The sequence below is a fragment of the Chondromyces apiculatus DSM 436 genome, assembly GCF_000601485.1.
Lineage (GTDB): Bacteria > Myxococcota_A > Polyangia > Polyangiales > Polyangiaceae > Chondromyces > Chondromyces apiculatus.
Window position 1 is genome coordinate 1 of sequence record NZ_ASRX01000096.1, and the last position, 44,200, is coordinate 44,200.

At 69.0% G+C, this 44,200-nt stretch carries 38 protein-coding genes and 1 pseudogene; 13 read left to right on the forward strand and 26 right to left on the reverse strand.

Translation table 11 applies throughout. From position 1 onward, the window contains the following. Together CAP_RS38810 and CAP_RS55425 are read left to right on the forward strand one after the other, a co-directional pair. Positions 1–434, forward strand: a 434-nt coding sequence (locus tag CAP_RS38810) for an AgmX/PglI C-terminal domain-containing protein (RefSeq protein WP_044250314.1), incomplete at its 5' end; no start/stop codon positions are given. A gap of 190 nt (positions 435–624) precedes the next feature. Next, complete coding sequence (locus tag CAP_RS55425; RefSeq protein ID WP_052376747.1) at positions 625–1,161, forward strand: cupin domain-containing protein; 537 nt, start codon at positions 625–627, stop codon at positions 1,159–1,161. A 99-nt stretch (positions 1,162–1,260) separates the two neighbouring features. Here the strand turns inward: CAP_RS55425 and CAP_RS38820 are convergent, their stop codons facing one another. Then, the gene (locus tag CAP_RS38820; RefSeq protein WP_044250317.1) at positions 1,261–2,256 is read right to left on the reverse strand and encodes an aldo/keto reductase family protein; all 996 of its coding nucleotides are present in this window, start codon (positions 2,254–2,256) and stop codon (positions 1,261–1,263) included. Between the two features lie 444 nt (positions 2,257–2,700). Between CAP_RS38820 and CAP_RS38825 the strand changes: the two genes are divergently transcribed. Both CAP_RS38825 and CAP_RS38830 read left to right on the forward strand, forming a co-directional pair. Continuing rightward, entirely contained in the window at positions 2,701–3,102 is a 402-nt protein-coding gene (locus CAP_RS38825) for a BON domain-containing protein (RefSeq protein ID WP_044250321.1), read from the forward strand. A 21-nt stretch (positions 3,103–3,123) separates the two neighbouring features. Next, on the forward strand, positions 3,124–3,654 hold the full coding sequence (locus CAP_RS38830; RefSeq protein ID WP_044250323.1) for a hypothetical protein: 531 nt from the start codon (positions 3,124–3,126) through the stop codon (positions 3,652–3,654). A gap of 113 nt (positions 3,655–3,767) precedes the next feature. Here CAP_RS38830 and CAP_RS38835 read toward each other — a convergent pair whose 3' ends face one another. The 3 genes from CAP_RS38835 to CAP_RS51485 all read right to left on the reverse strand — a co-directional run bounded on the left by CAP_RS38835 (position 3,768) and on the right by CAP_RS51485 (position 5,362). After that, the gene (locus CAP_RS38835) at positions 3,768–4,550 is read right to left on the reverse strand and encodes a class I SAM-dependent methyltransferase (RefSeq protein WP_044250326.1); all 783 of its coding nucleotides are present in this window, start codon (positions 4,548–4,550) and stop codon (positions 3,768–3,770) included. A gap of 298 nt (positions 4,551–4,848) precedes the next feature. Next, positions 4,849–5,190 carry a hypothetical protein gene (locus tag CAP_RS38840; RefSeq protein ID WP_156041536.1) on the reverse strand — a complete coding sequence of 114 codons (342 nt, stop codon included), beginning with the start codon at positions 5,188–5,190 and terminating at the stop codon, positions 4,849–4,851. Between the two features lie 10 nt (positions 5,191–5,200). Further along, positions 5,201–5,362 carry a hypothetical protein gene (locus tag CAP_RS51485; protein ID WP_156041537.1) on the reverse strand — a complete coding sequence of 54 codons (162 nt, stop codon included), beginning with the start codon at positions 5,360–5,362 and terminating at the stop codon, positions 5,201–5,203. A 266-nt stretch (positions 5,363–5,628) separates the two neighbouring features. Here CAP_RS51485 and CAP_RS38845 point away from each other — a divergent pair, with 266 nt between their 5' ends. Next, positions 5,629–6,324 (forward strand): S1 RNA-binding domain-containing protein, encoded by a 696-nt coding sequence (locus CAP_RS38845; protein ID WP_044250332.1) that lies wholly within the window; start codon positions 5,629–5,631, stop codon positions 6,322–6,324. 178 nt (positions 6,325–6,502) lie between these two features. Next, positions 6,503–8,170: a L,D-transpeptidase gene (locus tag CAP_RS38850; protein ID WP_044250335.1), complete on the forward strand. Its 1,668-nt coding sequence runs from the start codon at positions 6,503–6,505 to the stop codon at positions 8,168–8,170. Positions 8,171–8,248: 78 nt separating this feature from the next. Here the strand turns inward: CAP_RS38850 and CAP_RS38855 are convergent, their stop codons facing one another. Next, complete coding sequence (locus CAP_RS38855) at positions 8,249–8,680, reverse strand: acyltransferase (protein WP_231511954.1); 432 nt, start codon at positions 8,678–8,680, stop codon at positions 8,249–8,251. 382 nt (positions 8,681–9,062) lie between these two features. On the opposite strand from CAP_RS38855, the gene CAP_RS51490 reads away from it, so the two are divergent. Further along, a complete protein-coding gene (locus CAP_RS51490; protein WP_044250338.1) occupies positions 9,063–9,797 on the forward strand; it encodes a hypothetical protein in 735 nt (244 codons plus the stop codon). A 154-nt stretch (positions 9,798–9,951) separates the two neighbouring features. On the opposite strand, the gene CAP_RS38865 is transcribed toward CAP_RS51490, so the two are convergent. Beyond that, positions 9,952–10,317, reverse strand: a complete 366-nt coding sequence (locus tag CAP_RS38865; protein WP_197041542.1) for a response regulator transcription factor — start codon at positions 10,315–10,317, stop codon at positions 9,952–9,954. 643 nt (positions 10,318–10,960) lie between these two features. On the opposite strand from CAP_RS38865, the gene CAP_RS38870 reads away from it, so the two are divergent. Both CAP_RS38870 and CAP_RS51495 read left to right on the forward strand, forming a co-directional pair. Beyond that, positions 10,961–11,380: a hypothetical protein gene (locus CAP_RS38870; protein WP_044250340.1), complete on the forward strand. Its 420-nt coding sequence runs from the start codon at positions 10,961–10,963 to the stop codon at positions 11,378–11,380. A 74-nt stretch (positions 11,381–11,454) separates the two neighbouring features. Then, positions 11,455–11,607, forward strand: a complete 153-nt coding sequence (locus tag CAP_RS51495) for a hypothetical protein (RefSeq protein WP_156041538.1) — start codon at positions 11,455–11,457, stop codon at positions 11,605–11,607. A gap of 26 nt (positions 11,608–11,633) precedes the next feature. Here CAP_RS51495 and hflX read toward each other — a convergent pair whose 3' ends face one another. From hflX to CAP_RS38885, 3 genes are all read right to left on the reverse strand, one after another. Then, positions 11,634–13,070 carry a GTPase HflX gene (gene hflX / locus CAP_RS38875; protein WP_044250342.1) on the reverse strand — a complete coding sequence of 479 codons (1,437 nt, stop codon included), beginning with the start codon at positions 13,068–13,070 and terminating at the stop codon, positions 11,634–11,636. 115 nt (positions 13,071–13,185) lie between these two features. Further along, positions 13,186–13,935, reverse strand: coding sequence for a CorA family divalent cation transporter (locus CAP_RS38880; RefSeq protein ID WP_044250344.1), 750 nt, complete (start codon positions 13,933–13,935; stop codon positions 13,186–13,188). 96 nt (positions 13,936–14,031) lie between these two features. Beyond that, positions 14,032–15,363 (reverse strand): WD40/YVTN/BNR-like repeat-containing protein, encoded by a 1,332-nt coding sequence (locus CAP_RS38885; RefSeq protein WP_370866025.1) that lies wholly within the window; start codon positions 15,361–15,363, stop codon positions 14,032–14,034. Between the two features lie 294 nt (positions 15,364–15,657). Here CAP_RS38885 and CAP_RS38890 point away from each other — a divergent pair, with 294 nt between their 5' ends. Next, positions 15,658–16,341: an STAS domain-containing protein gene (locus tag CAP_RS38890; RefSeq protein WP_044250346.1), complete on the forward strand. Its 684-nt coding sequence runs from the start codon at positions 15,658–15,660 to the stop codon at positions 16,339–16,341. 93 nt (positions 16,342–16,434) lie between these two features. Here the strand turns inward: CAP_RS38890 and CAP_RS38895 are convergent, their stop codons facing one another. The 4 genes from CAP_RS38895 to glgA all read right to left on the reverse strand — a co-directional run bounded on the left by CAP_RS38895 (position 16,435) and on the right by glgA (position 24,151). Then, on the reverse strand, positions 16,435–19,227 hold the full coding sequence (locus CAP_RS38895; protein WP_044250348.1) for a hypothetical protein: 2,793 nt from the start codon (positions 19,225–19,227) through the stop codon (positions 16,435–16,437). Between the two features lie 51 nt (positions 19,228–19,278). After that, on the reverse strand, positions 19,279–20,631 hold the full coding sequence (locus CAP_RS38900; protein WP_044250351.1) for a hypothetical protein: 1,353 nt from the start codon (positions 20,629–20,631) through the stop codon (positions 19,279–19,281). 110 nt (positions 20,632–20,741) lie between these two features. Continuing rightward, the gene (locus CAP_RS38905; RefSeq protein ID WP_156041540.1) at positions 20,742–22,643 is read right to left on the reverse strand and encodes a hypothetical protein; all 1,902 of its coding nucleotides are present in this window, start codon (positions 22,641–22,643) and stop codon (positions 20,742–20,744) included. Between the two features lie 65 nt (positions 22,644–22,708). Beyond that, positions 22,709–24,151, reverse strand: a complete 1,443-nt coding sequence (glgA, locus tag CAP_RS38910; RefSeq protein ID WP_044250356.1) for a glycogen synthase GlgA — start codon at positions 24,149–24,151, stop codon at positions 22,709–22,711. A 116-nt stretch (positions 24,152–24,267) separates the two neighbouring features. Between glgA and CAP_RS38915 the strand changes: the two genes are divergently transcribed. Further along, a complete protein-coding gene (locus CAP_RS38915) occupies positions 24,268–25,323 on the forward strand; it encodes an RluA family pseudouridine synthase (RefSeq protein ID WP_044250358.1) in 1,056 nt (351 codons plus the stop codon). Between the two features lie 21 nt (positions 25,324–25,344). On the opposite strand, the gene CAP_RS51500 is transcribed toward CAP_RS38915, so the two are convergent. From CAP_RS51500 to CAP_RS38960, 9 genes are all read right to left on the reverse strand, one after another. Beyond that, positions 25,345–25,749, reverse strand: coding sequence for a hypothetical protein (locus CAP_RS51500; RefSeq protein WP_156041541.1), 405 nt, complete (start codon positions 25,747–25,749; stop codon positions 25,345–25,347). A gap of 173 nt (positions 25,750–25,922) precedes the next feature. Beyond that, a complete protein-coding gene (locus tag CAP_RS38925) occupies positions 25,923–26,228 on the reverse strand; it encodes a ribbon-helix-helix domain-containing protein (RefSeq protein WP_044250360.1) in 306 nt (101 codons plus the stop codon). 17 nt (positions 26,229–26,245) lie between these two features. Beyond that, positions 26,246–27,688, reverse strand: coding sequence for a ParA family protein (locus CAP_RS54560; RefSeq protein WP_231511955.1), 1,443 nt, complete (start codon positions 27,686–27,688; stop codon positions 26,246–26,248). Positions 27,689–28,013: 325 nt separating this feature from the next. Next, the gene (gene purH / locus CAP_RS38935) at positions 28,014–29,573 is read right to left on the reverse strand and encodes a bifunctional phosphoribosylaminoimidazolecarboxamide formyltransferase/IMP cyclohydrolase (protein WP_044250361.1); all 1,560 of its coding nucleotides are present in this window, start codon (positions 29,571–29,573) and stop codon (positions 28,014–28,016) included. A 53-nt stretch (positions 29,574–29,626) separates the two neighbouring features. After that, positions 29,627–32,122 carry an endopeptidase La gene (gene lon, locus CAP_RS38940; RefSeq protein WP_044250362.1) on the reverse strand — a complete coding sequence of 832 codons (2,496 nt, stop codon included), beginning with the start codon at positions 32,120–32,122 and terminating at the stop codon, positions 29,627–29,629. 45 nt (positions 32,123–32,167) lie between these two features. Next, on the reverse strand, positions 32,168–33,424 hold the full coding sequence (clpX, locus tag CAP_RS38945) for an ATP-dependent Clp protease ATP-binding subunit ClpX (protein ID WP_044250364.1): 1,257 nt from the start codon (positions 33,422–33,424) through the stop codon (positions 32,168–32,170). A 303-nt stretch (positions 33,425–33,727) separates the two neighbouring features. After that, positions 33,728–34,369, reverse strand: a complete 642-nt coding sequence (locus CAP_RS38950; protein ID WP_231511956.1) for an ATP-dependent Clp protease proteolytic subunit — start codon at positions 34,367–34,369, stop codon at positions 33,728–33,730. A 348-nt stretch (positions 34,370–34,717) separates the two neighbouring features. Further along, entirely contained in the window at positions 34,718–35,986 is a 1,269-nt protein-coding gene (tig, locus tag CAP_RS38955; protein WP_044250369.1) for a trigger factor, read from the reverse strand. A 193-nt stretch (positions 35,987–36,179) separates the two neighbouring features. Then, positions 36,180–36,344: a hypothetical protein gene (locus CAP_RS38960; RefSeq protein WP_044250372.1), complete on the reverse strand. Its 165-nt coding sequence runs from the start codon at positions 36,342–36,344 to the stop codon at positions 36,180–36,182. A gap of 512 nt (positions 36,345–36,856) precedes the next feature. Here CAP_RS38960 and CAP_RS38965 point away from each other — a divergent pair. Both CAP_RS38965 and CAP_RS38970 read left to right on the forward strand, forming a co-directional pair. Further along, the gene (locus CAP_RS38965; RefSeq protein WP_081865729.1) at positions 36,857–37,852 is read left to right on the forward strand and encodes a ParA family protein; all 996 of its coding nucleotides are present in this window, start codon (positions 36,857–36,859) and stop codon (positions 37,850–37,852) included. Then, entirely contained in the window at positions 37,849–38,748 is a 900-nt protein-coding gene (locus tag CAP_RS38970) for a ParB/RepB/Spo0J family partition protein (RefSeq protein ID WP_044250375.1), read from the forward strand. The genes CAP_RS38965 and CAP_RS38970 overlap by 4 nt, the downstream gene beginning before the upstream one ends. Positions 38,749–38,775: 27 nt before the next feature. Here the strand turns inward: CAP_RS38970 and CAP_RS38975 are convergent, their stop codons facing one another. From CAP_RS38975 to CAP_RS51505, 4 genes and pseudogenes are all read right to left on the reverse strand, one after another. Continuing rightward, positions 38,776–39,804: a tetratricopeptide repeat protein gene (locus CAP_RS38975; RefSeq protein ID WP_044250378.1), complete on the reverse strand. Its 1,029-nt coding sequence runs from the start codon at positions 39,802–39,804 to the stop codon at positions 38,776–38,778. Continuing rightward, the gene (glnD, locus tag CAP_RS38980) at positions 39,801–42,611 is read right to left on the reverse strand and encodes a [protein-PII] uridylyltransferase (RefSeq protein WP_231511957.1); all 2,811 of its coding nucleotides are present in this window, start codon (positions 42,609–42,611) and stop codon (positions 39,801–39,803) included. The genes CAP_RS38975 and glnD overlap by 4 nt, the downstream gene beginning before the upstream one ends. Beyond that, entirely contained in the window at positions 42,608–43,504 is an 897-nt protein-coding gene (locus CAP_RS38985) for a CheR family methyltransferase (protein WP_063748827.1), read from the reverse strand. The genes glnD and CAP_RS38985 overlap by 4 nt, the downstream gene beginning before the upstream one ends. 168 nt (positions 43,505–43,672) lie before the next feature. Continuing rightward, positions 43,673–44,200: pseudogene (locus CAP_RS51505) on the reverse strand (hypothetical protein); the annotation flags it as partial.

Sequence of the window (44,200 nt, forward strand, 5' to 3'; positions counted from 1 at the left end):
CGCCGGCCCCACCTCCCCCTGACCCGCACGCCTCCCCCGACGACAAAGATCGCCCCACCACCGCCGGCACCTGCGTCGGCCCCCCTTCTCGTGCCGCGCAGAAGCGCGTCCAGGGCGAGGCCATGTGCTGCTACACCCCGCCCTCCTACTTCATCACCCGCGTCCGCGCGAAGCACGACGCCTTCCGCGCCTGCTACAACGCCGCCCTCCAGCGCCGCCCCGACCTCCGCGGCCGCATCGCCGCCCGCTTCGTCCTCGAAGAAGATGGCACCGTCACCCGCGCCTGCGACGCCGGCTCCGACCTCGACGACCCCGAGATGCTCGCCTGCGTCCTCCGCGTCTTCACCACCCTCACCTTCGACCCCTACGTCATCGGCGACCCCTGCCCCGCCGTCACCGTCAACTACCCCCTCGCCTTCTCCCCCGAGCCTTGAACCTCTCGCGCTCTCGCGCTCTCGCGCCCCTCCCACCCGGGAGCGCGCGGCGCCTTGTCAGACCACGTCCCCCCGCGCTGCCCACCTCGCAAGTGGCCCCCTCCCACAGCCCCCGGGTGGATCTTACGGCCCGTCCCCCGCCCCCTCTAGCGTGCCCCCTCCAAGCGTCGAACCCCGCGCAAAGAGGACCATGCACACCCTTCTGAACATCGCCTTCCTGCTCACCGCAGTCGCCTCGACCGCCTGCGCCTCCACGGCCCAGCCTCCTGTCGCCCCGGACTGTCCCTCCACCCCGAGCGCCATCTCCCCCGCGAGCGCCGCCGACGCCGCCGACGCCGCTGCCGCCCCCGCACCAGACAGCCCTGCCGCCGTCAGCGCCCCCTCCACGGGCAGCGCCCCCGCCGCCAGCGTCCAGACCCTGATGGCGCACCCCTTCACCCCGCCCCCTCAGGCCGAGGGCCGCATGCTCATCGTCGACTTCCCCCCGGGATCCATCAACGCCGCGCACCACCACGACGGCGCCATCTTCGCCTACGTCCTCGAAGGCACCGTCATCTCCGCCCTCGATGACGGACCCGAGGTCACCTACGCGCAAGGCAAAACCTGGCACGAGAAACCCGGCCAGATCCACCGCGTCTCCCGCAATGGCAGCACCACCGAGCGCGCCCGCCTCCTCGTCGTGTACGTCACCTCCCCCGGCGCCCCGATCGCGACCCCCGAGAAGTAGCGCCCCTCGGCGCACCACCGCTCCGCCACTCCCCCGCCCCCCCCGACCTGCAGCTCCCCCCGCCACCGGGCCCGCATCTGCAGGCCCGGCCCGCACCGCTCACGGCCGCTTCGGCGGGCTCACCGTGTGCTTCGGATCCCGCACCACCACCTCCCCGAGCACCTCGTCGATCCGCTTCAGGATCGCCGCATCCAGCTTCACCCCTGCCGCCTTCACGTTGTCCCGCACCTGCTCCGGCCGCGACGCCCCCACGATCGCCGACGACACGTTCGGGTTTTGCAGCACCCACGCCACCGCGAGCTGCGCCATCGACAGCCCCACCTCCTCCGCGATCGGCTTCAGCTTCTGCACCCGGGTGAGCACGTCATCCGTCAGCAACCGCGCCATGAACCGCGACCCCATCTCGTCCGTCGCGCGGCTCCCTGCGGGCGGCGGCTGCCCTGGCAGGTACTTCCCGCTCAGCACCCCCTGCGCGATCGGCGACCACACGATCTGCCCCACCCCCACCTTCTCGCTCGCGGGCACCACCTCCGCCTCGATCACCCGCCACAGCATCGAGTACTGCGGCTGGTTGCTCACGAACGGTACCTTCAGCTCCCGCGCCAGCGCCGCCCCCTGCGCGATCTGCTCCGCCGTCCACTCCGAGACCCCGATGTAGAGCACCTTCCCTTGCCGCACCAGATCCGCGAAGGCGCTCATCGTCTCCTCCAGCGGCGTCTCCACGTCGTACCGGTGCGCCTGGTACAGGTCCACGTAGTCCGTGCGCAGCCGCCGCAGGCTCCCGTGGATCGACTCCACGATGTGCTTCCGCGACAGCCCCCGATCATTCGGCCCCGGCCCCGTCGGCCAGTACACCTTCGTGCAGATCTCCAGGCCCTGCCGCCGCTCTCCCGCGAGCGCCTCCCCCAGCACCTCCTCCGCCCGGGTGGCCGCGTAGACATCGGCCGTATCGAAGGTGGTGATCCCCTCCGCGATCGCCGTCTTCACGCAGGCGAGCGCCGCATCTTTCTCCACCTGAGAGCCATGGGTGATCCAGTTGCCGTACGAGATCTCGCTGACGAGCAGCCCACTTTGACCGAGGTGCCGATGGTTCATGGGTTCCCTCATAATGCGTGCTGCTCGTCGAGGGTACCTGTCCGCTGCACGGCACTGCCTGCCACCGCGGAACCGCCGCGGGATCGACCGCCACCGCCCCCCCGTTCCTACCCCCTCTCGTTCGCGCGGCCGTCGTCGCACGGACCGCCCTCGCGCGTGTCCCCCTCGTTGCTCCTGGAACCTAGGGAGCTGCCCGACGCCCCCCTTCTCTGGTCCTCTCCCGCACCGCTCACGACGGCTCCGTCATCCAACCTCCCACAACACGCGAGCCGGCCTGGACCGGCCTCGCTGGACCGCACGCCGCGAACCCCTCCTCGAGGGCCCTGCGGCCCCATGCGGTGCAGCGAGCACGCGGCAGAAGCAGCTCCAGATCCTTCGCTCTGGAGCCTGCGCGAGGCCCACACGGGCGCCATCAGCCCCGGCACGGCCAGGAGAACCCCATCCATGAAAGCAGTGTTTCTCATCGGAGTCGCCCTCGCGGCTGCAGCCTGCGACAAGGCGGAAGACAAGCGCCCCGACACGACCAGCGCAGCCAACCCGACCGTCGTGGCCGCCGACAACACCAAGAAGAACGAGCGCGACACCAAGCCGTCCGCCGTCACCCCTGGCGACCAGAAGGAGAACGAGGTCGACCTCGGCATCACCCAGCAGATCCGCCAGGGCGTCATCAAGGACGAGTCGCTGTCCATGGCCGCCAAGAACGTCAAGATCATCACCGCCGACGGCGTGGTCACGCTCCGCGGGCCGGTGAAGAGCGACAAGGAAAAGACCACCATCGGCGCCCTCGCCCAGGCCACCGCCGGGGTGAAGCGCGTCGACAATTTGCTCGAGATCGAGGCTCCCTGAGGAGCCCACCGGAGAACGACCATGGCATCGAACAAAGCAGTTCTGGGACTCGTGAGTGATTACCCCCGCGCGGAGGCCATCGTGGACGAGCTCCGCCGCGAAGGCTTCTCCAGCAACGACATCTCCGCCCTCTTCCCCGACAAGGAGGGCACGCGCGACTTCGCCCACGAGCAGCACACCAAGGCCCCCGAAGGCGCCGTCGCAGGCGTCAGCGCCGGCGGCGCCATCGGCGGCACCCTCGGCCTCCTCGCCGGCATCGGCGCCCTCGCCATCCCGGGCCTCGGCCCCTTCATCGCCGCCGGCCCGATCATGGCTGCACTGAGCGGCGCCGCCGCCGGAGCCGCCGTCGGTGGCCTCACCGGCGCCCTCATCGGCATGGGCATCCCCGAGATCGAGGCCAAGCAGTACGAAGGCAAGATCAAGGGCGGCAACATCCTCCTCTCCGTCCACGTGGAGAGCAGCGAGGAGCGCACCCGCGCCAAGAAGGTCCTCGAACGCGCCGGCGCCACCGACATCGTCACCTCCTCCGAGGAAGACGTCCCCAAGAGCTGACACTCCGCCACCCCACGCGCCCCGCGCCTCGCGCCTCGCGCCTCGCGCCTCGCTGCCCCGCGCTCCGCGCTCCGCGCCCCGCGCCCCGCGCCCGGCCTCTCCTGCCTGCCCTCTCAGCTCACCGCCCGGCTCCCCTGGAACGCGAACAGGTGGAAGTGCACGTTCGACCCTGTCGGCAGCGTCGGCGTCGGCATGCACGCATGCAGATGCCGCGCGCTCCCGAACGCCCGTCGCAGCGAATTGCGCGCGATCCGATCGTTCGTCTTGATCACCACCAGGAACCCCTTCCCCTCCCGCGACTCCCGGATGTCCTCCAGGATGGTCCCCAGCGGCGGCGTCGTCGCATCCAGGTCCAGCCCTTCCGGCGACAGCGCCGCCCCCCACGACGGCTCCACGATGTACGTATCGTAGGGCCCTCGCGGCGTGAGCCTCCCCAGCATCTCTCGGTAATCCATCCGGTGCAGCACCACCGGCGCCCGGATCGCCGCCAGGTTGTGCCGCGTCGCCGCATAGATGCGCGAATCCAGCTCCGACGCCTGCACCATCACCCCCAGCCGGCGCCCCAGGTGGAACCCCACGTTCCCCGACCCACAGAACAGATCTGCCACCAGCATGTCCGGCGCCACCGGCGGCCTCCCCAGGTGTACGTGCAGCACCTCCGCGATGGCTGCGCAGTGCATGTCGACCGCGCACTCGATCGCCGTACTCCCCAGCACCCGCAGCCCCGACGCGAACATCCGCGGCGCCGACACGCCGTAGAGCGCCATGTCCTCCGCCCGCCCATACACCAGACGCCCCACCTGGATGATCTCCGCCGGAGCCAGCTCACGGAACCGCGACCCACCGAGCAGATCCTCGCGGAGCTGCCAGTAGTCCACGTATCTGGCGCGTGCCATCTCGACTGGTTGCATGCATCCCCCTTGATCCTGCCTGCGGAGAACACACGGGTGGCCATACCCGCGCGGGCCCCGCCTCACCCGAGGCTCACCCATTGCGATGGCACGCGCCGCCCCTCGTTGCACCTGTCCATCGCAGCCCCTCTGCCGACGGACTTACCGACGAACGCCCCCACGCCGCGCGCCTCTCAGCCGAGACATTCACGCCACCGTGACCGACGCACGCATCCGTCCGCAGACGCCCCGGAGCCAGGAATTGCCGCCCGCCCGCAGTTCATCCGAGCTGCTCACGCCGACATCAGAACTGGATGCTCCAGGTAGGGTAGATCCCCCGCGCCCGCGCCATCACCTCGCGCAACGCGAGATCGACATGCGTGCGCGTCCTCGTGTTCACGAACGCGAACCGATACCGGTCACCGAGCGTCTGCGCCACGAGCAGCTCTGCCGTCGAGAGCGAGAAGAAGTACCCCCTGAAATCTGCGGTGACCTTCTCCTTGCTGGTGGACTTGATCTCGTAGATGGTCACCCGATCCAGGTGATTGCGAATGTCGTCCGTGCTCTCGAGATCGACGTCTCCCGACACCTTGATGATGTCGAACGCCTTGCCATAGAGCACGTAATCGCACTGCGCGAAGGCCACCACCAGCGCTTTACGCTGCCTTGCATTCGGGAGGATGAACCCCTGCCCCGTCTCGAGAAGGATCGCCGCCGCGAGCTTCGCCGTCTGCTGCCCGCTTCGGATCCTCGAACTCCCCCGCTCCCAGCGCATTGTCCTTCGGGGGCAGCGACTCGGGCATCTTCGCGCGCTTCATGGCCCCTCACCTCTACACCAGTCGAGCGACCCACGGTCGCGCCGCGTGCACGTCGCGCCGCGTGGCACGTCGCGCCGCGTGCACGTCGCGCCGCGTGCACGTCGCGCCGCGTGGCACGAGGCGCGGCCGCCCCATCGCCGAGCCCGAGCAGCGAGGTTCGCACCTGCCGCCTCCCCAGGCCTTCGCCCCCCCCTCGTGCTTCCCCCGAAAGCCCCTCTCCTCCGCCGCCTTCTTCCTCGCGGGCCCCGGTCGCGCTATGAAGCGGCATGCCCCAGGAGCCCAAGGAATCGTTTGCCTCCCTCTTCGAGCACGGCGCTGCCAGCGCGCGTGTCTCGCGCCGCCACCAGGTCGGCGAGCAGGTCGAGGTCACCATCGTCGCCGTCACCCGCGAGGCCATCTTCGCCGACCTGGGCGGCAAGCAAGAGGGCATGTTCGAGCGCATGGATCTCGCCACCCCGGACGGCGCCGTCCAGGTCGCCGTCGGCTCCCGCGTCTCCGCGCAGGTCGCCGGCTTCGACCGCGAGACTGGCCAGGCTCGCCTCAAGCCCCTCGTCGTCCGCGCCTCCCCGGAAGGCGCCGCTCCCCAGAAGGCTTCCGGCCCCGTGCTCGTCGAGGGCTCTCACATCAAGGGCAAGGTGGTGAGCATCGAGCGCTTCGGCGTCTTCGTGCAGATCCAGGGCGCCCCCCCCCGCTCCGGCCGCGGCCTCGTCCCCACGGCCGAGACGGGCACCCCCCGCGGCGCCGACCTCCGCAAATCCTTCACCGTCGGCCAGGACGTCGAGGCCAAGATCCTCAGCGTCGACGAGACCGGCCGCATCCGCCTCTCCTTCGCCGCCCTCAAGACCGACGCCGAGCGCAAGGAGTTCGAGGCCTTCTCGAAGGGCCCGAAAAAAGAGGAGAAGGCCAACCCCCGGAGCCTCGGCACCCTCGGCGACCTCCTCGCCAAGCACACCAAGCGCTGAACCGCCGCCGCCGGCCCACCGCCAACCGCTCCGGCGCGCGCTGCTTCCTCCTCCACAGCGCCCTCTCCCTTGCGTGAACTTGCGTGAAACGTTGCGTCCCGCGCACCGCTCGACGTACACCACGCCGGGATCCACCCTGGCGGACCCACCGCCCATCACCCCCTGCATGCGCTCTCCCATGCGCCCGCTTCCCCGCGCTTCCCTGCCGCTGCTCCTCCTCGCGCCCCTCGCGGCATGCGCGCCTGCCCAGGACCCCCCTGGTCGCCTCTCCGAGAGCCCTCTTCCTGCTGTCGTGGGCCTGAGCCTCCCGCTCCCCCCCACCCCTACCCCGAACGGCCCCGACGCCCCCTCTGACAGCGTTAACGGCACTGACGGCGCTGACGGCGCCGACGTCACCCGCGCAGCACTCACCGCACCTCCCCCTGGCTCCCCGGGAGCGCCCCCTGCCAGCGACAAGGACGGTAGCCTCCCGGGCCAGGGCGCCAGGATCGCCAGCATCGCGATGCGCACCTGGATCTACGTCGCCCCTGACGAGCGCGCCACGAAGCTCGGCTACCTCCGCGCCGGCGCCGTCGTCGACCGCGCCGAGCAATCCGCCGGCACCACCGGCTGCGCGGGCGGCTGGTACCGCATCGCCCCCCGCGGCTACGTCTGCGTCGGCAAGGGCGCCTCCCTCGCCCTCGACCACCAGGTCGTCGCTGCCGCCGTCCGCGGCCCCCTCCGCGGCGAGCCTGCCCCGTACCACTACGTCATCTCCCGCTCGCCCCCCCCGCACCTCTACTTCCGCCTCCCCACCCGCGAGGACCAGGAGCGCGTCGAGGGCTCCACCCTCGGCATCCACCTCGCCCGCACCGCCGCCCCCCGCGGCCTTCCCCTCGACCCGGTCCCTGCCTTCCTCAGCGCCGGCCGCGACCTCCCCAAGCCCTACGGCGCCGAGGAGAAGCTCCACTACTCGGTCCACACCGGCAAAGCCAAGGAGAGCTCCGCCTACGGCCTCAGCACCGCCTTCGCGTGGACCGGCCGCCTCTTCGGCCTCACCACGGAACTCGACCTCATCCCCCTCGATCGCACCAAGCCCGCCCGCCTCAGCACCCTCCGCGGCCTCATCGTCAACCCTGCCCAGTGGACCGTCGTCGACGCACCTCCTCCCATCGCCGCCGCCGTCACCCTGGAGCCTGACCTCAAGGGCGCCGCCGCCATCGTCAAATCCTACGGCGCCGCCCTCCTCCGTCCCGACGATCGCGGAGAGTTCGAGGAAGCCGGCCAGGCCGGCCACCGCTCCGGCTGGCTCCTCACCGGCCGCACCCACGGTGGCCGCCGCGGCCTCCTCGAGACTGCCGAGGGCTCCTGGATCGCCGAGGGCAGCCTGATCATCGCCCCTGTCCGCGAAGACCCCCAGGGCCACGCCCGGGAGGGCCGCAAGTGGATCGACGTCTCCATCAAGCGCCAGATGCTCGTCGCCTACGAGGGCCTCCGCCCCGCCTTCGCCACCCTCGTCTCCACCGGCCGCGGCGGCATGGGCGACCCCAAGGAGTCCCACGCCACCATCCGCGGCACCTTCCGCATCCACGCCAAGCACGTCTCCACCACCATGGACGGCGACGAAGAGACCGCCGAAGCCTTCGACCTCCGCGACGTCCCCTACACCCAGTACTTCCACGAGGGCTACGCCCTCCACGGGGCCTACTGGCACGACGAGTTCGGCAAGCCCCGCAGCCACGGCTGCGTCAACCTCGCCCCTGCCGACGCAGCCTGGCTCTTCGACTGGACCGACCCTGTCGTCCCCCCCGAATGGCACGGCGCCCTCAACATCGACGGCGGCACCCTCGTCTGGGTCCACGGCTAGGAGTGCCTCGCAAACCTCCCGTCGCTGGCCTTCCGCGTGTGTTCGGCACGCTGACCGCTCACCCCGGCCGCGCCCCCCTCACTGACACGCCGCGGGGAGCTGCGCCCCGAGCAGGAACGAACGCAGCGTCGACAGCGCCTGCCGCCCCTGCGCCGAGTTGACCAGCCCATCGCAGGCCCCTGCCGCGGCCAGATACCCTCCCTTCTGCTCAGGCGGCGCCGAGTTCGCGTTCTGCCGCAGCGCCTGACAGCAGCGCCGCACCCCCGTCGGGTCCGCCGTCCCCACCACCTTCTTCCCCCCGTCCGCCGCATCGTCCGCCGCATCGGCCCCCGCGTCCTCCTCCGGCACCATCTCTGTCGATGTGCTCGTGGTGGACGTCGTCGTCGTCGTCGTCGTTGTCGTCGCCATCGGCGGCACCTCTTCCTCCTCCTTGCAGCCGCTCGTCACCAGCAGCGCCAGGAGCGGAGACATCAGCGCGAGCAGCACCGTGCAGCGTCGAAAGGTCGTCATCGTGCCTCCTGGATCCGGCTGGATGTGCAACGTGAGCCATCGTCGCGCCCGCCCGAGGCGCGCACCGCGCTGAGGAGACTCGCTGAGACGTGCATGGCCACCCCTGACATCCCGGTACGGCGAGCTTGCCCGGTGATGCACCGCGCCACCCCGCCGCATTCCCCGATCCGCGGATCGAGCCTACGGAGACCTGACAACCCCCGCAAGCTGGCTGGCCAGCCACCCGCCAGCGAGTCGGGAAAATATTTTCACCGATCGTTGAAACCTTCAGGCGCGTCATCGGTCCAAGTGAATGCGACCCGATCAACCGACCTCTCGACTGCCGGCCCCCGCGCACAGCGTCATTGTGCGCGCGGCATGCCTGGCAAGGAGCTTCACAGCCATGAACAGCGCGCACGCCATGTTTCCCGACCCAGTCCCTTCCTCCCGCTCGCCCCGGCGCGACGGCTCGGCGATGTTCTCGCTCGACGCGCTGCTCAAGCAGCACGCCCCCGCCGCGCGCCCCTCGTCGAGCCACCGGCCGGCCATGCCCGCGCGCCCCGAAGGCGGATCCGGCACCATCGACCTCCGCGCCCTGCAGACCGACGCCTCCGACGTGGTGCGTCACCTGGAGGTCTTCCCCCTGGGCATGCCCTCCGTGCGCCGCCCCGAGGCCTCGGCATCCGCGCGCGCCCCTGGCCGCCGGACGCGCACGCCCTTCGCCGCGCTCCTCGCCTCCGTGACCATCGCCATGGCCGGCGTCGGCACGGCCATGAGCATGCTCAGCACCGCCGAGGCGCGCACGCCCGCCGTGATCGGTGTGGCAGCCGCAGCGCGTGCCCAGGCGGCAGCCCTGCCCGCGCTCCCCATGGCCGAAGCGGTCCTCCCCGCTCCTCCTGCCGACGTCGTCGCGGCCTCCGCCACGCCCCCTGCAGCGGCGCAGCCTGAGGTGCCTGCCGCGTCGAAGCCTGGCCCCCGCGTCGCCTCCACCACCCCGGCCCGCCCGGCGACGCCCGCCACGCCCGCCACGCCCGCCACGCCCGCCACGCCGGCAAAGCCCGCCAAACCCGCCCCCCCGGCGGCCGATCCTTGCGGCGGCGACCTGATGTGCGCGATGCAGCGCGCCGTGCAGAAGTAACCCCCACCTCCCTCGGCTCGCCTCGGCTCGCCTCGGCTCGGCGCTCGGCTCCCGAAGCTGGCCGAGGGAGCGCCTCCCCCTTCCGCGCCCCAGCCCTCTCCGCGCCTCTCCGCGCCTCTCCGCGCTTCTCCGCGCCTCTCCGCGCGGGCGCGCGTCAGTGCATGTGCGCAGCCACGGCCTCGATCAGCCGGTTCAGATCGAACGGCTTGGCGATCGCCGCGCTCGCCCCGATCTCCCGGGCCCACCGCCCCGCATCCACCGCCGCCGTGATCACCACGATCGGCGCATGGGGCCCCGGGCGCGCCGCATAGGCCCGCGCGAACGCCCACCCGTCCATCACCGGCATGCGCATGTCGAGCAGGATGAGCCCTGGGTGCTCGCTGTCGAGCAGCGAGAGCGCAGCGGCCCCATCCGACGCGCAGAGCACCCCATACCCCTCCTCGGAGAGCGCGAGCCGAAGCATCTCGCGGATCTCGACGTCGTCGTCGACGACCAGGATGGGCGAGCGCGCAGAGTTCACGCTGTACCCCTCGCGCGTCGCGCTCGACTGGTCATGATCTCGCGGTCCCTTCACTCCGGTCCCCCTCTCGACGGCCATGGCCTCTCTGGGTTCGCGCTCTCACGATACCTCTGCGATGCCCGGGGGCAGAAGCGCTCTGCGTAGGGGAAGCCCACCCGAAACGCAACCGCTCCGCAGCATGGCGCGACCCCCGCAGATGTCGATGCCCGGGACGTGGTCCCCGAGAGTGCGCAGAGAGCGCGCGCACGCGCCTGCATGCCGGTTGGCTCGAGCCCGTTTCTCTGTCACCCTGCAACACACAGGACGCTCCTGGAAGAGCGCCTGCCGTGGACTGGGGGGCAGCATGGGGGCAGAGATCCACGATCCGATCATGGTCGATTGTTCCTCGTTCGGCAGCCATGAACGGGCCATTCCCGAACGTCGCCGACCAGGGCACCACACCGTGCGTAGGCGGACGTGGGGCACTCCGTGCAGCCTGGCATCCCGCTCGCACCTTTCGGCTGGCATGCACCAGCGAGCCCCCACAAGTGCCCTGGATGGCAACGATCTGCGCAGCGACGGGACGCGTCAGCGCCCACGCGCGTGGGCATTGCTCGCGTGCGCAGCCGTGATGGTCACATCGCTCCCAGCATGTCGCGACGACATGTCGCGCGCCGAGGCCGCCCGGAAAGCCCAGAGCAACATCCTCGGTGACGCTGTCTGGGAAGCACCCCCGGGCGCCCTCGCCGCATGCCCCAGCCTCGTGGAAGTCGCGACCACCGAGATCGGCGACGTGCCCGGCGGCGTGACGGTCACCGTCCGCGCCCAGGACTCGGGCGCCGTGCAGGAAATCCAGGCGCGCTCCCGCCTCCTCGCGCGCATCGCAGGCGGCCGCCAGAACGGCGCCGACCCCTGCCCCGTCGTGGCGAACCGGACCCAGGTGCTGTCCCAGGATCTCCCGGACGGCGTGAGCTTGCTGGTGCTCCCTCGCCAGGCTTCCGATCTCGACTGGCTGCGCGCCGAGACCCGCGAGCGGCTCCACGAGCTGGCCGCCATGCACGCCGAGCCCACCGCAGGCCGCTAACCCCCTCCGAGCGCCGCTCCTCTCCGAGCGCCTCCTCCCGGAGCGCACGCCTCACCGCGTGGTAGGCTCGCCGCGTGACACGCTGGGTCCTCGTCCTCGTGATCGTGGGACTCCACGTGCTCGCCGCCTTCATCGGCGCCCTCCTCCGGCGGCGACGTGCCCGTCGTCTCCGCCAGAAGGCCGCGCTGCTCCGCCAGAAAGCGCCGCTGCAGCGCGGGGCACGCTGAACGACGAGTCCGCGCGCCTCGCTCCCCTACTTCAGGAGCAAGCTGCGGAGCCGATCGAGCGCCGTCGGGTGAGCCCGCAGCCGGAATTTCCCTCCCTGCTCATCGTACGTCTCCTCCATCACCCGCGCGTTCTCGTAGATTTCCCCGATCAGGCTCTGCTTCCCGTACGGCAGGACCAGCTCGCCCTCCACCATCGACGCCTCGAAGAAGGCCACGATCCGGTCCCGCAGCGCCGCCACGTCCGCCGGGTCCTTCGCCGACAGCATGACCGCCTCCGGGTGCTCCTGCTGGAGCGCCTCCCGCTGCAGCGGCGTCAGGCGATCCACCTTGTTCAGCAGCAGCAAGCTCGGAATGTCCACCGCCCCGATCTCCCCGAGCACGCTGCGGGTGACAGTGAGCTGCTCCTCGTACATCGGATCGGAGACATCGGCGACGAACAGGAGCAGCGACGCCTCCAGCGCCTCGTCGAGCGTCGACCGGAAGCTCGCCACCAGATCGTGCGGGAGCTTCTTGATGAAGCCCACCGTGTCCGAGACCAGGATGCGCGGCTTGGCCTCGGGCTGCAGGGCCCGCACCGTGGTGTCCAGCGTGGCGAAGAGCTTGTCCGCGACGAGCACCTCGCTCGCCGTGAGCGCGCGCATCAGCGACGATTTCCCGGCATTCGTGTAGCCGACCAGGGCCACCCGCCGCGCATCCCGCCGGAGCGTCCGCCGCACCGAGTGATCCCGCTGCACCGCCGCCAGCTCCTCGCGCAGCTCCGCGATCCGGTCCCGGATCCGGCGTCGATCCAGCTCAAGCGCGCTCTCCCCGGCCCCCTTGCCCCGCTGTCGCTCGCTCGTCCCCGGGCTCTCCCGGAGCCGCGGAGCCACGTAGCTGAGCCGCGCGATCTCCACCTGCAGCTTCGCTTCACGGCTGCGCGCATGCCGGTGAAAGATCTCGATGATCACCCCGGTGCGATCGAGCACCTGCGTCCCCGTCGCCCGCTCCAGGTTGCGGAGCTGGCTCGGCGAGACGTCATGGTCGATGGCCACCAGGGTCGCCTGCCGATCCGCCACGGGAACGCCTTCCGCCCCCTCCTCGTCCCCCTCCTCGCCCTCGTAGGCCTCGCCCTCGTCGACCTCCCCCTCGCCCTCGTCGAGGTCTCCCTCGCCCCCCTCCTCGGCCTCGCGCTGCTCCGCCTCCCACCGCAGCCGCGCCTTGTCCTTCCGCTGCGGCGCGCTCGACCCGATCTCCCCCTCCCCGCCCGTGTACGCCGCGAGCTCCCGCAGCTTGCCGCGCCCGAGGACCGCCGCCGCCCCGAGCGCCGCCCGGCGCTGCGAGATGGTCGCCACCACGTCATAGCCAAGGGTCTCGACGAGCCGTCCAAGCTCGGCGAGGTCCGCCATGTGCTGCACAGGATCGACGCCTGGAAGCTGGACGGAGACGAGCACGGCGGCGGGGCGCTGCTGGGTATGGGTATGCATGTCGGAAGAGCGAGGCCTCGTGGAAGGCCCGAGTAGTAACCAGCGCTCCTTGCTGCCGCAAGCCCGCAAGCCCGCAAGCCCGCAAGCCCGCGTCACGCGCCCGAGGGCGCCCCGTTCACGGTGACCTCGGCGCGCGCCCGCCAGAGATGGCCGACCTCACCAGGAGCCCCACGAGGAACGCGACCGCCACCACCGCCAGAAACAGCCAGGGCGTGTGCATACGCTCGAACCCATGCTCCAGGTTCATCCCCAGGATCCCTGCCAGCGCCGTGATCGGAAAGAACAGCGCCGCCAGCAGGTTGAGCCGGTGGCTCGATCGGTTGATCTCCTCCGAGAGCAGCGCTTGCTCCTCGGCGCGCCGGGCGATGGTGAAATCGAGCCCGTTCCTGGCGTCCCCGTGGATGAGATCCAGGGTCCGCTCGTTCTCGTAAGCCTGGTCGCGGAGCGCGAGGAGATCCCGGTCATCGGGGCACGCCTCACGCGCCTCCTGCAGCACGCGGTGCATGTTGCGCGCGCTGCGGAGGAGCGGCGCCACCTCCTGGAGCACGGCGAAGTAGTCGTTCGCGCGGCTCGCCGCGTCGAGCCGATCCTCGAGCGCCTGCGCCGCCGCGGCATACGCCTCGACGTGCCCCTTGAGCGCCCCGACTCCCCCCTTGGCCGCGGCCCCCGTGCTCTTCCACGAGCCGTCCGGCGCGCGCCAGAAGAAGCTCGCCGCGCGCACCTGCGGATCAGCGCCGGGCCGATCGTGGAGCACCAGCAGCAGGTGCCCCTCGTGGACCATCAACCGCTGTCGCCCCGCCTGGACGCCCAGACGCGTCCTGAACCGCTCTGGAATTTCCCACGAACCCGGGAGCAGCTTCGCCATGCGCGCATGGGACGCGGCTCCACAGCCGACGTCAACGCCATCGACGCCCGCGCCACCCGCGCCGCCGCCCGAGCGTCAGAGTTCCTCGGCGCCCCCTCAGCGACCCCGGGACTTCCGCGCCCGCCGCCGCGCCAGCACCGCCGCCGCGCCCAGCGGCAGGAGCGCCCGCCACCACGACGACACATGCCCCGTGGGCAGGGCCGAGCACCCCCCCTCCTCGTCCTTGTCCCCCGTGCTGGACCCCCCGGCCCCGGCCCCCGTGCTGGAACTCGTCCCCCCATCCGGACCGGACGCCGTGCTCGTCGTCTCTCCGTCGCAAGACTCCGCGCCGATGGTGAGCTGAACGGCCCCCCACTCCTCCGTGCACGTCTCCGCCACCCCACTCTGCGCATCACACTTCAGGGGCCCGCACACCTCCGAGAGGTGCAGCACGGGCTTGAACGTGCGCCCATCGTCCTCGGAGAGCCCCACCACGAACCCATCGCGGAACTCATCCGCGCACGCATAGAGCCCGCGCTCGGTCCAGGTCAGACACTTGACCCCGATCTCGGCCACCTTCTCGAACGCATACGTCGACGTGGGCGCCACCCAGAGCCCATCCGTCGGCCCCCCGATGGCCACCTGACTCCCATCGGGCGAGAGCGCGAAGCCCAGCATGTCCCCCTCCCCCTCGAAGAGCGTCGTCCAGCTATCCCCCGCCGTGTTCGTGAGCACCAGGACGTCCGACGGATCGCCCGGATTCTCCCCCGGAGCCCGATCGAGCCGCACATACACCGTGTCCGGATCCATCGGATCGATCGCGCTGATGTACGGCAGGCTCGTATCGTTGCTGCCCGGAATGTCGACCCGCTCCCACGTCTGCCCCCGATCCGAGGTCCTCTCCAGGACACCCGCATAATCCGGCGCCCCGTACCGGCCGCTCAGGTAAACCCGCGCCGGATCCGAGGGCGCAGGGTCGACCGTGAGCGCCAGGAACTCCACCGGCAGATCCACCCCCGCCTGTGTCCACTGCCCCCCACTGTTGGTGCTCTCCCAGAGCTGGGTGAGGAACTCTCCCGGGCTGATCCCGTTGCTCGCCACCGCCACCACCCGCGACGGATCGAGCTTCTCCACCGAGAGATCGACCACATAGCGGTTCTGCAGCCCTCCCCCCGCCAGAGACCAGTCGCACCCCTCGTTCGTGGAGCTGCTGAGCCCCACGAACAGCCCGGCGACCACCCTCCCGTCCGCGAGCACCCCGAACATCGGGTCCTCGAACCCCCCGAAGCCGATCGCCGACTCGCAGACCCAGCGCCACTCGCCGCCGTGATCGTGCGTGAACAGCGTCCCGTAAGTCGCCCTGACGACCACGTGTTCGGGATCGTTGGGGTCCACCACGAGCAGCCCCGCCGCCGGATACCGCCCGTTGGCCGAAGCCTCCCCTGCCACGAGCAGCAAGGCGGAAGCGGCCAGAACCGCCGTGCCAACGTGAGCGCCGGCACGGAACAGGCGCCTCGACGACGAGAGATCAGGACAAGATGAACGGTGCACGCTCCGATGGTACCGCAGCCCGGGCTCCAGCGCCCACGCTCGTGGTGTGCCATCGACTGGCTCTTGTTGACGCTCCGCGCTGGCCCGCATACACCCATGGAGGCCCCACTTGGCCTCGTGGGTGGCGGGGCGTCCAGGCCAGTCGGCCGGGTAAGGCCAGGAGAGGCGGCCCGTGCCGCAATCAGGACACTGATGAGCGACGACAACGAGACGGTGACGATACCCTTGGCCCGCCTGCGCCGGCTGGTGGAGGCACTGTCCTATGCGTCCGTGGAGGCCTTCGAGGAGGCCCGCTCCCTGCTGGAGTCCCCCACCGAAGACGACGTGGGCGAGCTCGAAGGCATCCTCGCCGTGTTCCTGAAGGAACTCCAGTCCGCCCAGGAGCTGCGCGCCGCCCAGGAGCAGCAGCGCCTCCTCATCGAGCGCCAGCAGCTCGCCATCCGCGACCTGACGACCCCCATCATCGACCTGTGGGACGACATCCTCACCCTCCCCATCGTGGGCGTGGTGGACACCCAGCGCGCCGCCGAGATGACCGAGCGCCTCCTCGGCCGCATCGAGGAGCGAGGCACCCGCTGCGTCATCATCGACGTCACCGGTGTGAACGTGATCGACACCATGACCGCCGCCCACCTGGTGCGGATGGTGAACGCCTCCCGCTTGATGGGCTCCTACTGCGTGGTGACCGGCATGCGCCCCGAAGTCGCCCAGACCCTCGTCCAGAGCGGCGTCGACATCGCCGGCGTGGAGACCCTGCGCTCCCTCAAGGAGGGCCTGCGCGAGTGCTTCCGCTACCTGAAATCCGAAGCGGGCAGCGTGCGCGTGAGCGGCGACAACCACGCCCGCGCCGAGGCCGAAGTCCAGCCCGCCGGCTGATCCCCACCGCCGCAGCACCGCGGCGGTGAGCACACCAGCTCCAGCTCCAGCGCACGCAGCATGCTTGCGCTGGAGCCGCGAGCGCGCCCCGCCCTACTCGCAGGCCCCTTCGAGGTTGCAGACCTGCGGATCCGGACAGGAATCCTGGCTGCCGACGAGCAAGGGTTCCGGTGAGCAAGTCCCCTCGTAGCCCACGACATCGCAGGCGTGACAGGCCTCCGTGCAGGTGCTGCTGCAGCAGACCCCGTCGGTGCACGACGCCCCCGCGCAGTCCTCGTCTCCGTCACAGTCCACGCCGAACACCTCGATACAAGCCCCGTCGCTGCAGACCTCACCAACCCCGCCGCAGGTGTCCGGCTCGCCTTCGGCCAGGGGATCGTCGCCGCACGTGCCTTCGGCCCCGGGCGCATCGCAAGCCTGACAGGCCCCCTCGCAGGTCGAATCGCAGCACACCCCGTCGACGCAGAACCCGCTCAAGCACTCATCCTCACCCGTGCAGGCCTGACCGTTGACCTCCTGGCACGCCCCGGCTCCATCGCACGCGCTCCCATCCGCGCACGTGTCCTGCTCCCCCGCGTCCACGTTGGCGCACGTACCCGTGGGATTCGCGCAGCTCACGCAGTCCCCCGTGCACGCACTCTCGCAGCACACCCCATCCACACAGTTGCCGCTCAGGCACTCATCCCCATCGGTGCAGGTCTGCCCGTTCTCCTCCTGGCACACCCCCATCGCGTTGCACACGCTCCCGGCCCCGCACGTGTCCGGCTCCCCCGCGTCCACGTTGGCGCACGTGCCCGTGGGATTCGCGCAGCTCACGCAGTCTCCCGTGCATGCACTCTCGCAGCACCGCCCATCCACACAGTTGCCGCTCAGGCACTCATCCCCATCGGTGCAGGTCTGCCCGTTCTCCTCCTGGCACACCCCGGCCGCGTTGCACACACTCCCGGCCGCGCACGTGTCCGGCTCCCCCACGGGAACGTTGGCGCACGTACCCGTGGGATTCGCGCAGCTCACGCAGTTCCCCGTGCACGCACTCTCGCAGCACCGGCCGTCTGCGCAGAACCCGCTCGCGCATTCGATGGCCGTCGCGCAAGTCGAGCCAGCAGCCCGCCTGCACACCCCGCCCATGCACACCTGTCCCCCGTTCTGGGTGCACGCCGTTCCATCCGCGACGGCCTGATTGGACGGAGTGCCGTTCTCGCAGGTATCCGCGGTGCACTCGTTGCCGTCGTCGTACGGATCCATCGCGAAAGGCTCAAGCTCGATGCCCCCTGCCCCATCGCACTCTCGCCGCCTGCAGTCCCCGGGAACGTCATCCACCAGGGCAGTCCCGTCCGGCGCGTAGTCGAAGCCGCACGCGTTCATCTCGCACGTGGGCATCGCGCAGTCGTTGGTCCACGGCGGGCACTGGCTCTCCGCCAGGCACTCCACGCAAGCACCAGCGCCGTCGCAGAACAGGCCACCATCCTGAGCGCACGCGCTGTTCGCCGCGGCGGGCAGGTGCACCGGCGCGTCCCCGTTGCAGGCCTCGACGGTGCACTGCTCGCCATCATCGGCCGGAACGTCGCTGCCGAAGGTCACCGTCACGGGAACCTCCGAGGTGCCGCTGCACTGCAGCCGCTTGCAGTCCCCCGGAACCTGGTCCTCGTCCTCCAGCGGTGTGCCCGACGTCGTGTACTCCCAGCCGCACTCCTGGTCGGAGCCGCACACCGGCGTGCCGCAGAACGTCGGCTCACCGCACTGGGTGGCCATGGTGCATCCGACGCACGCGCCCTGACCGTTGCACACCGTCTGCTCGGCCGTGCCGCAAGGCGTATCCGCGACGACGTTCTCCGTGAGCGCCACCCCGTTCTCGCAGCTCTGGCTCGTGCACTCGTTGCCGTCGTCGATCAGATCGGCATCATCATTCTGGATCGCGGTGCCCCCGCTGCCGTTGCAGACCACGGTCCGGCAGTCACCATCGACCTGCGCCGCAAGGGGCGTCCCCGACGCCGTGAAGCTCTGCCCGCAGACGTTGTTGAGGCAGGTACGCGCCTGGCACTCGTCATCCGGGGGCAGCGCCACGCAATCGACGGCGAAGTTGCACTCTCCGCACACTCCCGCGCCGTCGCACACGCCGGCCACACCGCACTCCGCCCCGGCCCCCAGCGGGACCTCCGACGGCATCGTGCCCATGCAGATCCCCGCCATGCACTCGCTCGAAGGCACGGGAGTCTCGGTGGGCACCGCGATCACCTCCGTCTGCCCCTGCACGCAGAGCGTGATCCCGCAGTCGTGCTCGTCTTCCACGTGACCTGCGGGCGCTTCGCCGTGGCGCTGCGTGTAGACACACGCTCCAGTGGCCGCATCGCAGGCCTCGTCCGTACAGGGATTGTCATCGTCGCAGGACTGCTCGGCATCGCACGGCACCGTGCACGCGCCGGCCTGGCACTGCCCTTGCACGGCCCCCATGGCGCAGGGCGTGCCATCAGGCCTGGGATCGCTGCGCGACGTCCCCTCCACGCATGCATCCAGGGTGCACTCGTTGCCGTCATCGAGGTGGTCGGTCTCGCTGGGCTCCTCGACAGGCGCACCGGCCACGCAAGCAATCACCCGGCAGTCGCCCGAGACCTGGAGAGGCGCCGGGCCATCCGCGCCCGCCGTGACGGTGCACATCCCGTCGGCCCCGCAGGCGTCGAGCGTGCAGGGGTTTCCATCGTCGCAGTGCGCCGCCTCCGAGCACGGCTGCGTCGTGCCGGTCCCGGCAGTGCCGGTCGTGGGGAGACCGCAGCCTCCGAACCCGAGGAGGAGCGACAGAAGCGCGGCAACGGACGCGATGGCAACGAGCCCGGATCGACGTCCATGCAAACGGGCAGCGCGGCCGTGCGAAAAGGAAGAGACAGACATGGGGCAGCTTTCTCCTGGCGAGGATAAGCCAGTTCGCCCCCGTTGTGGTCCTCACCGTCGGTCGATGATCGTGACGCTCCGCTCCGCGGCGGAGGAGATCGCCAACCGGTGAGCCGCGGCTGCGACGCGGGTCGTGCCCATGGCCCGTCCAGCTCGCAAGCGGGCCGCAAGCGCCGGCGGATCCCCTGCAAGAATGGCGATCTCGGCATCCGAGGTGTCCGGCCCACCCGCGAGGACGATGAAGAGGGCTTCCCCCTCCGGCGTGGTCGCAGCAGCAGCAGGAGCGCGCCCGAGCGGAATCCTGGCCAGGGATGCTCCCCCCGCCTCGGCCAGCACGAGCGCCTCACCAGCCGCGTCGAGGACGACCAGATGGCCTCCCCGAAGCCGGGCAGCACCGACCACACCACCGCGAGGAGCTGCGCCGAGCGGCGTGATGGCCACAGTGGCGGGCGTCACGCGTAGAAGCTGGGCCCCACCCCGATCCAGCACCAGGCTCTCCGTCGACCCACTCACCGGCCCAGCTCCGGGAGAAGCAGGTATCCCCGGGGAGGACAGGAGCAACGCCGCAGGATCGAGGACGAGTGAGAACGCGAGACGCGACACCCCGAGAGGCTCGATGCGCGGATCGAGAATCTCGAGAGTCCCCGGATCTGCAGGGCTCCCCCCTGGCGCGAGGACCAGAACGAGCTCGGGGTTCCCCGGCAGCACCCCGAGCCGAAGCGGGGCACGCGGGAGCAGGAGATCCCCCGCGGCGCGCCACCCGGACGCCTCACCGGCGTCCCCTGTGCCGATGAAACGCCGGATGCGCCTGGCCTGAGCGCTCGCGACGAGCAGCATGCGCCCCTGTCCGAGCATGACTCCCTCGGACACGGGCCCTCCCGCGTCGAGCAGGGTCACGCCGAGGGTGCGCAGGTCAACGAGCGGAAGCGCCCCCTCCGCATCCAGCGCGAGGAGGTGGTGTGGTCCCACGAGCCTCAGCCGCCGTGGATGCCCCTGCAGGGCAACCGTCTGCCGCTGCGCGGGCGCATCGACGGCAAGGATGGTCAACGCGCCATCGTCGCCGAGCACGACGGCCCTCGCGCCATCCTCGGTGAAGACGACGTCCCGCGGCGCGCTGGCGAGCGAGAGGGTATGCGGCTCACCCCACCCTGCCGCCACGCTGGGCGACGATGACGCCTCCGGAGGCGGTAGGCCGAGCGGTGCACCCGAACCGGAGGAAGCCGCGCTGAGGGTCGCGGCAGAAGCAGCCATGGACACCGCAGGAGCGGCGGCGCTCGCCGTCAGGTCGCCAGGCGGACACCCCTTCACGGTAGGTCCCCCCTCCTGAAGCCCTGCCAGCGAGGCGATCCCCAGGCCTGCCGCGAACCCCACGGTGAGCAGCGCGCAGGAGGCCGCGAACAACACACTCTGTCCGAGAACCCGTCCCGGGCGCGGACCGATCCACCGCCGGCAAGCCGGGCACTTGATGGCCCCTGCTTGAACGGAAACCTCGCAGTGGGGGCACTGCGCCTTCGTCATCGCAGCACCACGAGCCGGTGCTCGCGCGCCGACATCGCCGTGGCCACGCGGCCATTCAGGCCATACCGCACCTTCGTGATCGGCTCACCCGGCGCCAGCAGGATGGCCCCTCGCTGCACCAGATCCACGACGGCAATGCCCGACGCTGGCGCTCCGATGGCCAGCAAGACCTGCGCCCGATCGGGAGCCACCGCGAGATCCAGGACAGGCCCTCCGAAATCGAGGGTCTTGAGCGGCGAGAGCGTGTCAGCCGCGAGGAGCACCGCGCCTCCCGCCCTGCAGGCGACGAGGACGACGTCCATCCCGAGCGCCATGTCCGCGGGATCGGAACAGACACGGCTGTGACGCCCCAGGGGACCGAGCGCTGCGCCGGGCGTGAGCTCGAGACGGACCACTTCACCTCGGCCCGCGAGCAAAGCGAGGCCGAAATCGCCCCGACCCGAGAGCGCGATCGCCGCGGGCCGCTCGGAGAGCAGGATACGCTGGGTGGGACGCATGGAGGCGTCGCCTTCGAGCGTCGACGAGAAAGCGACCAGCGAGGTCTGGGGACTCACGGTCCGAAGTGCCTCACCCTCGACACCGAGCGCCACGTCTCCCGCATCGTCGAGCGCCAGCAGCGCGAGGGGAGCATCCAGTGCCAGGTGCTTTGCCCCGGTGACCCGCCCTCCGCCCAGCACCAGGAGGGTTCGCGGCTCTCCGGCCGCGACGAGCGCCACGCCCCTGCCTGGAGCCACGGCAAGTACAGGTGCAGAAGCCCCGCGCGCTTCCATCCAGGAAAGACCTCGCAAGGTGCGTGCATCCACCGCAGTGACGCGGACAGCATCGCCTCTGGAAGGCAGCGTTTCAGCCCCGCGCGTCGGCGTCGCGCGGGTTCGTCGCGACCGCGTGGGAGCACCGTGCAACCCAGGGCCTGCGTAAGCGAGCACCACCTCGGACCCGTGGACGGGGACCAGGCTCCTCACCCCCGTGAACTCGGAGGACACCAGGAGGCGCGCGCCTCCTGCATCGAGGATCTCCAGAGGCCCAGGCGAGGCGACGGCGATCCGATCCTCGGAGAGGGCGAGAACATCCGCGGCTCGGGGCGACAGGGTGAGGGTCGCAGCCACCTGCAACGCGGTGAGATGTCCGGCCCCCTGCAACGCCAGCACCGTTTCGGCGCCCGGCCCTGAAGCCGCCAGCACCTGCGCGGAGCTGGACGGTTCCGGTGCACGCGCAGCCGTCGCCGCCGCAGTGCGGCTGTCCCGGATGACCAGGAGGGCGCCCACGCAGAGGCAAGCCGTCACCGCAACTGCAGCGGCGACCGCAAGCACCTGCTCGCGCAACATCGGACCCGGCGCGGTACGGGTCGGCTCACCGCAGGCCGCACAGATGCTCACGCCGGGAGCAAGGGACTCCTTGCAGTAGGCACAAGGCCGCAAGGGAACCTCGCGCCGCCGCACCGTGGTCGCGCCTGCCGATGCCCCCGGGAACACCATCGCCGCGATGGTCCATTCGGCCCGCACCCGTCTCGCCGCGAGCGCCACCGCAGCCGTCGCGGCAAGCCTCCCCTCCTTGAGCGCCTTGACCAGATAGTCCCCCCCGACAGGTCCCATGACGCCATCCCCATCGGCGACGAACCAGCGGAGCAGCTCCCGCACCTGCTGCGGCAGCCCCGCCACCTCCCCGGGAGGGAGTGGTGCCGGGTTGCCCTGAGGGGGGTCCGGGAGGTGCGGGGTGGGGAGGAGATCCGCGACCACGTCCCACGCCGCTCCCGGCAACCAGGGATGCCCTTCGGAGACGCGGAAACGCGCACTCTGCCCGATGGTGCCTTGCGAGATCGCGGTGCGGACCTTCTCCAGAGGAAGCGGCCCGTAGCTGCGCCCTTGATCGAGAACGTAAAGCTCTACGCTGGAAGGCACTGGTCCGAGGCGCGAGGGCTCATGGAGCAAGCCGCATCCAGCGACTTTACTCCAATTCGTGCGCCCTAGGCCTGCGCGATGGACCGGTAAATCTGGGCATACCGCCGTGCGGGGCGATCCCACCCGAGATCGAGCCTCATGACACGACGCCTCACGGCTCCCCAGCGCGGATGGGTCAGCGCCGCCAGCGCACGCTGCGCTGCGCCAACGAGCGCCGGCGCCGTGGGCTCGTCGTAGAGGAAGCCCGTACCTGTCTCCAGGGCCGGATCGAGATCCACCACCGTGTCGACGAGACCTCCGGTGCGGTGCGCCACGGGCACGGTCCCGTATCGCTGCGCGTAGAGTTGCACGAGGCCACAGGGCTCGTACCGTGACGGGACCAGCACGAGATCGGCACCGGCGAGAAGCCGGTGGACGACGGGTTCGCTCACGCCTCCCAGGTATGCAGCCCTCTCCGGCGCCTTCGCCACCGCTGCCTTGAGGAGCCCCATCAGCTCGGGATCTCCCTCCCCCGCGACGATCACGCTCGCATCCCCCCGCAAGATCTTTGGCAGCGCAGCGGCGAGCAGGTCGCTCCCTTTCTGCTCCACCACCCGGCTGATGGAGACTACGAGCGGCCGCTCCGGCCGGATCTCGAGCCCGACCTCGTGCAGGATGGCGCTCTTGCATCGCCCCTTGTTGGCGATGTCCTCTGCGTCGTAGCGCGCGACGATGGACGGATCCGTCATGGGATTCCACACCGCGTAGTCGATCCCATTGACGATGCCCGCCAGCTTGCGGCCGTGCGAACGAATGACGCCATCGAGCCGGAAGCCCTGTGCAGGCGTCTGAATTTCACGCGCATACGTGTCGGAGACGGTGGTCAGTGCATCCGCGGCGAGGATCCCTCCCTTGAGGAGGTTCAGCTTCCCGTAGAACTCGAGCCGCTCGGGGTGGAAATGCTCCTCGGTGAGCCCGAACATCCCCAGCGCCTCCCGGGGAAAGAGGCCCTGATGCGCGATGTTGTGCAAGGTGAGCACCGACCGCGTCGGCATCGCCGAGCGCTGTTCGCGGAGCAGGTAACACGCCATGGATGCAGGCCAGTCGTGCGCGTGCAGCACATCGAACGGCGTCCCTGCGCGTGCACGCTGGCGCGCCACCTCCACGACTGCCCGGGCAAAGAGCCCGTAGCGGCGCGCGTTGTCAGGGTAGTCTTGCCCCCCCTCCCCGTAGATCCCCTTGCGGTCGTACAGACCCGGGATGTCAAGCAGCAGGAGGTCGACCCCTGAGCCGAGCCTGCCGTCGTACAGCGTCACTTCCACCCTCTCGCCGGGCCCCTCCAGCACCATGGGCGTGAGCCTACGGGCGAGCATCAGCCCGCTCGACTCGAGCGCCTGGTAGCGCGGAAGAGCAATGGTGACCCGATGGCCGAGCAGCCGGAGAGCCTTGGACAGTGAAGCAACCACGTCCGCGAGGCCACCCACCTTGACCATCGGCGCGAGCTCGGAAGCAGCGAAGAGAATCTCCATGCGGCCGCGGGTGTACCACGGAGACCCTGGGCCGTGGCCCCCCTTTTCATCTGGCTCTGGCGACCCGGATGCCCCGAGGACCATCCCCGAGCCGCCTGTACTAGACTGGCTGAAGAATGACCCGCATCAGCGCGCGGCAGCTCGAGGCCAGCTCAGGAACCTTCGGCCGCGGCATCCAGGTCGTGCGTCCCCCCGAGGTCCCCGAAGGGGCGGTGGTGACTGTCCTCCGTGTGCCTCCCGAGGCCGCCGGCATGCGGCTCGACCGCTTCGTGCAAACACAGCTCAGACGGACCAGCCGGACGAGAGCCGCGGCCATCGTGGCTCTCGGAGCCTATGCACCTGACGCCCGGAGGCTGCGTGGCAGCGACCGGGTGCGCGCCGAGCAGTGCATCCTTCTGTGGCGGGAGCCCTGGGACGAACAGGCCCCCGACGTGGAGATCCCCGTTCTCTACGAGGACGAGCACCTGGTCGCCATCAACAAGCCCCCGCTCATCCCGGTGCATCCGACGGCCCGCTATCACAAGAGCACCGTCGTCAAGCTGCTGGAGGCGGCGCGGCAGGGAGAGCACCTCTACCTCGCGCATCGCCTCGATCGCGAGACGAGTGGCGTGCTGCTGCTGAGCCGCACCTCGGAAGCCGATCGGCACATCAAGGCCCAGTTCGAAGGGAGAGCCACCGTGACCAAACGCTACCTCGCCATCACCTGGGGCTGGCCGGAGCGTGATCAGTTCCGCGTGGAAGTACCGCTCGAACTCGATCCCACGAACAAGATGAAGCTGAAGATGCGGGTCGCACGCCCGGGCACCGGGTTGACCGCCGCCACGGCCTTCGAGACCCTGGAGCGCCGCGTTCATCCCGAGTCACGGCGGCGCTACAGCCTCGTGCGCTGCAGCCTCGAAACTGGTCGCCAGCACCAGATCCGGGTGCACATGCGCAGCCTGGATCTGCCGCTCGTGGGCGACAAACTCTACGGCCCCGACGAGGGACTCTTCACGCGCGGCGCAGACGGCGTGCTCACGGAGGACGACCGGAGAGTCCTGGAGATCGAGAGACACGCTCTCCACGCCGCCTTCCTCGAGTTCGACCACCCCGTCCGGGGTGGGCGCGTGAGCATCGAATCCGAACTCCCCCCTGACCTGCGGGCATTCTGGGACAGATTGATGCCCGCCTGACGCTTCCCCCAGGCGCGCGACTCAGTGGGCGTTCGCGTCCTCCTGGTCATCAATGCGCTGCCGTGCCTCATGATCCCGCTCACGCAGAAGTTGCGTCTCGCTGACATCCCGCTTGAAGTAGCGGCGCCCTTCCCGCACTCCAATTGCCCCCACGGCGCCGAGTATCAGACCCGCGAGCAGTGCGATGAAGATCACGGCCGCAGTGTCCCAGACCTGGTTCACCGGTGAAGGTGACGTAGCTTGAGGGACTTCGCGCTTCGGCGTGAGAAATGGGACATTCGCGACAGCGTGCACGCTGGCCGCTTCTCCCTGCACGGTGGCCGTCCGAGAAGTTCGGCTCATCTCCTGCGCGAAGCAGTCATTCCACCCGGCGGGAGCGAGCAGCCCGAGTCCCAGCGCACCGGCCACCATCAGCCCCGCCAGCACCCTCCTGGAGCCTCGCTGACGGCCTGCTTCAGGCTGCCCTCGACCTGCGGGCCTGACGGCGACCATCTCCTGTAGAGCCAGTGCGGTGGGCATACCCCTTCCTCCCGAGAGCTGACGCGATGCGTGCTGCATGCTTCGGGAGGAGCCGCTGCAAAAGCTGGACCGACAGGGTGTCAGAGACCGCGTGGCACCTTGTCGAGATCCACCTGAGACAGAGCGTGACGGATGAGCGCGCTCCGGTTGGCCTTGGTGATTCCTCGCGCTTTCAGCGCGTTGACCATCTCATCCAGCCGTTCCAGATCTTCGGTGTAAAGCGAGATGCAGATCACCTTGTAATGCTGTGGCCGCTCTGCAGGCAGCGGCTTGGCCCGCGGCCGGACCTCGGCTGGCGTATAGAAAGCGCCCGACAGGACCCCCTCGACCTCATCGCGATCGAGCAGCGTCTTCGCGGCACCGCCACGCTCATCAACGCTCTTCATCTCAACCTCCTGCGCGCTCACGCTCCCGCCACCGCGGCGCCAGTTCGACCGCCCGAAGTACCCCGTGTCGCGCCCGCGGCCCTCGCACTTGCGGCTTCTGACCCGGCCTGCCCCTTCTCACGGCTCTCGATGATGCGCTCCACGACCGTCAGGTAATCGTCCGCCGCCGAGGTGCCCGATGCATACTCGAAGATCGTCTGGCCCTGAGCAGGAGCCTCCTTCACCTTGATGGCCTGACGGATGGGAGGAAGGCACCGCTCCCCGAAATGCTGCTGGAGTGTACTGACCGCCTCACGCGCAATCTTCGCGCGACCGTCGAAGAACGTGGGCAGCACACCCCAGATCTGCACGGGGTGATGGAGCAGCGCATTCACGTTCTTCACCGTCTTGATGACCTGCCGCACCCCGACCAGAGACAGGTAATCGCAAGCCACCGGCACCAGCACGCTATCGGCAAACACGAGCGCATTCTGGTTCATGAGCGAGAGACTCGGCGAGCAATCGAGAACCACGTAGTCGTACCCGACGGCCGCAGCTCCGAGCCTGTCGGCGAGCACCCGGTCCCGATTCTGGCGCCCGGCCAGGTAAAGCTCCGCAGCCGCGAGCGTCTCGTTCGAGGGAAGCAGATCGAGGTTGGGCCTCACCGTCTTCGTGGCGTCGGCCACCCGGAGGCCCATGACGAGCACATGGTACAGCGAGCGCTCGGCATTGGCCCCGAGCGACACCGAGACATTCCCCTGGGCGTCGGTGTCGACGAGCAGCACCTTCTTGCCCTTGTTGGCCAGCCCCGCGGCGACACTCACCGCCGTGGTGGTCTTGCCAGTGCCACCCTTGTGATTGAACACTGCCAGGTAACGCGGCACCGCCTGAGAGACCGGCGCAGACACGGGCCCTGCGGCAGCCCCGCGCTTGGAGGTCCCCTGCGGCACCACGGGCACTGCCACGGCCCCTGCTTGTCGCCCTTGCGGGTCCGAAGCCTTGCTCCTGGACGCCTGACCCACAGCCGTCGCAGGCGTCGCAGGCGGGGAGGTCTGAGGGCTCCCCGAAGGTCGGCGCGCCTCTCCGGAGAGCAGGGCGTTGCTCGCCGGAGTTGCACGCGGCGCACCTCCAGCAATCGGCACGGTGACCTCCCCCGAGTTCGATCGGGGCGCCCCTGCCATCGCCCCCCCCACCGAGCTGGGAGGCGTCACGCTGAAGAACGCCGCGTCGGCCGGCTCCTCCAAGGAATGGTCGTGCCCCTCCCCGCCTTCATCCTCGTGCCCCAGCCCCTCGCGCCGCCTCGCCGTGGACGACTCCTGGGCCCCTGCAGCGATTTCCCCGAGCCGAACACCGTTGGCTTCACGGATGAGCTGGCCTCGACACTCCAGCCCACAGGCATAGCGCCGCTTCCCCGAGACGTAGAGAACCTGCGACACGAGCGCAGGAGTGAACCGCTTGGCGCACGCATCGCACGTGGCCATCGAGCCGCTCTCGCTCCCGATCTGGCTCTTCTCGAGACATTTCTGCGAGCAGAAAAAGGAGAACCCCCCATCTCTCTCTTCCATCTGGTAGCGAAACTGGACTTCGAATCCGGTCCCGCACATGCTGCATGTCTCGCTGATTCCAGCCACGGCCTCGCTCCTTGGTGCCATCCCCAGCAACGCGGGACTCGAACTCGAAGAGGGTCGATGAAGGCCAGGCGCTCCAGGCGCCCGTCCTGTCGGTGACCTTCAACATATAGAAGAAACGACAGCCAAATTTTCAGCATTCATTTCTTCGAAGTTCGAGTCCGTTAGAAAAATCACATCAGTGTCGGAAGTGCCGCACTCCCGTGAGGATCATGGCGATCCCCGCCCGGTCGGCTGCAGCCACGACTTCCGCGTCCTTCACGCTGCCCCCTGGCTGAACGATGGCGGCGACGCCATGCTCTGCCGCCAGCTCGACGCCATCGGCGAAGGGGAAGAAGGCATCCGAGGCCATCACGCTCCCTCGCGCGCTCGCGCCCGCTTTCCGGCACGCAATCCGGACACTCTCCACCCGCGACATCTGCCCTGCACCCACCCCGAGCGTCGCGGTGGCGCTGGCGAGCACGATGGCATTGGACTTCACGTGCTTGCAGACCCTCCACGCGAGGTCCAGCGCGGTCAGCTCTTCCTCGGTGGGCGCACGCTTCGTGACCACCTTCCCTGACCGGACCTCCCCGGCGGCCGTCGCGTCCCGCTGCTGCACCACGATGCCCCCCCCAACGCGCTTCCAGGTCAGCGCCTGGTGCCCTCCGCCGAGCCAGGCTCCCGTGGCGAGCACCCGCAGGTTCTTCTTGCTGCGCAGCACCTCGAGCGCATCTGCCGTGTACCCGGGTGCGACGACACACTCCAGAAACGTCTCGGCCAGCGCCACCGCCGTGGCCCGATCCACCTCTCGGTTGAGCGCCACGATGCCCCCGAACGCGCTGAGCGCATCTGCCTCGCGAGCTGCGCGGTAAGCGCTCTCGATGTCGGTCGAGACCGCAACACCACAGGGATTGGTGTGCTTCACGACGACCGCGGCAGGCAGCTCGATGTCGCGCACCGCCTCGAGCGCTGCATCCACATCGACCAGATTGTTGAAAGAGAGCTCCTTCCCACCGGCCCCCAGCGACTCCGCCTGCGCCAGCGTCCCCGATGCCGCCCGGCGCTCCCGGTAGAACGCGCCGCTTTGATGCGGATTCTCCCCATACCGGAGCGGGTAAGCACGCTCGAATGCGAGGGTCAGGTGACGCGGGTACGCCTCTCGCTCGCCTCCCTGGTCATCCACCAGCGACGACAGGTAGCCAGCAATGGCACCATCGTATGCAGCCGTGTGCGCGAACACCTTCGCCGCGAGCCGCTGTCGCGTGGCCTGCGGGACCCCCCCGGTGCGCTCGAACTCCGCGAGCACTTCCTCGTAGTCCCCAGGATCGACGACCGTCACCACCCGCGCATGGTTCTTCGCAGCGCTGCGCAGCATCGACGGGCCGCCGATATCGATGTTCTCGATGATCTCCTCGTGGCCCACGCCGGCTCGCGCCAGCGTCTCCTCGAACGGGTACAGGTTGCAGACCACGAGATCGATGGGCTTGCCCCCGAGCTGCTCGAGCTCCGCCAGATCCCGATCCCCACGCATCAAGATGCCGCCATGCACCCGCGGATGGAGCGTCTTCACCCGTCCATCCATCACCTCGGGTGAACCCGTGTAATCCTCGACCGCCACCACGGGAATCTGGGCCGCGCTCAGCGCACGGTGGGTGCCGCCCGTGGAAAGGATCTCGACGCCGCGCGCGGCGAGCCGGGTAGCGAACGGGACGAGACCTGACTTGTCCGATACGGAGATGAGGGCGCGTTGGATCATGGCGCCAGGGCCGTAGCCCCGACAGGCCGTGGATGCCAGAGACGATCGTGTGACTACGCGCCAGGCGGGGGCGCCGCCGGCGTGGGATCACCCACCGGAGGTGCCAGAGGCTTCGCAGGTCCGTCCGGGCTCCACGGCTCGCCGTCCCTGTACTCCACGACGTTCGTCGCGGGCCCGAACACGGCCACGGGATCGGGAAGAATCAAGGCCTCACGAAGCACGTCATCCACATGCTCCACGAGCACGAGACGCAGCGCCTTCAGCACCCGCCGCGGCACATCCCGCAGATCCTTCCGGTTCTCCTTGGGCATGATCACGGTGGTGATCCCGCCGCGATGCGCCGCGAGCAGCTTCTCCTTCAAGCCCCCGATGGGCATCACCCGCCCGCGCAGGGTGATCTCCCCGGTCATCGCCAGATCGCGCCTCACAGGCACCTTCATCATCGCGCTCACGAGTGCCGTGACCATCGTCACACCAGCGCTCGGTCCATCCTTGCGCACGAAATCGGGGAAGTGAATATGGACATCCACCTTCTGATAGATGTCCGCATCGAGCCCCAGCCGGTCGAGTCGCGAGCGCACATAGCTCATCGCCGCGTGCCCGCTCTCTTCCATCCCCTTCTCAAGAAGCCCCGTGATGACCAGCTTGCCTTTGCCAGGGACGACCGTGGCTTCGGCCGGCAGCAGGTCTCCGCCGACGCTCGTCACCGCAAGGCCGTTGACGAGCCCGACCTCATCGCGTTCTTCACGACGACCTAGCCGGTACTTCGGCACGCCCAGGTACCCGGGAATGGCCTTGGCAAGCACCTGCACGGGCTTCTCCTTGCCCTCCGCCACCACCTTGCGCGCGATCTTCCGGCAAACGCTCGCGATCTCGCGCTCCAGGGAGCGAACCCCGCTCTCCTTCGTGTAGTGGTGGGTGATGGTCCGGATGGCGCCCTCGGTGAAGTCGAGCTGCACGTCCTCCAGCCCGCACTCCTTCCGCTGACGCGGGACCAGATACTTGACGGCGATGTTCAGCTTCTCGAATTCGGTGTACCCGGAGAGCTGAATGATCTCCATGCGGTCCTGGAGCGGCACCGGGATGCCCGACAGCGTATTGGCTGTCGTGATGAACATCACGTCCGACAGATCGTAGTCCAGGTCGAGGTAGTGATCGTTGAAGGTCGAGTTCTGCTCCGGATCGAGCACCTCGAGCAGCGCTGCCGCCGGGTCCCCGCGGAAATCGGTCGACATCTTGTCGATCTCGTCCAGCAGGAAGACCGGGTTGTTGGTGCCCACCTTCTTCAGCGACTGAATCAGCTTCCCCGGCAGGGCGCCGATGTACGTCCGGCGATGCCCTCGGATCTCGGCCTCATCACGGACGCCGCCCAGGGAGAGCCGCACGAACTTTCGACCCGTCGCCCGCGCAATCGACTTTGCCAGGCTGGTCTTGCCCACCCCCGGCGGCCCGACGAAGCAGAGCACCGGGCCCTTGAGCTTCTTGGTCAGCGCCTGCACCGCCAGATACTCGAGGATGCGCTCCTTGATCTTCTTCAGGCCATAGTGATCCTCGTCGAGGATCTTCTCTGCCTCCGCAAGATCGTGGCGTTCCTCGCTCTTGTCGTACCAGGGAAGCTCCAGGATCCAGTCGATGTAGTTGCGCACCACGGTCGCCTCGGCGCTCGTGGGGTGCATCATCTTGAGCTTCTTCAGCTCCTTCTTGACCTTGGCGGTGGCTTCCTTGCTCATCCGCTTGGTCTTGAGGGCCTCTTCGACCTCCTGGATCTCGTTCTTGAATTCGTCGCGCTCGCCGCCACCCAGCTCCTTCTGAATGGCCTGCATCTGCTCATTCAGATAGTATTCCTTCTGCGTCTTCTCCATCTGCTTCTTGACGCGGCTGCGAATCTTCTTCTCCACCTGGAGAATCTCGATTTCAGCCTGCATCAGCTCGATGAGACGCTCGAGCCGCTGGCGCGGATCCTCCATTTCAAGCAGCCCTTGCCGGTCGGCGAGCTTGATGGTCGGGAGGTTGGCAATGATGGTATCGGCGAGCCTGGAAGCCTCATCGATGCTCTGCACCGTCATGAGGACCTCAGGCTGGATCTTCTTGTTGAGCTTCACGTACATCTCGAACGTCGATTGCGCCGAGCGCATCAGCGCTTCGACCTCGACGCCCGAGGCAGCGGTCTCCGGCACCTCATCGTATTCGACGAGGAAGTAAGCATCCGTCTGAGCATAGCGACGGACGCGCGCCCGCCTCTTTCCCTCGACGATGACCTTCACCGTCCCATCGGGCAGGCGCAGGAGCTGCATGATGGCGCCCACGGACCCGATGGCGAAGATGTCATCGGGCGCCGGATCGTTCGTCTTCGCGTTGCGCTGCGCCGCGAGGAAGATCTCTTTTCCTCGCCCCATCGCCTCATCGAGGGCGGCAATGCTTCGCTCGCGCCCCACGAAGAGCTGCGAAACCATGTGGGGGAAGACGATGATATCGCGCAGAGGCAGCAGCGGGGCGACGCCACGCTCCGGCGTCCCCTTGCTACGCTCGCCATCATTCTTGAAGAACATCCGCCGCCTTTCTTTTCTGCGTCTGCTGAATCATGGGGCAGCGCCTCAAGCGAGTTCCGCCTCCTTCGTGTAGACGATGATCGGCGGCTCGTGCTTGAGGATGACGTCCTCGCTCACGACGACTTCCTTGATCCCGGTGCGCGAAGGGATGTCGTACATGATGTCCAGCATCGCGTTCTCCAGGATGGCCCGGAGACCACGAGCGCCGCTGGCCCGCTCCAGCGCCTGCTTGGCCACGGCAGTCAGCGCGCCCCGGGTGAACTTGAGCTTCACGCCGTCCATCTCGAAGAGCTTCTGATACTGCTTCACCAGGCTGTTCTTCGGCTTGGTGAGGATGTCGATGAGCGCATCCTCGTTCAGCTCGTGGAGGGTAGCCACCATCGGCAGACGGCCGATGAACTCGGGGATGAGGCCGAATTTCAGGAGGTCCTCAGGCTGCACCTCGCTGAGAAGCTCGCCCAGCTTGAACTCCTTCTTGGACTTGATGTCCGCCCCGAAGCCCAGTGACGCCTGGCCAATGCGCCGCTGAATGATCTGGTCGAGGCCCACGAACGCGCCGCCACAGATGAACAGGATGTTCGTGGTATCGACCTGCAGGAAATCCTGCTGCGGGTGCTTGCGGCCGCCCTTCGGGGGAACGTTGGCGATCGTGCCCTCGATGATCTTGAGCAGCGCTTGCTGTACCCCCTCACCCGACACGTCACGCGTGATGCTCGGGTTGTCGCTCTTGCGGCTGATCTTGTCGATCTCGTCGATGTAGACGATGCCGCGCTGGGCCCTCTCGACGTCGTGATCCGCGTTCTGCAAGAGCTGAACGATGATGTTCTCGACGTCCTCGCCCACGTACCCGGCCTCGGTCAGCGTCGTGGCGTCGGCGATGGCGAACGGCACGTTGATGATCTTGGCCAGCGTCTGCGCGAGGAGCGTCTTCCCCGAACCCGTGGGCCCCAGCAGCAGGATGTTCGACTTCTGCAGCTCGACGTCGTCTGCCGAGACACGGCTGTCGATGCGCTTGTAGTGGTTGTGCACGGCCACCGAGAGAATCTTCTTCGCTCGGTGCTGCCCGACCACGTACTCGTCGAGAATGACTTTGATGTCGGATGGCTTCGGAATCGGCGTCGAACCCGCGTAGGGCTCGTCTTTTTCCACCTCCTCCGCAATGATGTCGTTGCAGAGCCCGATGCATTCATCGCAGATGTAGACCGTAGGTCCTGCGATGAGCTTCTTGACCTCCTTCTGCGATTTTCCGCAGAAGGAGCAGCTCAGGTTGCCGTTCGAGTGATCGTCCCGCCTTCGCTCCACTTCGACCCTCAGCTCGTGTGATCGCCGCGTCCTGCGATGGGAATTCCGCTCAGGATCGGGAAACCACGCCCGGATTCTAGAACGGCGCACCTACCGTCGCAAGCGAACGGGGAGGAGCTCCTCCCTTCCCTTCATCGGTGAGTCCACCGCAACTGCTGCAAGAGGCACGCAGGGACGGACAAAATGCCGGAACGGTCCGTAACGGAACGACCGGCCCGGCATCACGCCCGATCCCCCTCCCCTGCTCCAGCTCAACTCCACGCTCTACCCAGATTCCGCCTTGGCGGGCTCCCGGGAGCGCCTCTACTTCTTGCGCGCGGGCAACACCTCATCGATGAGCCCGTACTCCTTGGCCTGCCCGGCGCTCAGGTAGAAGTCACGCTCGATGTCGCGAGCGATGTCCTCGCGTCCCTTGTTCGTCGCCTCCACGAGGATGTCGATCAGCGTCTCTTTGATCTTCTTGATCTCACGCGCCTGGATCTCGATGTCCGTGGCCTGCCCACGCGCACCGCCCAGAGGCTGATGGATCATCATGCGCGAGTGAGGCAGCGCATAGCGACGCCCCTTCTGGCCAGCGGCGAGCAGGATTGCCGCCATCGAAGCTGCCTGTCCCAGGCACATCGTCGACACCGAGCAGCGGACGTACTGCATCGTGTCGTACATGGCGAGGCCCGAGGTCACCACGCCGCCAGGGCTGTTGATGTAGACCTGGATCTCCTTGTCCGGATCCTCGCTCTCCAGGAACAGGAACTGCGCGATCACGAGGTTCGCCAGGAAGTCATCGATCTCGGCGCCGATGAAGACGATGCGATCCTTGAGGAGGCGGCTGAAGATGTTCCACTCGCGCTCTCCGCGGTGGGTCACCTCCGTCACCGTGGGGACGATGACGGCGCGCTCTCGCTCGACCTGTTCGAGGACGTGGTGCTCCCTCTCAAGGAGTTGCATCGCTTGCGTGCGGTTTTCGACTCGTCGGGTCATCCGGTGCTCCGAAGGTTGTTGCCGGTCGCCGGCAGGCCCCTAGGACTGGGCCAGGCGCCGCACGACTGCAAGGGGTTGCACTCTGTTCTGCGCGTACCTGGTGTCGGTGCTGATGGGCTCGGTTCGATCCAGCCGCTCTGATGGTCTGTCCGGAGAGACCATGGCCCGCTGGCTCCTGTCCAGAGGACACACGGTGCATACCCACAGGCCCATCCTCGATCCCGGTCTTTCGCTTGGTGATCGAGGGTTGGGCAGATGGGGAAGCGACGGGTAAGCGCGGGGGGCACAGGGGCTCCTGAGAGCCTGCTGGGGACCCTATGCAGCGTCCGTGATCTTCGCAGCGGCCTCGATCATGTCGAGGATCTTGTCCTCGAGGATCATGCCGATGAGAAGCTCACGCTTCTTCGGGTCCCTGTACTCGGCTTTCACCTTGGCCACGTTCTTGCCGGACTGCTCGGCCAGCTCCTCGTAGCCCTTCTCGATGTCCGCCTCGGTGACCTTGACCTCTTTTTCCTTGGCGATCTCGGCCATGAGGAGCCCAGCGCGCACCTTCATCTCGGAGTCGAGCCGCACGCGGGCACGCAGATCAGCATTGGAGTCGAGCCGCTGTCCCTGACGGCGTGCCGCCGCGAGAAGTTCCCGCTCTGCGAGCTGGGCCTGCTGATCCACCAGCGACGGAGGAACGGGGATCGGGTTCGCCTTGCAGATCTCCATCACGAGCTGCTCGGCGACCGCGTCGCTCGCCTTCTGCGTCAGCTCCTTCTCCACCTTCGCCCGCTGCGACGCGCGGAGTGCCTCCAGGCTCTCCTCGCCGCAATCCTTCGCGAACTCGTCATCCACCTCGGGATAGATGCGCTCGCGCAGGTCCTTGAGCGTCACGTGGAACACGCCTTCCTTGCTGCGCAGCTCAGGGTTCTGGTGCTGCGCCGGGAAGGTGAGGCGCACGTCCTTGTGCTCACCTGCATTCATGCCGATCAACGCTTCGTCGATCTCCTTGAAGAGGTGCCCCGACCCGAGCTCCGTCTCGACCTCTTGCTCCTTCTGGTCGAGGAACTCCCCGCCGATTTCCAGCTTGAAGGTGATGGTCGCGACGTCGCCAACCTTGGCCGGGCGCTCGGGATCGGGCGACTGCAGGGTGGCGTGCTTGCGGCGCAGCCCCGCGATCTCGGCGTCCACCATCTCGTCCGAGGCCTTCACGGAAGGCCGCTTCACCTCGAAGCCCTCCCACTTCACGCCGCTGATCTCCGGGCGCACCTCGAAGCGCGCCTTGTAGGAGAAGGAGGCATCGGGGCGGAGCTCTGCAGGGGCGATCGCGGGCTGCGACAGCGGCTGCACGGACTGCTCGGCAAGCGCCTTGTTCAGCGTGGCATCCACGAGCCGCTGCGCGACATCGGCATGGACCCGCCCACCGTACAGGTGCGAGAGAATGTTGCGCGGAGCCTTGCCCGGGCGGTAGCCGCGAACCCGAGCGGTCCGCTGCAGCACGGTGTAGGCCTTTTCGACCTCGCTCCGCACCTGCTCGGCAGGAACCTCCACGACGAACTCCAGGAGCACGGGGGACAGCTTTTCGACGGTGACTTGCATGGCGTATGAGGGCGGTCCTCGTGCCATGCGCCGCCGAAAGGGTCAAGAAGCCCGATGAAGCCGTGGAAAAAAAGGAGGGTGCGTCTCTGCTTCCGGGAAACCTGTCGGGACGCCGACCCGTGCGCCGGAAGCGCCGGAAGCGCCGGAAGCGCCGCGCCAGAAGCGCCAGGAGCGCGGCGCCCCCGTGCCGTGGTCAGTACTCGTCGTCGTCGGACCCGTCGAACAGGTCCCTGTCGAAATCGAGCTCGGCGTCGAACGAGCCCTCCTCCACGATGTCCTCCATCGAGAAACCCACGCGGGTCGGCAGGTACTCACGCTCGAACTCAGCGAAATTCCGGAAGGTCTTGGGCAGCGGCATTTCCATCCTCCTCACGACGGACCGAGACAGCGCTCCGATCGAATCGGGCGGCTCGGTGAAAGCAGGGCACACGTCCGACAAAGCTGGGGGAGTCAGAACCGAAGCTGGATCACGGGGGCCAGCGCATCGCTCCCGCCGGCCCCGCCGCGCTTCCAGAAGACGCCCGCGAGCACGCGGTCGACCGATCGGACGTCGTCCGATGGCGCCAGCACCCGATCGAGCCCCAGAAGCCGAGACGGTCGCAGGTGCTGGGAGCGGCACACCGCAGGCGTCCTCGCGGAACCCCTGCGCCTCCAGGCTGAAGGTGAGACGTCGATCACCCGACCGAACACGCTCGTTCCCGGCGCCGCGTTCACACCTACATCCAACGACATGTCGGTCACTGTAGATTCTCGATTGCGAACGGTGAAAATTCCTGCGTTGAAAAATCCTGTGGCGGTGCTCGGTGCGTGAGGCGCTCCTTCCGGCCAGGAGCCTCCTCGTGTATCTGCCTGGGCGGACGCGATCCCACGATGCCCGCACCCCGAGATGGAAACGCGCCGGCCAGGCAGGCTGCCGCCGCCCCCAAGCCCCCCACCCTCATCTTTGCCGTCGCCAACCAGAAGGGAGGCGTCGGAAAGACCACCACGGCGGTCAACCTCGCCGCCAGCCTGGCCACCGCCGAGCACCGCACCTTGCTCGTCGACTGCGACCCGCAGGGCAACGCCTCCAGCGGTGTCGGCGTCCGGCCCCGCAGCGTCGAGGTGTCCATCTACGACGTGCTCATCGGCCGCGTCACCTTGCCCCAGGCCACGATCCACACGGACGTCCCGCTCCTCGACGTGGTGCCTGCCACGCAGGACCTCGTTGCTGCGGAGCTCGAGCTCGTGGACGCCCCGGATCGCGCGACCCGGCTGCGAGACGCCATCCGCCCGCACGTCGGCGACTATGCCTTCGTGGTCCTCGACTGTCCGCCCTCGCTCGGGCTCCTCACCCTGAACGCGCTCACCGCCGCCACCCGGGTGGTGGTCCCTCTTCAGTGCGAGTACTACGCGCTGGAAGGCCTCACCCACCTCATGGCGACCATCGACCGCGTGCGCAACGTGTTCAACCCGGAGCTGACCATCGAGGGGATCGTGCTCACGATGTACGACGGCCGCACCTCGCTCACCCACCAGGTGGCCGACGAAGTGAAGGGGCACTTCCGCGTCTTCAACGCCATCATCCCCCGCAACGTTCGCCTCAGTGAGGCGCCTTCACACGGCAAGCCAGCCCTCCTCTACGACGTCCAGTCCAAGGGCGCGCAGGGCTACCTCAGCCTCGCCCGCGAGATCCTGGAGACGCACCACGGAGCTCCGAAGCGCGGGCGCACCAAGGCCACCAAGGCAGCCGCCGCGGCAGCCGTCATGGAAGCTCCAGCCCCCGAGCGCACACCTGCCAGGACCGCCGCAGCAGACGCGCCGGCTCTCGAAGCCCGGCCCGCGACGCCGCCTGCGTCATCTCCCAAGGACACCCGACCGCGAACATGAGCACTGACGTCAAGGGGCAGCGCCGCGCGCTGGGCCGAGGACTCGACGCACTCCTGCCCGGGCCAGTCGCCTCCGGCTCCGTCGAGCGGAGCGTCTTCCTGTGTGCGATCGAGAAGATCGTCCCCCAGAAGGGGCAGCCGCGGCAGTACTTCGACGAGACGGAACTCGAAGAGCTGACAGCCAGCATCCGCGAGCACGGCCTCATCGAGCCGCTCGTCGTTCGCCGCGGCTCCCCGGGCTCCGACCGCTTCGAGATCATCGCCGGAGAACGACGCTGGCGCGCCGCGCAGCGCGCTGGCCTCCACGACGTCGTCGTCGTCGTCAAGGACGTCTCTCCCAAGGAAGCCTTCGAACTCGCGCTCATCGAGAACGTCCAGCGCTCGGACCTCAACCCCATCGAGGTCGCCGAGGCACTCGATCGCCTCCTCCGCGAGCACGGCTATACGCAGGAGGTCCTCGCCGAGCGGGTCGGCAAGGACCGCTCGACCATCACCAACGTCCTCCGGCTCCTCAAGCTCCCCACGCGCATCCGGAGCAAGGTCATCTCCCGGGAGCTGAGCGAAGGCCACGCCCGCGCGCTCCTCGGCGCCCCCGACGAGAAGTCGATGGACGACATCGCGGAGCGCGCCATCCGCGGCAAGCTCCCGGTTCGCAAGGTGGAGTCCCTCGTCCGTGCGGCCAAGGAGCGCGCCACTGCCCCCGCCGAGGAGAAGCCCGCCGGCACCGACAAGCCCCCCGCCGGCAAGTCGGCCTCCGTACGCGACCTGGAGACGCGCCTCACCCGGCGCCTGGGGACCAAGGTCGAGGTCCGCGATCAGGGCGGCCGAGGAGAGCTGGGCATCGCCTACAGCTCCCTCGACGAGCTGGATCGGATCCTCGCCCTCCTCGACGGCTGAGTCTCCCCCCCTCCCCCCTCCGCCGCCTCACTTCTTCTTGCCGAGATCCTTCAGCTTCTCGCGCGCCCGCTTGCCGATCTCCGTCTCTCCGCCCACCTTCGACGCTTGCTCGAACGCGGCGCGCGCCTCCTGCGTCTTCTTGTCACCGAGCCACGACATCCCCAGGTAGTAGTGCGCAGGCGCGAAGCTCGGATCGGCCTTGATCGCTGCCTGGTAATCCGCGCGCGCCCCCGGCTCGTCCTTCAGCTCGTGCCGGCACGTCCCGCGCCGCACATGAAGCTCGGCGGCGTCGGGCTTGAGCTGGATGGCGCGATCGAACGCCTTCACGCAATCGCCGTAAGCTCCCGCCGGCCCCAGCGCCCGACCGATGCTCGCCACGAGCGCCACGTCGCTCCCTGCGAGTCCCAGCGCCTTGTTGAGCTGCGCCGCGGCCTTCTCCCCCTGCTTGGCCTCCACCAGCATCATCCCGTACGCGAAGTACAGGTCGGCGCTCTCACCCTTGCCGAGGGCCGCCTCGTACTGCTTCCCCGCCTTCTCGTAGTCCTTCTTCAGGCCGTAGGCATAGGCCAGGTTCTGGTGCAGGCGCGCCGGCTCCGTCGCCTTGGCCAGTGCCGGCGTCATCACCGCGATGGCCTCGTCGGGCCGGGCCGGGTCCTCCAGGTAGATCGCCCCCAGGTTCAGCGCAGCCTCCGCCAGCGTCGGATCGCTCTTCAGCGCCTGCTGGTAGGCCTTCTCGGCGCCCGCCCGATCCCCCGTCTTCTCGCTCGCGACGCCCAGGTAGTACGCAGCCTCGGCGCTGTCCGGCTTCTTCTGCAGCGCCTGCTGCAGGTGCGTCTTCGCGTCCTCGTAACGCTCGCTCTTGATGAACGCGATGCCGCGCTGCAGCTCGCCGTCGGCGGCCCCGGCGGCAGCGCCTTCCTCCGCGTCGACGGGCGGATCGGCGACGAGCGCCTCCTGCGCAGGGCTCTGCGGGGCGCCACACCCCGCCAGGAAGAACGCCCCGCTGGCGAGAGCCGCGACGAGCGCTCCGCCCCTGTTCCTCGACCACCGCCTCATGCGCTGTTCCCTTCCTCGTTCTCGAGCCGCCGCAGCGCCGACTCGATGTGCTCCCGGACCTCCGCCGTGCGGCGCCCGGGCGCGATCTTCTCGCCGCTCGCCTCTCTCACATAGAACACGTCGGCCACCCGTGTCCCCTCCGTGTTGATCTTCGCCACCGCGATCGACAGCCCCAGCCTGTACAGCGCGTCCGAGATTGCGAACAGGAGCCCCGGCTTGTCGCGGGTCAGCACCTCGATCACCGTGTGCCGCGGCGACACCCGATCGTCCACCGCCACCTGCGTCCGCACCTTCGGCGTCTTCCGCTCCCGCAGCGCCGCGCCCCGCTGCTGCACCAGCGCCGCCCCATCGAGCTGCCCCGAGAGGATCGCCTGCAGCTCCCGCACGAGCTTCGGGATGGACCGCGCCACCCCCTCCACCCCGTCGCCCCGGTCCCGCACCCAGAACAGATCCACGGCCTGCGTCTCCGCCTCCTCCGACGACCGCGAGTGAATCTGCGCCGCGTGCACCTCCAGCCGCGACGCCGCGATCGCCGCGGTGATCGCCGCGAGGAGCCCCGGGCGGTCCTGCGCCACCACGCACAGCTCCGCCGCCTCCGGGTGTCGCGACGGCACCAGCGCGACGCGCGCCGGCACCCTCGTCTTCTCCTGCTCCCACGCCAGCACCGCGTGCGCCGCGATCGCCGTGGGTGCGTTCGAGAGCAGGTAGCGCTCCGGCATCGAGGCGAGGTAGCGGTCCGCGAACGCCCCGAGCTCCAGCCGCTCCTCCGGGCGCTCCCCGTCCACCGCGTCCACCGCGTCCACCGCGTCCACCGCGCGCCGCGCCTCCGCCACCATCCGCCCGAGCCGCTCGTCGTCGACCACCTTGCCCGCGAGGAACGCGTCGGCGGCCAGGTACAGCTCGTCGAGCATCCGCGCTTTCCACGAGGTCATCGAGGTCGGGCTCGTCGTCGACAGGTCGGCCACCGTGAGCAGGTACAGATCGCGCAGCCCCTCGCGGCCGTGCACCTCCCGGCAGAACTCCGCGATCGTCGCCGGGTCGTCCAGATCCCGCCGCGTCGCCACGTGGTACATCACCAGGTGCTTCTGGATCAGGTGGCACGCCTCCCCCACGTCCTCCGGGGTGAGCCCGAGCCGCGCCAGGATCGCCTGCGCCATCTCCGCCCCGCGCTGGCTGTGGTCCGTCCCGCCGATCGCCTTGCCCACGTCGTGCAGCAGCGTCGCCACGAACAGCACCTCGGGCCGGCTCACCTCTGCCGCCAGGCGGCAGGGCAACCCGAACTCCCCCGCGAGCTCCCCCCGCACCAGCGCCGCCAGCCGATCCACCGCCGCCACCGAGTGAACGTCGACCGTGTACACGTGGTAGACGTCGTTGTGCACCCGCCCGACCACCGGTGAGAACTCCGGGATCATCGCCAGCAAGAGCCCGAGATCGTGCATCTCCCGGATGGGCGACCCCGCCTTGAGCAGCGTGTCCCTGCACGTCATCAGCAGCCCGAGGAAGCGCGCCGCGGCCTCCGGGCTCTCCCGCAACGCCGCGCAGAACGACGGCTCCGCCGCGACCTGGGCGATCGCCTCTCGCGTGTGCGCGAGCAGCGGCAGCCCCCGCTCCACGGCGGCGGACAGCACCCGCAAGGACAGCGCCGGGTCGGTGCGCAGATCCGCCGGGTTGCTCACCGTCACGCAGCCATCGAACACCCGCACGCCCCCGCCCAGATCCTCCTCGTGCTTGCGCCGCCGCGTCAGCACCGGCGTCGCCCGCGTCAGGATCATCTCCAGCCCCCGCGAGATGGTCCGCGCGCTGCGGTAGTACGCGCTCATCATCCGCTCCACGGCCTCGCCCCCCTCCCCGTACCCCAGCGCGGCCGCGCACATCTCCTGCTTGTCGAAGGTCAGCCTGTCGCTCCGCCGGTTCGCGCTCGCGTGCAAGAGGTTCCGGATCCGCCACAGCGTGTCCTCCGCCTCGCGCAGCTCCGCGGCCTCGCGCGCCACGAGCGCCCCGAACCGCACCAGCGCCTGCACCTCGCCCCCACCCCACCGCGCCTTGCCAGCCCACCGCGCGATGTCCAGATCCCGCAGCCCACCCGCGCCGTTCTTCACGTCCGGCTCCAGCAGGTACACCGAGCCCCCGAAGCGCGCGTGCCGCTGCTCCACCTCCTGCCGCAGCCGCTCCAGGAACAGCGGCAGCTCCGAGTGCGCCAGCAGCCCCGACACCGCCCGCTGCCAGAGCGACTCCGACAGGTCCCGCTCCCCGGCGAGGTGCCTCCAGTCGAGCAGGATGGTCGCCGACGGCAGATCATCCCGCGCGGACGCGATCAGATCCTCCACGCTCACCACCTGGTGACCGACCGACACCCCCATGTCCCAGAGCGGGTAGAGCAGCGCGTCGGCCACCACCCCGGCCTGCTGCGCGTCCCGCGCCAGGATGCGCAGATCCAGATCGCTGCGCAGCGCCACCGCCCCCCGCCCGTAGCTCCCCACGGCGGCCAGCGCCACCTCGCTCCACACGCCGCCCGCCGCCCCGCGCCCCCCGCCGTCGCGCTCCCGCACCACCTGGAACAGCCGCCCGAGCAGCTCGTCCAGCAGACGCGCCCTCCGTTGCCCCAGGGCCATCCCCAGCGCCTCGATCTCGGCCGCCGTCCCGCCCTGGGGTGCCTCCAGCACCACGGCCGCTTGCCGATCGAGCGCCGCCCGCCCCTCCGCGTACATCGCCCGCACCTCGGCCAGCGCCGTCGATGGACTCCCGCCTGGCCCCCCGCCCGGCTCGCCCAGCCCGCCCAGCTCGCCCAGCTCTACCGAGAGGCTCAACGCCCTCCCTCCATGCCCCCCGGGAACCCCGATCCGCTGGCGGCAGGCGCGGCGGGTGGAGGCGGCGGAGGCTCGCTCCCCGTCCGTGGCCCCAGCCGGAACGCCGTCACCCCCGACGAGATCCGCGCCGTCGCGATCCCCACCGAGCACAGGCGCGGCACCTCGCTCGCCGCCGTGATCAGGACCCCCCGCGCGTCCAGCTCCCCGAGCAGCCGCCGCGCCACCGCCTCCCCTGCGGGCGTCGCCAGGTAGAGCAGCACGTTCTTGAACAGGATGATCTGGAACCCACCCCGGGGCACCGCCGACACCAGATCGCAGACCTCGAACGACACCAGCGAGCGCAGCTCCTTGCGCACCCGCATCACCGATCCATCCACCTCGCAGAAGCGCCGCACGTACGCCGGAGGCAGGTGCCGCGCCGCCTCGGCCGAGTACGTCGCCTCCCGGGCCGCCTGCACCGCCTCGGAGGATCGATCCACCCCGAGCACGCTGAACCGCTTGCCCGCGATGGCGAGCATCATCGCCAGCGTGTACGCCTCCTCCCCGGTGCTGCACCCCGCGGAGAGCCCCGCGACGGGCCGCTGCGGGAGGGTCGGGATCACCGCGCTCGCGATCGCCTCCCACATCACCGGATCCCGGTAGAACCGCGTCTCCCCCACCCGCAGCGCCGCCACGATCTCCTCGACCGCCGACCTGTCGCGCTGCAGCCGCTCGGCCGCGCGCATCGCGGTGATCCCCAGCCGCGCCGCCTGCGCCTCCAGGATGGTCAGCACCCGGTCGCGCACCCACCCCGGCGCCGCCATGGCGCGCCCCACGCCGAGGTCCCGCTCCGCCGCAGCGAGGGCGAGGTCCACCGCGCGGTCGCCCGCCTGTGACGTCAGACTGCTGGGCATGCCATTCCCGAGCGCAGCCTACCACCGCCTCCCAGCGCGCGTACCCCGGTCCTGTGCCAGCTCATCTGCGAAGGAGCACGGGTGACAACCCGTGAGCCCACAAGAACGGAGGCTACGCTGAGTTCAGACACACTGTACGAACACCATGCCACTCACGAACTGAAGCGTTCATGGTTTTGAATCTTCCAGGACCGCGCTCTCAAGCCGCGAGGCTAGCGGCTTGACCTCCTTTATCCAGAACTTGCGCTCATCATGTGGAAAAACGCGACATGCGAAGGCGACCGCCCGCTTCAGCCACGGATCATATCGAGAATAATCAGCTTTTATCGTTCGCAGCCATGCGTCAGCTCTAGAGTTTGCAGCAGCCAAGACGATCTCACGCTGCGCACTCGGCACGCTGGATGCGTAGCGGCCTGTCAGGTGTGTAAAATGATTTAGTTCAGCAATTTTTGCAAATAGTCCAAGAATCACAATTTGGATGTACTCACTCTCCTTTGCGATCGGAGAATCAAGAATCTGCAAAAGTTGAGATCCGATCGCCGACCAAGACCCTTTATAATGTGGGGTAGCGGCATTCAGGTAGCTAGCTATCTCTGCAAAGGCGGGAAGAAGCTGTGAGAGATTTTTAACAAGGTGATCCACGGCACCGGGAACTCCGACCTGCGCTAGTCTCGACTTGGGCGCCCAATCCAGGCG

Bases quoted from the DNA above. Each gene is read 5' to 3' on its own strand.
- CAP_RS38855 (WP_231511954.1), bottom strand. From the start codon at position 8,680: ATGACGACCTTTCGACGCTGCACGGTGCTGCTCGCGCTGATGTCTCCG.
- purH (WP_044250361.1), bottom strand. From the start codon at position 29,573: ATGATCCAACGCGCCCTCATCTCCGTATCGGACAAGTCAGGTCTCGTC.
- CAP_RS38820 (WP_044250317.1), bottom strand. From the start codon at position 2,256: ATGAACCATCGGCACCTCGGTCAAAGTGGGCTGCTCGTCAGCGAGATC.
- CAP_RS38850 (WP_044250335.1), top strand. From the start codon at position 6,503: ATGCGCCCGCTTCCCCGCGCTTCCCTGCCGCTGCTCCTCCTCGCGCCC.
- CAP_RS51485 (WP_156041537.1), bottom strand. From the start codon at position 5,362: ATGAAGCGCGCGAAGATGCCCGAGTCGCTGCCCCCGAAGGACAATGCG.
- tig (WP_044250369.1), bottom strand. From the start codon at position 35,986: ATGCAAGTCACCGTCGAAAAGCTGTCCCCCGTGCTCCTGGAGTTCGTC.
- lon (WP_044250362.1), bottom strand. From the start codon at position 32,122: ATGTTCTTCAAGAATGATGGCGAGCGTAGCAAGGGGACGCCGGAGCGT.
- CAP_RS38830 (WP_044250323.1), top strand. From the start codon at position 3,124: ATGGCATCGAACAAAGCAGTTCTGGGACTCGTGAGTGATTACCCCCGC.
- hflX (WP_044250342.1), bottom strand. From the start codon at position 13,070: ATGCATACCCATACCCAGCAGCGCCCCGCCGCCGTGCTCGTCTCCGTC.
- CAP_RS38915 (WP_044250358.1), top strand. From the start codon at position 24,268: ATGACCCGCATCAGCGCGCGGCAGCTCGAGGCCAGCTCAGGAACCTTC.
- CAP_RS38890 (WP_044250346.1), top strand. From the start codon at position 15,658: ATGAGCGACGACAACGAGACGGTGACGATACCCTTGGCCCGCCTGCGC.
- CAP_RS38965 (WP_081865729.1), top strand. From the start codon at position 36,857: ATGCCCGCACCCCGAGATGGAAACGCGCCGGCCAGGCAGGCTGCCGCC.
- CAP_RS55425 (WP_052376747.1), top strand. From the start codon at position 625: ATGCACACCCTTCTGAACATCGCCTTCCTGCTCACCGCAGTCGCCTCG.
- CAP_RS38960 (WP_044250372.1), bottom strand. From the start codon at position 36,344: ATGCCGCTGCCCAAGACCTTCCGGAATTTCGCTGAGTTCGAGCGTGAG.
- CAP_RS38895 (WP_044250348.1), bottom strand. From the start codon at position 19,227: ATGTCTGTCTCTTCCTTTTCGCACGGCCGCGCTGCCCGTTTGCATGGA.
- CAP_RS38880 (WP_044250344.1), bottom strand. From the start codon at position 13,935: ATGGCGAAGCTGCTCCCGGGTTCGTGGGAAATTCCAGAGCGGTTCAGG.
- CAP_RS38870 (WP_044250340.1), top strand. From the start codon at position 10,961: ATGTCGCGCGCCGAGGCCGCCCGGAAAGCCCAGAGCAACATCCTCGGT.
- glgA (WP_044250356.1), bottom strand. From the start codon at position 24,151: ATGGAGATTCTCTTCGCTGCTTCCGAGCTCGCGCCGATGGTCAAGGTG.
- CAP_RS38825 (WP_044250321.1), top strand. From the start codon at position 2,701: ATGAAAGCAGTGTTTCTCATCGGAGTCGCCCTCGCGGCTGCAGCCTGC.
- CAP_RS38985 (WP_063748827.1), bottom strand. From the start codon at position 43,504: ATGCCCAGCAGTCTGACGTCACAGGCGGGCGACCGCGCGGTGGACCTC.
- CAP_RS54560 (WP_231511955.1), bottom strand. From the start codon at position 27,688: ATGGCCACGTGCGATGCGTGCGCCAAGCGGTTCACTCCTGCGCTCGTG.
- CAP_RS51490 (WP_044250338.1), top strand. From the start codon at position 9,063: ATGAACAGCGCGCACGCCATGTTTCCCGACCCAGTCCCTTCCTCCCGC.
- CAP_RS38975 (WP_044250378.1), bottom strand. From the start codon at position 39,804: ATGAGGCGGTGGTCGAGGAACAGGGGCGGAGCGCTCGTCGCGGCTCTC.
- CAP_RS38845 (WP_044250332.1), top strand. From the start codon at position 5,629: ATGCCCCAGGAGCCCAAGGAATCGTTTGCCTCCCTCTTCGAGCACGGC.
- CAP_RS38925 (WP_044250360.1), bottom strand. From the start codon at position 26,228: ATGAAGAGCGTTGATGAGCGTGGCGGTGCCGCGAAGACGCTGCTCGAT.
- CAP_RS38835 (WP_044250326.1), bottom strand. From the start codon at position 4,550: ATGGCACGCGCCAGATACGTGGACTACTGGCAGCTCCGCGAGGATCTG.
- CAP_RS38970 (WP_044250375.1), top strand. From the start codon at position 37,849: ATGAGCACTGACGTCAAGGGGCAGCGCCGCGCGCTGGGCCGAGGACTC.
- CAP_RS38950 (WP_231511956.1), bottom strand. From the start codon at position 34,369: ATGCAACTCCTTGAGAGGGAGCACCACGTCCTCGAACAGGTCGAGCGA.